The sequence below is a fragment of the Burkholderia sp. Bp8998 genome, from assembly GCF_003854235.1.
Classification (GTDB): Bacteria; Pseudomonadota; Gammaproteobacteria; order Burkholderiales; family Burkholderiaceae; genus Burkholderia.
Map to the genome: position 1 here is coordinate 1 of NZ_QTQF01000001.1, position 57,671 is coordinate 57,671.

47 protein-coding genes and 2 pseudogenes (1 of these 49 running past the window's edge) are annotated in these 57,671 nt (G+C 61.7%); 28 read left to right on the forward strand and 21 right to left on the reverse strand.

Annotated features, from left to right (window positions below):
• Nucleotides 1–195, forward strand: a pseudogene (gene glyA / locus DIE06_RS00005) (serine hydroxymethyltransferase); the annotation flags it as partial.
• 122 nt (nucleotides 196–317) lie between these two features.
• Here glyA and DIE06_RS00010 read toward each other — a convergent pair.
• Nucleotides 318–1,850, reverse strand: a complete 1,533-nt coding sequence (locus DIE06_RS00010; RefSeq protein ID WP_124659586.1) for an amino acid permease — start codon at nucleotides 1,848–1,850, stop codon at nucleotides 318–320.
• 313 nt (nucleotides 1,851–2,163) lie between these two features.
• Nucleotides 2,164–3,174 carry a GlxA family transcriptional regulator gene (locus DIE06_RS00015; protein WP_124659587.1) on the reverse strand — a complete coding sequence of 337 codons (1,011 nt, stop codon included), beginning with the start codon at nucleotides 3,172–3,174 and terminating at the stop codon, nucleotides 2,164–2,166.
• A gap of 88 nt (nucleotides 3,175–3,262) precedes the next feature.
• On the opposite strand from DIE06_RS00015, the gene DIE06_RS00020 reads away from it, so the two are divergent.
• Nucleotides 3,263–4,369 carry a DJ-1/PfpI family protein gene (locus DIE06_RS00020; protein WP_124659588.1) on the forward strand — a complete coding sequence of 369 codons (1,107 nt, stop codon included), beginning with the start codon at nucleotides 3,263–3,265 and terminating at the stop codon, nucleotides 4,367–4,369.
• Nucleotides 4,370–4,385: 16 nt separating this feature from the next.
• Here the strand turns inward: DIE06_RS00020 and DIE06_RS00025 are convergent.
• The 7 genes and pseudogenes from DIE06_RS00025 to DIE06_RS00055 form a co-directional block, all read right to left on the reverse strand.
• A pseudogene (locus DIE06_RS00025) lies at nucleotides 4,386–4,547 on the reverse strand (superoxide dismutase); the annotation flags it as partial.
• 66 nt (nucleotides 4,548–4,613) lie between these two features.
• Nucleotides 4,614–6,098: an aminotransferase class V-fold PLP-dependent enzyme gene (locus DIE06_RS00030; RefSeq protein WP_124659589.1), complete on the reverse strand. Its 1,485-nt coding sequence runs from the start codon at nucleotides 6,096–6,098 to the stop codon at nucleotides 4,614–4,616.
• A 373-nt stretch (nucleotides 6,099–6,471) separates the two neighbouring features.
• On the reverse strand, nucleotides 6,472–6,792 hold the full coding sequence (locus DIE06_RS00035; RefSeq protein WP_124659590.1) for a TrfB-related DNA-binding protein: 321 nt from the start codon (nucleotides 6,790–6,792) through the stop codon (nucleotides 6,472–6,474).
• An 18-nt stretch (nucleotides 6,793–6,810) separates the two neighbouring features.
• A complete protein-coding gene (locus DIE06_RS00040; RefSeq protein ID WP_124659591.1) occupies nucleotides 6,811–7,068 on the reverse strand; it encodes a PAAR domain-containing protein in 258 nt (85 codons plus the stop codon).
• A gap of 66 nt (nucleotides 7,069–7,134) precedes the next feature.
• A complete protein-coding gene (locus tag DIE06_RS00045) occupies nucleotides 7,135–8,478 on the reverse strand; it encodes a virulence factor (RefSeq protein WP_124659592.1) in 1,344 nt (447 codons plus the stop codon).
• 134 nt (nucleotides 8,479–8,612) lie between these two features.
• Nucleotides 8,613–10,925: a hypothetical protein gene (locus tag DIE06_RS00050; RefSeq protein WP_124659593.1), complete on the reverse strand. Its 2,313-nt coding sequence runs from the start codon at nucleotides 10,923–10,925 to the stop codon at nucleotides 8,613–8,615.
• A 19-nt stretch (nucleotides 10,926–10,944) separates the two neighbouring features.
• Nucleotides 10,945–13,569: a type VI secretion system Vgr family protein gene (locus DIE06_RS00055; protein ID WP_260433496.1), complete on the reverse strand. Its 2,625-nt coding sequence runs from the start codon at nucleotides 13,567–13,569 to the stop codon at nucleotides 10,945–10,947.
• Between the two features lie 24 nt (nucleotides 13,570–13,593).
• Between DIE06_RS00055 and DIE06_RS38770 the strand changes: the two genes are divergently transcribed.
• The 11 genes from DIE06_RS38770 to DIE06_RS00110 all read left to right on the forward strand — a co-directional run bounded on the left by DIE06_RS38770 (nucleotide 13,594) and on the right by DIE06_RS00110 (nucleotide 24,009).
• Nucleotides 13,594–13,740, forward strand: coding sequence for a hypothetical protein (locus DIE06_RS38770; protein ID WP_260433497.1), 147 nt, complete (start codon nucleotides 13,594–13,596; stop codon nucleotides 13,738–13,740).
• A gap of 810 nt (nucleotides 13,741–14,550) precedes the next feature.
• The gene (locus DIE06_RS00065) at nucleotides 14,551–15,801 is read left to right on the forward strand and encodes an MFS transporter (RefSeq protein WP_124659596.1); all 1,251 of its coding nucleotides are present in this window, start codon (nucleotides 14,551–14,553) and stop codon (nucleotides 15,799–15,801) included.
• Between the two features lie 132 nt (nucleotides 15,802–15,933).
• The gene (locus DIE06_RS00070; protein ID WP_124659597.1) at nucleotides 15,934–16,863 is read left to right on the forward strand and encodes a LysR family transcriptional regulator; all 930 of its coding nucleotides are present in this window, start codon (nucleotides 15,934–15,936) and stop codon (nucleotides 16,861–16,863) included.
• Between the two features lie 114 nt (nucleotides 16,864–16,977).
• Nucleotides 16,978–17,472, forward strand: coding sequence for a hydroxyquinol 1,2-dioxygenase (locus DIE06_RS00075; protein WP_124659598.1), 495 nt, complete (start codon nucleotides 16,978–16,980; stop codon nucleotides 17,470–17,472).
• A gap of 42 nt (nucleotides 17,473–17,514) precedes the next feature.
• A complete protein-coding gene (locus tag DIE06_RS00080; RefSeq protein WP_124659599.1) occupies nucleotides 17,515–18,534 on the forward strand; it encodes a hydroxyquinol 1,2-dioxygenase in 1,020 nt (339 codons plus the stop codon).
• 40 nt (nucleotides 18,535–18,574) lie between these two features.
• A complete protein-coding gene (locus DIE06_RS00085; RefSeq protein WP_124659600.1) occupies nucleotides 18,575–20,041 on the forward strand; it encodes an aldehyde dehydrogenase family protein in 1,467 nt (488 codons plus the stop codon).
• A 7-nt stretch (nucleotides 20,042–20,048) separates the two neighbouring features.
• Nucleotides 20,049–21,116, forward strand: a complete 1,068-nt coding sequence (locus DIE06_RS00090) for a maleylacetate reductase (protein ID WP_124659601.1) — start codon at nucleotides 20,049–20,051, stop codon at nucleotides 21,114–21,116.
• A 28-nt stretch (nucleotides 21,117–21,144) separates the two neighbouring features.
• On the forward strand, nucleotides 21,145–22,020 hold the full coding sequence (locus tag DIE06_RS00095; RefSeq protein ID WP_124659602.1) for an intradiol ring-cleavage dioxygenase: 876 nt from the start codon (nucleotides 21,145–21,147) through the stop codon (nucleotides 22,018–22,020).
• A 5-nt stretch (nucleotides 22,021–22,025) separates the two neighbouring features.
• Nucleotides 22,026–22,337, forward strand: coding sequence for a YciI family protein (locus DIE06_RS00100; RefSeq protein ID WP_124659603.1), 312 nt, complete (start codon nucleotides 22,026–22,028; stop codon nucleotides 22,335–22,337).
• Between the two features lie 3 nt (nucleotides 22,338–22,340).
• Nucleotides 22,341–22,676: a Rieske 2Fe-2S domain-containing protein gene (locus DIE06_RS00105; RefSeq protein ID WP_124659604.1), complete on the forward strand. Its 336-nt coding sequence runs from the start codon at nucleotides 22,341–22,343 to the stop codon at nucleotides 22,674–22,676.
• A 244-nt stretch (nucleotides 22,677–22,920) separates the two neighbouring features.
• Complete coding sequence (locus tag DIE06_RS00110) at nucleotides 22,921–24,009, forward strand: porin (protein ID WP_124659605.1); 1,089 nt, start codon at nucleotides 22,921–22,923, stop codon at nucleotides 24,007–24,009.
• Nucleotides 24,010–24,085: 76 nt separating this feature from the next.
• On the opposite strand, the gene DIE06_RS00115 is transcribed toward DIE06_RS00110, so the two are convergent.
• Nucleotides 24,086–24,745, reverse strand: coding sequence for a glutathione S-transferase family protein (locus tag DIE06_RS00115; protein ID WP_124659606.1), 660 nt, complete (start codon nucleotides 24,743–24,745; stop codon nucleotides 24,086–24,088).
• A 120-nt stretch (nucleotides 24,746–24,865) separates the two neighbouring features.
• On the opposite strand from DIE06_RS00115, the gene DIE06_RS00120 reads away from it, so the two are divergent.
• Nucleotides 24,866–25,681, forward strand: coding sequence for a helix-turn-helix domain-containing protein (locus tag DIE06_RS00120; RefSeq protein WP_124659607.1), 816 nt, complete (start codon nucleotides 24,866–24,868; stop codon nucleotides 25,679–25,681).
• A gap of 253 nt (nucleotides 25,682–25,934) precedes the next feature.
• Nucleotides 25,935–26,747, forward strand: a complete 813-nt coding sequence (locus DIE06_RS00125; protein ID WP_124659608.1) for a hypothetical protein — start codon at nucleotides 25,935–25,937, stop codon at nucleotides 26,745–26,747.
• 172 nt (nucleotides 26,748–26,919) lie between these two features.
• Here the strand turns inward: DIE06_RS00125 and DIE06_RS00130 are convergent, their stop codons facing one another.
• Entirely contained in the window at nucleotides 26,920–29,208 is a 2,289-nt protein-coding gene (locus tag DIE06_RS00130; protein WP_124659609.1) for a heavy metal translocating P-type ATPase, read from the reverse strand.
• Nucleotides 29,209–29,553: 345 nt separating this feature from the next.
• On the opposite strand from DIE06_RS00130, the gene DIE06_RS00135 reads away from it, so the two are divergent.
• From DIE06_RS00135 to DIE06_RS00145, 3 genes are read left to right on the forward strand one after another with little or no spacing between them, the layout of a single operon-like run.
• On the forward strand, nucleotides 29,554–30,216 hold the full coding sequence (locus tag DIE06_RS00135; protein ID WP_124659610.1) for a LemA family protein: 663 nt from the start codon (nucleotides 29,554–29,556) through the stop codon (nucleotides 30,214–30,216).
• 53 nt (nucleotides 30,217–30,269) lie between these two features.
• On the forward strand, nucleotides 30,270–31,067 hold the full coding sequence (locus DIE06_RS00140; protein WP_185733327.1) for a YgcG family protein: 798 nt from the start codon (nucleotides 30,270–30,272) through the stop codon (nucleotides 31,065–31,067).
• A 2-nt stretch (nucleotides 31,068–31,069) separates the two neighbouring features.
• Complete coding sequence (locus DIE06_RS00145; RefSeq protein WP_124659612.1) at nucleotides 31,070–31,567, forward strand: TPM domain-containing protein; 498 nt, start codon at nucleotides 31,070–31,072, stop codon at nucleotides 31,565–31,567.
• Between the two features lie 312 nt (nucleotides 31,568–31,879).
• Here DIE06_RS00145 and DIE06_RS00150 read toward each other — a convergent pair whose 3' ends face one another.
• The 4 genes from DIE06_RS00150 to DIE06_RS00165 all read right to left on the reverse strand — a co-directional run bounded on the left by DIE06_RS00150 (nucleotide 31,880) and on the right by DIE06_RS00165 (nucleotide 37,891).
• Nucleotides 31,880–34,684 (reverse strand): winged helix-turn-helix domain-containing protein, encoded by a 2,805-nt coding sequence (locus DIE06_RS00150; RefSeq protein WP_124659613.1) that lies wholly within the window; start codon nucleotides 34,682–34,684, stop codon nucleotides 31,880–31,882.
• A gap of 789 nt (nucleotides 34,685–35,473) precedes the next feature.
• A complete protein-coding gene (locus DIE06_RS00155) occupies nucleotides 35,474–36,241 on the reverse strand; it encodes an SDR family oxidoreductase (RefSeq protein WP_124659614.1) in 768 nt (255 codons plus the stop codon).
• Between the two features lie 63 nt (nucleotides 36,242–36,304).
• Entirely contained in the window at nucleotides 36,305–37,186 is an 882-nt protein-coding gene (locus DIE06_RS00160) for an NmrA family NAD(P)-binding protein (RefSeq protein ID WP_124659615.1), read from the reverse strand.
• A 132-nt stretch (nucleotides 37,187–37,318) separates the two neighbouring features.
• Nucleotides 37,319–37,891, reverse strand: coding sequence for a TetR/AcrR family transcriptional regulator (locus DIE06_RS00165; protein WP_124659616.1), 573 nt, complete (start codon nucleotides 37,889–37,891; stop codon nucleotides 37,319–37,321).
• A 471-nt stretch (nucleotides 37,892–38,362) separates the two neighbouring features.
• On the opposite strand from DIE06_RS00165, the gene DIE06_RS00170 reads away from it, so the two are divergent.
• The 3 genes from DIE06_RS00170 to DIE06_RS00180 all read left to right on the forward strand — a co-directional run bounded on the left by DIE06_RS00170 (nucleotide 38,363) and on the right by DIE06_RS00180 (nucleotide 40,031).
• Nucleotides 38,363–38,740: a hypothetical protein gene (locus DIE06_RS00170; protein ID WP_124659617.1), complete on the forward strand. Its 378-nt coding sequence runs from the start codon at nucleotides 38,363–38,365 to the stop codon at nucleotides 38,738–38,740.
• A gap of 73 nt (nucleotides 38,741–38,813) precedes the next feature.
• A complete protein-coding gene (locus tag DIE06_RS00175) occupies nucleotides 38,814–39,524 on the forward strand; it encodes an SDR family oxidoreductase (protein ID WP_124659618.1) in 711 nt (236 codons plus the stop codon).
• Nucleotides 39,525–39,665: 141 nt separating this feature from the next.
• On the forward strand, nucleotides 39,666–40,031 hold the full coding sequence (locus DIE06_RS00180; RefSeq protein ID WP_260433498.1) for a MarR family winged helix-turn-helix transcriptional regulator: 366 nt from the start codon (nucleotides 39,666–39,668) through the stop codon (nucleotides 40,029–40,031).
• Nucleotides 40,032–40,135: 104 nt separating this feature from the next.
• Here DIE06_RS00180 and DIE06_RS00185 read toward each other — a convergent pair whose 3' ends face one another.
• From DIE06_RS00185 to DIE06_RS00200, 4 genes are all read right to left on the reverse strand, one after another.
• On the reverse strand, nucleotides 40,136–40,777 hold the full coding sequence (locus tag DIE06_RS00185) for an HD domain-containing protein (protein WP_124659619.1): 642 nt from the start codon (nucleotides 40,775–40,777) through the stop codon (nucleotides 40,136–40,138).
• 212 nt (nucleotides 40,778–40,989) lie between these two features.
• Nucleotides 40,990–42,462, reverse strand: coding sequence for an efflux transporter outer membrane subunit (locus DIE06_RS00190; RefSeq protein ID WP_124659620.1), 1,473 nt, complete (start codon nucleotides 42,460–42,462; stop codon nucleotides 40,990–40,992).
• Nucleotides 42,459–45,641, reverse strand: coding sequence for an efflux RND transporter permease subunit (locus tag DIE06_RS00195; RefSeq protein WP_124659621.1), 3,183 nt, complete (start codon nucleotides 45,639–45,641; stop codon nucleotides 42,459–42,461). Before DIE06_RS00195 ends, DIE06_RS00190 begins: the two co-directional genes overlap by 4 nt.
• 14 nt (nucleotides 45,642–45,655) lie before the next feature.
• Nucleotides 45,656–46,888 carry an efflux RND transporter periplasmic adaptor subunit gene (locus DIE06_RS00200; RefSeq protein WP_124659622.1) on the reverse strand — a complete coding sequence of 411 codons (1,233 nt, stop codon included), beginning with the start codon at nucleotides 46,886–46,888 and terminating at the stop codon, nucleotides 45,656–45,658.
• A 261-nt stretch (nucleotides 46,889–47,149) separates the two neighbouring features.
• On the opposite strand from DIE06_RS00200, the gene DIE06_RS00205 reads away from it, so the two are divergent.
• The gene (locus tag DIE06_RS00205) at nucleotides 47,150–47,758 is read left to right on the forward strand and encodes a TetR/AcrR family transcriptional regulator (protein WP_124659623.1); all 609 of its coding nucleotides are present in this window, start codon (nucleotides 47,150–47,152) and stop codon (nucleotides 47,756–47,758) included.
• 117 nt (nucleotides 47,759–47,875) lie between these two features.
• On the opposite strand, the gene DIE06_RS00210 is transcribed toward DIE06_RS00205, so the two are convergent.
• Complete coding sequence (locus tag DIE06_RS00210) at nucleotides 47,876–49,561, reverse strand: winged helix-turn-helix domain-containing protein (protein ID WP_124659624.1); 1,686 nt, start codon at nucleotides 49,559–49,561, stop codon at nucleotides 47,876–47,878.
• Nucleotides 49,562–49,969: 408 nt separating this feature from the next.
• Here DIE06_RS00210 and DIE06_RS00215 point away from each other — a divergent pair, with 408 nt between their 5' ends.
• Nucleotides 49,970–50,947 (forward strand): alpha/beta fold hydrolase, encoded by a 978-nt coding sequence (locus DIE06_RS00215; protein ID WP_409364479.1) that lies wholly within the window; start codon nucleotides 49,970–49,972, stop codon nucleotides 50,945–50,947.
• 65 nt (nucleotides 50,948–51,012) lie between these two features.
• On the opposite strand, the gene DIE06_RS00220 is transcribed toward DIE06_RS00215, so the two are convergent.
• On the reverse strand, nucleotides 51,013–52,410 hold the full coding sequence (locus DIE06_RS00220; protein ID WP_124659625.1) for a winged helix-turn-helix domain-containing protein: 1,398 nt from the start codon (nucleotides 52,408–52,410) through the stop codon (nucleotides 51,013–51,015).
• 552 nt (nucleotides 52,411–52,962) lie between these two features.
• On the opposite strand from DIE06_RS00220, the gene DIE06_RS00225 reads away from it, so the two are divergent.
• The 5 genes from DIE06_RS00225 to DIE06_RS00245 form a co-directional block, all read left to right on the forward strand.
• Nucleotides 52,963–54,447 (forward strand): catalase, encoded by a 1,485-nt coding sequence (locus DIE06_RS00225; protein ID WP_124659626.1) that lies wholly within the window; start codon nucleotides 52,963–52,965, stop codon nucleotides 54,445–54,447.
• 39 nt (nucleotides 54,448–54,486) lie between these two features.
• Entirely contained in the window at nucleotides 54,487–55,128 is a 642-nt protein-coding gene (locus DIE06_RS00230; RefSeq protein ID WP_124659627.1) for an HD domain-containing protein, read from the forward strand.
• Nucleotides 55,129–55,321: 193 nt separating this feature from the next.
• Nucleotides 55,322–56,158, forward strand: coding sequence for an alpha/beta fold hydrolase (locus DIE06_RS00235; protein ID WP_124659628.1), 837 nt, complete (start codon nucleotides 55,322–55,324; stop codon nucleotides 56,156–56,158).
• A 217-nt stretch (nucleotides 56,159–56,375) separates the two neighbouring features.
• Nucleotides 56,376–56,747 (forward strand): DUF3331 domain-containing protein, encoded by a 372-nt coding sequence (locus DIE06_RS39500; RefSeq protein WP_409364480.1) that lies wholly within the window; start codon nucleotides 56,376–56,378, stop codon nucleotides 56,745–56,747.
• Nucleotides 56,748–57,030: 283 nt separating this feature from the next.
• Nucleotides 57,031–57,671, forward strand: partial view of a hypothetical protein gene (locus DIE06_RS00245; protein WP_260433499.1) — the 5' portion only. The gene runs 238 nt beyond the window's last position; 641 of the gene's 879 nt are visible here — the first part of the coding sequence; its start codon is at nucleotides 57,031–57,033; the stop codon falls past the right edge of the window.

A 57,671-nucleotide genomic window follows, 5' to 3' on the forward strand; every position in this document is an offset into this window, starting at 1 on the left:
GAAAAGCCGTTCGTGACGAGCGGCATCCGTCTGGGTTCGCCGGCGATGACGACGCGCGGGTTCGGCCCGGCGGAAGCGGAGAAGGTTGGCAACCTGATCGCCGACGTGCTGGAAGCGCCGGAAGATGCGGCGACGATCGAGCGTGTGCGCGGTCTGGTCGCGGAGTTGACCCAGCGTTTCCCGGTGTACGGCTAAGACGCGGCAATCGGGTTCAACTGCCGACGCGGTTGAACCTCGCTAGTCCGAAGCGATATAAAAAAACCGGCTCGCAAGTTTTTGCGAGCCGGTTTTTTGCGCTGCGTGCGAATCGGTGTCGGTCACACGGTCGGATCGACGTTCGCCTCGAGTTCGCGAATGCGCTCGTCATTGCGCGTGTCCTTGAGCACCGGCGGCCCGGCGAAGGACTTGCGCACACCGAAGCCATACCAGATGACCATCAGCACGACCACGAACGCGACGAGCACATAGAGCACCTTCTCGTTCGGCGGCTGGATGCCGACGTAGGCGAGCACGCAGGCGCCCACCAGCGCGAGGAACGCGCACGGCTTCGACCAGATGCCCAGCTGGAACGGGCCTTTTTCGGTCCACGTGCGCCCTTCGGCCAGCATCCCGGAGCCGATCGGCATCGCATACGAGATGAACAGGAACACGGCGCTGCCCGCGCTCAGCACCGAGAACGCGTCGCCGTACAGCGTGACGACGATCGCGAGCACCGCGCAGGTCCAGATCGCGGGGCCGGGCGTCCGATGGTTGTGATTCACGCTGCGCAGCAGCTTCGACGCCGGCAGCCCGCCGTCGCGCGCGAATGCGTACATCATGCGCGACGTCGACATGATCGCGGCGAGCCCGCACACGTAGTTGATGAAGAACATCGCGAGTTCGAGGCACACGCGCAAGGTCTTCGGAATCGGCGCGAGGATGGCTTCGAAGAAGCCGGTGCCCTGTTTCATCGCGGCGGTCAGATCCGGCATGACCAGCACGAACGCGCACACCATCACGTAGCCGAACACCGCGGACCAGAACACCGAGCCGATGATGCCGCGCGGCACGTTCTTCGCCGCGTCGTGCGTCTCTTCCGACGTGTGCGCGGATGCGTCGAAGCCCGTGATCGTGTAGGTCACCAGCAGCAGGCCGGACAGGAACGCGAGCGGCGTGGTCTGTTTCGGCCAGGCGCCGCCGTCGACGCCCGTGTAATTGGTGAAGGTGACGAGCCGATGCAGGTCGAATGCGACCGGCGAGTAGACCAGCAGCGACACGACCAGCGCGATCGTCACGACGAAGATCAGATAGCCGGACAGGTCGGTGATCTTGCTCGCGATCCGGATGCCGCGTGCATTCAGGATTGCCTGCGAAATGGTGATGACCGCGATGAACGCGGTCTGGTGCCACCACGTCAGGCTGTCCGGACTGACGCCGAACATCGGCGCGATCAGCGTCTTGAAGAACGGATCGTAGGTGCCGAAGTTGATCGCCGCGATCACGAAGATCAGGCCGATCAGGTTGAGCCACGCCGTCATCCACCCCCATTTCTTCCCGCCGAGAATGGCGCCCCAGTGATAGAGGCCGCCGGCGGTCGGAAACGCGGACGCGATCTGCGACATCGACACCGCGACGATCAGCGCGAACAATGAGCCGAGCGGCCAGCCGAGGCCGACCGATGCGCCGCCGGCCGCGGAGAACGCCAGCTGGAACGCCGTGATGCCGCCAGACAGAATGCAGATCACCGAAAACGATACGGCGAAGTTCGAGAAGCCGTTCATGCGCCTCGACAGCTCCTGCGCGTATCCCATCTTGTGGAGGAGGCTTACGTCACTGTCGGTGCCTGAATCAGGCCGGGTTTTCGCATCCATATTTGCTCCGTCACGAATGTCCTGCGTGGCAGGACCGTCATCGCTGCCCGGGCCGGATGATCGGCCCGCCCCTGGAATTCGTCGGCGGCACGCGATGTCATGCATTCATGGCAGTCGCGTGCCGGTCCGATACGGGAACGGTATGAAGCCAAATCTCGCGGCGCTATCGGATTTCGGCAATAAAGTCGAAACGCCGGTCAAGCACCGTTTGGGGGCATCGCATGGCGGTTTGCGGTTTTGTAAGAAATCCTGCTCGACGACTCCCTGGATTGCCAGCGCTTCCCGGCCCGGTGCGATTTGCGGGCCGGGCGGCCTACCGTGCCTTTCGCCCGTCGGGTAACGGTCCGAATCGCGCACGATAGTCGCGCGGCGATATCCCGACCCCCTTCGCGAATGCACGCTGCAACGCATCCACGCTGCCGAACCCCGACCGTTCCGCGATCCGTTCGAGCGGCCAGTCGGCCCGCTCGAGCAGTGCCTTCGCACGCTCGATGCGTGCGGCCAGCACGAATTGCGCGGGCGAGCGCCCCGTCTCCTTGATGAAATTACGCGCAAAGGTCCGTTCGCTCATGTGCAGGCGCGCGGCCAGCGCGGCGACGCCGAGGTCGCCGGTCGGATCGTCGGCGATCTCGGCGAGCAGCGCGCGCATGCGTGGCGTCGCGCTTGCCTGGATGTCGAGGCCGACGCTGAACTGTGTCTGTCCGCCGGGACGGTGCATGAAGAGCACGAGTTCGCGTGCGACCGCGAGCGCGGTCGCCGCGCCGCAGTCCGCCTCGACGAGCGCGAGACACAGGTCGATGCCGGCCGTCACGCCAGCCGACGTGTGGAACGGCGGGTCGCTCACGTAGATCGCATCCGGCTCGATCCGCACGTCAGGGCAAAGCGCCTGCAGCGTTGCACACTGGTTCCAGTGCGTGGTCGCGCGTTTGCCGTCCAGCCACCCGCCCGCGGCGAGCACGAACGCACCGGTGCAGATGCTCGCGATGCGCCGCGTGCTCGCAATCCGCGTGCGCAGCCACGGCAGCACGCCGGCGTCCGACGCCGCGTGGCGCAGGGCCGGGTCGCTGCCACCGGCGACGATGAGCGTGTCGATGCTCGCCGGCAATGCCGCAAGTGCGGTCGGGCCGGCAAGACGCAGGCCCGCGTGCGTGACGATGTCGTGACCGTGTTGCGACGCGAGCGTGAGCCGATAGGGTGCGACATGGCCGGGAAGGTGGCGGTTCGCGACCGCGAATACCTCCATCGGGCCCGTGATGTCGAGTGACTGGACGCCTTCGAAGCCGACGACGACGATGTCGCGTGCCGAACCGGTTGACTGGGACATGGCGGAAAGTGCGGTGGAGTTGTCCTTGTGACCGCGAGCATGATCCTTGTAATTTTCCGGATGTGCAATTGATCGGCGTGGGTGGGCGATGCGGGAACGGAACGGAAACGGGGTGGCGCGCGTGATGGTTGCGCTGATCGTATGCGCGGTGCTGGGCGCGTGCGCACCGGGGCAGGCAGTAACGGACGGCGCACGAACGGTCACGCAAACGCTGACCGTGAACGCCCCGAAGGCGGGCCGCACGCGGCCGCTCGTCGCGATCGTCGCGGACAACGCCGGAACGGAGACGACCGATTTCATCGTCCCGTACGCGATTCTGAAGACGTCGGGCGCGGCCGATGTCGTGGCCGTGTCGTCTGACGCCGGCACGGTCGAACTGATGCCCGCGCTGCGGATGCTGGCCGATACGACGTTCGACCGGTTCGACGCGGCCGTGCCGTTGGGCGCGGACATCGTGATCGTGCCTGCGCTGCATCGTGCCGACCGTCCGACCGTGCTGGCATGGCTGCGCAAGCAGGCCGCTGCCGGCGCCACGATGGTGGCGATCTGCGACGGCGCAGCGGTGCTCGCGAACGCCGGGCTGTTGCGGGATCGCGTCGCGACCGCGCACTGGTATTCGCGCGACGGGCTGCGTCGCCGTTTTACCGATACGGCGTGGGTCGACGATCGCCGCTACGTCATGGACGGCAACGTGATGACCACGACCGGCGTGTCGGCGTCGATTCCCGCGTCGCTGGCGTTGGTGAATGTGCTGGCGGGGCCGGCGGCGGCGCGCGAAACCGCACGCAACATCGGCGCGGATGGATGGAGCGACGTTCACGACGGCAGCCGGTTCGGGTTGACCGCGCGCGCCGTGGCGACCGCGTTGACGAATCGCATCGCGTTCTGGCGGCATCGGACCTTCGATCTGCCGGTCGCGAGCGGCTTCGACGAACTCCCGGTTGCGCTCACCGCCGATGCGTGGGCGCGCACGTGGCGCAGCGACGTCGTCGCAACGGCGGACGCGCGCATGGTCGAATCGAGGCACGGGCTGCGCTTGCTGACGCAGCCGGCCGACGCCGGGCACGCGCGCGTGACGATTCCGGACGGGCGGCGTGGCGAAGCGGTGCTTCCTGAAGTGCTCGAAGACGTCGCCGCCAGGTATGGCGACGCGACGTCAGACTGGGTGGCGCTGCAACTGGAGTATGCGCAGTAGCGGCTGGCTGCAGAAATTACGCGTCGCCTGACGCAAACAGCGCTTCCCACCCCAGAAACGGCCCGAGCGGGATGATGTCCCAGTCGATGAGTCCGGCCGTCACCAGCGGAAATTCGCGCAGCGCCTTTCGGGCGCTTTCCACCGACTCGCATTCGGCGATGATCGCGACGCCCGCGCGGCGCCGTGTCGAAACGTCGACTACGTGCGCGCACGCGGGTGGTGCTTCGTTACGTGCGGGTTGCGCTCAGACCGTCGCGGTGCGCCGCGCCGTCAGCCGATTCCACAGCATCCCGGCACGGCTCCCGCTTCGGCAATAGGCGAGCACGGGCTTCGGCAGCGCATCGACCAGCGCGCCGAACGCGTCGACTTCCGCATCGCCGATCCGGTCGCGGTCGACCGGCAGATAGCGTGCGTCGAGGCCGAGTTCGCGCGCGGCGGCAGCGATCTCGTCGAATGCCGGTTGATCGGCGTCTTCGCCGTCCGGCCGGTTGCAGATCACCGCGCGAAAGCCTGCATTGCGGATCGCCTTCAGGTCCGCCGGCGCGATCTGTCGCGACGCGGTGAAGCCGGTCGCCGCCGCGGCCCGGCATTGCTCGAGCGCGCGCGTGAAACACGCGATCGCGAAATCGACGTCCTGCTCCGTCGTGAAGCGGCCGAAGCTGATGCGCACCGTGCGGCCCGCGGCTTCCGCGTCGAGGCCGATCGCGGTCAGCACGTGGGACGGCGCGCCGCTGGTCGAGTTGCATGCGGAGGTCGACGACACGGCGAGCGAATCGCCGAGCATGAACGGGAAGAAGCCCGGCGCGTTTACCGTGAGGCTCAGCGTGTGCGGGATGCGGCGTGCCGCCGCCGCGTTGTGCGTGATGTCGCCGAGCGCGAGCAACGCGTCCTTCAGGCGTGCGCTGAGTGCGGCGATCCGCACGGCTTCGCGCTCGAGTTTGTCGGCGGCCAGTTCGCACGCGGTGCCCATCCCGACGATCTGATGCGTCGCAAGCGTGCCCGAGCGCAGGCCGCGCTCGTGTCCGCCGCCATGGATCTGCGGCGCGATGCGCTCGGCGATCTCGCGGCGGACGAACAGCGCGCCGATGCCCTTCGGACCGTACACCTTGTGTGCGGAGATCGACAGCAGGTCGATGCCGAGTGCGCGCACGTCGATCGGCGTCTTGCCGAGCGCCTGCGCGGCGTCGACGTGCAGCAGCGCGCCGGCCGCGTGCACGATGCGCGAGATCGCGCCGATGTCGGTCAGCGTGCCGAGCTCGTTGTTGACGAGCATCAGCGACACGAGGCCCGTATCGGGGCCGATCGCCGCGGCCACGGCATCGACGGTGATTTCGCCGTCGGCGGTGGGCGTCAGGTACGTCGCCGTCATTCCGCGCTTCGACAGGTTCGCCATCGTGTCGAGGATCGCCTTGTGTTCGATGCGGCTCGTGATCACGTGGCGCTTGGCGGTCGCGGTCTCCGCATAGCCCTTCAGCGCGAGGTTGTTCGATTCGGTGGCGCCCGACGTCCAGACGATCTCGTCGGCATCCGCGCCGATCAGCGCGGCAACCTGCGCGCGTGCGTGCTCGACTTTTTCCTTCGCCAGCCGGCCGGCGGCGTGCGAACTCGACGCGGGATTGCCGAAGATGCCGTCGGCACCGAGGCAGGCCGTCATCGCTTCGATCACGCGGGGATCCGCGGGGGTGGTGGCTGCGTAGTCGAGGTAGTGCAGCTGGGGGGTATCGCTCATGTCCTTCTCTGGCTCTTGCTCTTCGGAATGGGAGAAATGATACGTGGGCGAGTGGGGAAAAAGGATCCAAAGATGGCTGGTGATTCGGATGGATGTGGAATTATTTGCTGTATCGATTGGGTATGGGGGAATTTATTTTCATTTTGGTCTGACCGGGCATCGAGATGGCCCGGTCTGGCGGATGCCCGCATGACCCGGGGCCGGCACGCTGGCGCAGCATTCGGGGCTGCGCGGCGGGCACGTTGCGCGGCACGCGCTCGGCGTCGGCGTGCCTGGTCCGTTCCGCAAGGCGCCGTTCCATGCCGTCATACTCGCCGGCTATTCGCTTGCGTCAGGATCGATCGGGAGGGAACGTCATGCGGCACGAAGACCGTCATGACGTTGCGCTCTCGTCTTGATCCGGCTGATTCGATAAGCGATGCGCGTCCTGCACCCATGCGTGCAGCGCGCGCTCGTATTTCGCCGGGATCGTGATCGTCACCGTGGTGAGGCGCGTGTCGTTGCATGGCAGTTCGAGATATCGCTGCCACGCTTTGCGAACGAGCTGCGACATCGCCGAGCGGTTCATACCCAGTTTCCCGGCCAGCTCGCGCTGTGAGCGGCCCTTTACGAAAATCTCGTGCAGGGCCCACTGGTTCAACGGCTTGATCCGGGTATCTTGAAGCCGCAACAGTCGGAACTGTTCGGCGGTCATGCGTCGTGTCTTCAGCATTCAGGTTCGCCCGGAGTTTGGAACTGAAGCAATCAGCCTCGCGCCGCATGAGGTCTCGTGACCGTCGAACGCGGCGGCCTGGCCTTCCACGTTGAAGGCCGCGTCACCTGCGGCAATCGTGCAGTCGCCGTGGATCGGACACGAACAAGCGTCGCCGAAGCGCGCGACCGCGCGCCCCATCACCTTGCTGATCTCGGCTCCGGACTCGACCCGGCCGCCGTGGGTATGTCCGTCGCCTACCCGGATGATTCCTCGCATATGACTCGTCCTCTGAATGATTCGTGCAGTGGTCGCGTTTTGCACGCAACGCGCCGCTGGTTTGCATCACCACGAATAGCCCTGCATGCCGTAATCGGTATCGTGTCGGCGTCCCCACCACGGCAGGTAGGCGTTGTTGCCGCCGCGTGCGCGGAACCAGTCCTTGGTCGGATCGACCGGCGTGAGATTTGACGGCGGCATGACGACGACCGCGACAGGGTGTTCGGGGTCGGTCGTGCCGGCGACGAGTGCATTGCCGCCGAAGTGACTGATCCGGCCGATCGCGAGCGCGACGTCGGTCAATGCGCTGCCGGTTCCCATGTCGCCGAGCAGCGCGGCCGTGTTGAATGTCTGCTTCGGGTGGTCGTATTCCGGGAGGGTTTCGGTCAAGGTTCGTGCGAGCGAGACAAGGCGCGATGACGCTGCATCGCTGCCTTTACCGGCATCGTGGACGATGTAATTGAGGTCCGTGACCGCGACGCCGGCATTGCGTGCCGCCTGATCGATCGTTGCCTTCCACGCCTGTACGGCGCGCGTCGTGCCGACCTTCGGCGAAAACGCCTTCGTGTCGCCGGTCGCGGCCTTGCCGATCCAGGCGAGCGGTTCGCGCTCGGTGTTGAAGTTCGGACCGGCGAGGAACAGTACGACAAGGTTTTCGTTGATCTGCGCGTCGGTGGGCGGGAAGTTGGGTGCGTCCCAGTTCATTGCCCACACGGTCTTGTCGGGATTTTCCTGCAAGTAGTCCAACGCCTTGTTCAACGACGTGAAACCGGCGTTCGCACCGCCTTGCGTGATTTGCACATCGGGGGGCGTGCTGCGGCTCCACATTTCCTGGAAGTACGGGTTGCCGATAAGGAATGTCTGTCGAATCGAATCGCGCAAGTAGCTTTGCGAGTCGTCAACTTCGAGTCGGTTCGGAATGGCAAGCTCGACATGAATGCCTGCCAGTTCGCGCCAGTCCTTCTTATGGGTGGGCGCGACCGTATAGAAGTATTTTGGATTAGAGGCATAGCGTGAGCTAAGCAGTAGTGGAAACTTGTACATGTACTTGTGGTAGAAGCCTTTGAACGTTTCCTCGCCCTCGTTCCCGTAAACCAATGATCCAATCGACTGAAGCGTCGCAAACGACTTCGGATCAGTGCGCACCATGTCATCGTCCTTATTTGGCGCGGCAAGCCCTTGCGTCCACAGCAATTGCCATTCGGTCGGATAGTCCATACGCTGCAACGGATTCAGCCAAACCATGCCGACAACCTGCGCAACGAATGGCTTTTCCGACTCCTTGGCTACTAGCGCTGCATTCTCTGCGGGCTCCCGGACCGGTGTAGCTTGTGCCGGACGCATCATGGTCGTGGTGAACAAAAGGACCATAAGCGCAGCCAGACCGGGTACGACGACAAATCGTTTCATCCAATCTCCTATTTCCAAATGCGTCGGATCGGGTTGTTCTACGTGTGCCATCAGTGTGGCCATGAGCACAGCGGTGATCAGCCATGTCGAAACGGCGACGGCGGCGCGTCGCGGCCATGTCGCTATTAGCGTCTTCAAATCGCCCCCCCGACCTTTAGATAGAATTCACCGTCACGTTCATCCACAATCGCGTCGGGCATATTTCCTTCTCCTTTCTCCACATGTATCCATTCCTGCGTTGGTAGATCGCCAAGAACGCCACGCGAGAAATAGTCGAAGTACTTTTTGTTGGGACTGTCATCGGGGATACCTTGCCCCATCCGCCAATCTGCCTCAATGCGCAACGATTTGAGTTGCTTCTCCGTCAGGTAGCACAGTCCAACGGCAACGTCATAGGCAAGCGCCTTCTCGGCATGCTCCGGATTGGTCATCGTCGTAGAGTGATTGGTTGGACTATTGATCGCACCGCGATCGAGCCAGTCGACAATCTGCTTGTCGCGCCATTCCTTGTAGCCGTCGGGCATCGCACTTTTGCCGTCCTCGCCAATCACATGGCCATCGCGGTCGACCCATTCGGTGTTCAGCGTCCGACGTGCCTCCATCCGCATCAACGCGCGATCCTCGTAGCGCTGCCCGGCTTCGGTTTCTGCCGTACCTTGCGCGACGCCATCCTTGTTCTTCGCGCTGTACTGGTCGTACGGATCATCGGCCCGCTTGTCCGCGTCGGCCTTGTTCGCATCACGCCAAGCGGCCGGCGGATCGTTGCCTTCGTTGAAGTCGCTGACCGCGTCGCCGTCTTGCGTTTCGACCGGCTTGCCAAATCGCAGCGCCTTCGGCGGGAACGGATCATCAAGTGCTGGAGCATCCGCCACCACGGTCCAACCCTTCGGTGGATCGGCGTTCACACGGAGCATGTTCAGCGCCGAGCTAATGCCGGTCACGACGAACATGAGGGGCGCTGTCACGAGCGTAGCGGCCACACCCAAAACCGACTCGTTACCCTTGATCGCGCCGATCAGATTGAATTTGGCGGGCGGCGATGGCGGATACCAGAACCCCGACTTCGTTCCTTGCTTGCCGTGCCGCCAGTCGTCTTCCCAGTATCGGTAGGGCTTCCGCACACCAACCGGAAAGCCGGATGCGAACACCCGCTGAGTGAGGATGCCTGCCGCACCGACATCGTCGAGTTCGTGTTTGCTGATCCCGCGCCAGCCGATGCCTTGAACCGTTACCGCCGAAATCACCTGATCGTGCGGACAGCAATATGCGGTGACGCGGCCATAGGTCGACCCGTTCAAGCCATGTCGAACGCGGTCTTCCTGCGCCGCATAAGATCGATTGCTCGTCGGCGAAACCCGTTCGTTCGCCATGTCTTCATCAATCTTGTCGGCGGGCAGTTCGTATGTTTTGCGGGCGCCGATGACCGACAGGAATTTGCCGAACGTCTTCGTGCGTGCCGCGTACGTCTGCCGTCCGCGTTGACCGCTTGCGTCTTTCGTCGCGCGTTGCGACCACGTATCCATGAACGTGTCGGATTTGTACGGGCCGTCGGCATTCGCAAGGCTATATGGCGCGTTCGCCAGCACGTAGGCATCTGCCACGCAATGGCCTTGGCGTCCCCACGGATCTTCAACATCGGGGAATGTGTTGCCGAAGAACGCTGCCGTGAGGCCCACGATGTTGCCTTGGCTGTGGCACACGACGGTAATCGGTACGTCGGCTTGCATCCGTCGGATCGACTCGATCAGCTTGGCGAGGCGCAACGCCGCGAGTACGCCATACGCGCGGGGCGGCGCGCGATACAGCGGCCGGTTGGTTGGGTTGATGCCTTGCACCGTCATCCACCCCATGGTTCGATCATCCAGACCGCCGTGCCAAAGATCAGGCAAACTTGAACAGCCGTTCGTGAACGGGCCTCCGCCCCAATAGTCCTTTTCGTTCAGAAAGATCTTGTCGCCGTATTCCTTCAGTTCTGCAGCGGTCGCGCGATAGCCCCATCGGAAATGAATGACGGGCGAGAAAGACGGATCAGGCTTGACGTAGTTGTTCGCAAGCAGCTTCGGATTTAGAAACCCATCCGGCGTCACACTTTCCGTGTACTTGGCTGGCGTCAACTGTCCGGCATCGATGCCGTGATACATCATCTGATCGTCGAGCCGCCCCAGTCGGCGATTAAGCCCTTTGCACAACCCTTCCTCCGAGGCCTCGAACCATTCGCCTTCCGAGTTCACGCCATGCACGAAGATCACGATACCGGGCAAGGGCATCTGCTTGACGCAGATCAGCCGTATGCCTTTCGTGAACCTGGTCACGCCTTCGCCCCGGCCGACGACGATCGGCGGCGGCTCAGGGCGCGGCGCAACCGCGCCGGGTGTATCGGATTTCGCAGCGGGTTCGCCGGTGGACGAGTCCGCTGTCGGTCGCGGATCGAGAATCGAATCGGTCATCCAGACTCCTGCACGTGCCTTAAACATTCTTCTTGATGAACTGCACCGCCAGCCGCTCGAACTGGTCGGTATCGACGGCCGGTAGTTCGCCCGCCGCATCGGCCTTCAAGTCCGACAGCGCACCGGAAGTCTTTTGAATCAGCCCGTCGAATCCTGGCGCGGCGTTACCGTCCGAAGCGCAAACCAGCTTAGGCACGCGATCAAGCGTGTCCTGACCAAACGCCGGCATGTCCGCACTCATGCTCGCAGGCCCACCCCATGCATGACCGGCCGATTTCACCGTGAACGTCCCTGGGCATCCCAGCTCGATATCGCCGCCGCGCAGCTTGAGATACGCACCGCCGGACGTGACGAGCACGACTTCATCGCTCGCGGTGCCAACGAGGTTTCCGCCACCGGCAGTCAATTGAATGTTCTTCGCCGAATCGACCTGCGTATCGTCGTTCTGCGATTGAATCGTGACCTTCCCCTGGTTCGCGATCGCCGACACGCCGTCGCCATGCGCGAACATCGCGACGCCGCGACCGGCATGCAGGTTGATGCGCTCGCCGCTGGTGACCTGCACGTGTTGCTGCGCGACCTGGTCGATGTTCTCGCCCGCATACATGACGTGCGTCCTGGGCGTGACGTTGAGCGACCCGGACTGCGCGCCGAACGCCATCAACGCGGACGCACTGTCAGCCGCGCCGGCTTGCGCACCGCCGGGCGTCCAGTGACGGAATGCGCTGGCGACGTTGTCCTGGCCGACGGTGTCGGCGGACCGCCCGCCATGCTCGCCGGCATAGTCGCCAAGCGACTTGAAGAGTTCGGTGCATTGATCGAGCAGGCGAATCAGTTCATCGCGATCGAGCTGACCGCCGGTGGCTTGTGTGCGCGCATAGGTCGACAACAGGATGCCGCGGGCGGCGCGCAACGCCGCGGCGGCATCGGTGCGCAGTTCCGCGCCTTCGCCGCGATCGTCCCCATGTCCGTTTTCCCGCGGTTGGGTCAGATACCCGAGATTCAATTCGGTATGCGCATGTTCGCTCGTCAACTGCGCGGAGATTTGCGATGGCGTATCGTCCAGACGAAGCTGGTTATAACGCCTGCCGTTGATTTCCTTGGTCTTGATGCCGGAAAGGAACCGGTTGCCGGGAAGCGCACCGGTATGGCTGAAGGTCGCGGGCGGGTTCGCGCCATTGCTCAGCACGCCGATGATGACCAACCGGTCCGGGTCGCCTGACAGACACCCCAACAGCACTTCCATGCCGACGCGGGGCAGGAAAAGCGTGCCGAAGTTGCCGCCCGCGAGATTGGCCCCGACGCGAACCGGTGCGCTGTCGCCGGCGCTTCCGTTCGTTCCGGCGCCTTGCGCGTGCGCATGGTCCGCCGGATCGAGGCCGTGGATTCGCACGCGCACGCGGCCGGCCGCGTCGCAAAACACTTCCTCGCCTTGGGTGCCGACGATCGTGCCGGTCAGCAGGTGAACGGGCGGCACATCGACGTTCGGATCGTAGGCGGGCTTGAGCGGGACACCGCGTCGTACGCACGTGAATCGGTTCTCATAGCGCGTGTCCGTTTGTTCCGGCACATCGGCAGGCGTCGACGGATTGATGTGTGCGAGGTTCCGGCTCGCCGCGAACAACCCGTTCGCGCGACCCGCGAGCTGCTTCGGCAGGTTGTTCCAGATATCGTGCCGAACCGACGTGACGACGAACTGGCGATGATCGACCGGCTTCATATCCAGCTCGGGGTCGCCCGTCAGTGTGAACCAGCGGCCGACCGGCAAATCGCGCACGCTGCTGATGCCGTCGTAACGTTCGGCTTCGAACTGGTGAGCCAGGATCCGGTCGCGCGTAATGCGGTCGTGATCCTTCCAGGAATCGCCGACGTGCGGGATGTCGATCGCGACGTCGGTCAGCAGGCGCGCAAGATCGTTTCCCGATGCGCCCTGATCGATACGGGTGACGGCCGTGGAATCGTCCATGCGGGCCGTCTTGTAATCCCAGGACGGCCGCCGGACCTTGCCGGACGACAGCCCCTGGCAGTGCGCGAAGAGCGTCACCGTGTCGCGTTGCGCGGCCCCGGCGTCGCGCGGGTGCAGACGCAGGGTACCGGCCGGTGCCTCCGCCAGGCGATGCGGGTCGTCGCAGAATATGAGCGTGTGAATCGGCGGCTCGTCGAGCATGCCACGCGCCACGCCGGCCGGCGCGGCCTTCGCGAAGACCGTGATGCCTTCCCGGCGCAGCAGCCGCCGGATGAAGCGTGCGTCGGACTCGTTGACCTGTCGCGTGAGTTCGCGCACCGGATAGCGTTCCGCTTGCAATCCTGTCAGATCGAAATCGAATGCGCGCGCGAGTGCATGGCTGCGCTGCTTCCACTCGTTCATCAGCGTCGCGAGAATTTCCATGACGCTGCGTGATCGGAACAAGCGGGCGTTCGTGCGGCGGTCCATCAACGACAGCGCGTCGCACACGTGCAACTGGTAGACGGTCAGTTCGCCATCCGATTGACCGGTCAGCACTTCTCGCACGATCGCGTTGATCGTACGTATGCCGCCCCGATCGGTCGTCAGCCGGACCGACACGGGCAGGCCGAGAAACAGGGCGGGCGACAGATGATCGTAGGTGGAGACGCAGGTCAGCTTTCCTTCGATGCCCGACATCAGCCCCTCGCGGATATCGGCGTGATGGAGCGCCAGCAGGTGGCCGACCGCGCGTTGCGCCTGTCCGAAATGGAGATCGACTGGCCGCGCGTTCCCGCCAATCAGACCGGACGCAAAATCCCGGAATGTTTTTGCTATCGACATCGCCATAATCTCATTGTTTTGTTTTGAATTCGGACTTGTTTGAAATGAGGTATCGGTTTGCTTGAGGGCGGGAGTGCGCGAAAACGAGCGGCGAAGCGTAGCAAATTTATCTATGCGGATAAATGTATTTTTATTTTGAGATTGGTGGATTTATCGTTAGGAAACAGTATTTTGCGTTTGTGGTGATTCGTTTGTTTTTTGAATTATCTTATGTCGTTGTGCGGTGAATGATGTCTTTCCTGTTATTGGCTGTTCTCTGGGCTGGAGTGGTGGTTTCCCGTCCAATCGAGTCGCGCGGGAATATTTAAAAACTTGATTTGTCCCGTGGCGGATCCGGCGACCGGGTATTGCGGCGTCGGGAAAGAGCGGAGTGGAATCGCGCGCGTGCCCGCGCCGAGCACTTCGGTATGTTCCGGATTTCGTCTATCGGCGGGCCGGGACCGGCTCGCCCGGCAGGATGACCCGCGCCCGGTATCCGGATCGAGCATGCCCTGCGCCGGCGCCCGTGATGTCTATGAGGGATTCCCCCGTAACACGCGGATGAGCGCCATTTCAACGCCGTACCCATCCGCGCGGCGCTTCTGCACCGATACTTCCCGCCCGCCGCGCCGGATTATTTGCGTTTCGCGAATGGCGCGTTCGCCGGTTGTTCCATACCCGATCTGCATCCGCGCACCTATCGTTCGGGGCGTCGGCTGATTGAATTCGACGCCTGCAACCGGAAAGGCGGCCGCCACTTCCTCGCGACTCACGTCGCATTGCATACCAAGACAACGGACCTGGCTTCATGCACGGACGCTCCGGCGCGTGCAGGCGGACCAATCCACGGAGACAGACATGAAAGCAAACGAGTGGGATACCTCCTATGAGTGGAAGGCGGTGACGCTGCTGGCGCTCGGCTTCGGGCTGGTCGGCCTCGACCGCTGGCTCATCGCACCGCTGTTCCCTTCGATCATGAAGGACCTGCACCTGACCGCGCAGGACGTCGGCAACTGCATCGGCGTGCTCGGGCTGTCGTGGGGTATTTTCGCGGCGCTGATGGGCGGCATCTCCGACAAGGTCGGCCGCCGCAAGGTCCTGATCCCCGCGATCATCGCGTTCTCGCTGCTGTCGGGCTTCTCGGGGCTCGCGGGCGGGCTGCTCGGCCTGATCGCGATCCGCGGGCTGATGGGCGTCGCGGAGGGCTCGTTCTGCCCGACCAGCTTCGCGGCGACCGCCGACGCGTCGCATCCGCGGCGGCGCGGCCTGAACCTCGGGCTGCAGCAAAGCGGCTTCGCGCTGTTCGGGCTGGCGCTGTCGCCGATCATCGCGACCCAGCTGCTCAACGTCGTATCGTGGCGCTGGGTATTCGCGCTCGTGGCCATTCCCGGCCTGATTCTCGGCGCGATCATGTTCTTCGTGATCCGCGAACCGAAGCGCACGAAGGAGGTCGTGTCGGAACACGCGCCGGCGTCGCTCGGCCATGTGCTCAAGAGCCGCAACATCCTCGTCGCGATGGCTGCACTCTGTTGCGCGATGACCGGCGTGTTCGTGCTCGGCGCGCTGCTGCCGCTGTACCTGACGGACTACCTGTCGCTCGACACGCAGAAGATGGGCCTCGTCGTGTCGGCGATCGGCTTCGGCGGCTTTCTCGGGCAGTTCGGGCTGCCGGGCCTGTCCGACCTGGTGGGCCGCCGCCTCGCGAGCATCGCCGGTTTCGCCGGCACGGCCGTGATGCTCTACATTTTCCGCGGCCTCGGCCCGCAGCCGGTCGTGTTGTTCGTCGTCCTGTTCGTCGCGTCGTTCTTCACGCTGGGGCTGGTGTCGCTGCTGTCCGGCCCGGTGGCGACCGAAGCCGCGCCCGTCGGCCTCGTGTCGACGTCGATCGGCGTGGTGGTCGGTTGCGGCGAGATCTTCGGCGGCGGCATCGCGCCGGCGATGGGCGGCTACGTCGCCGCGCACTTCGGGATCCAGAACATTCTGTGGCTGCCGATGGGTGCGGTGCTGCTCGGCATCGTGGTCAGCATGCTGCTGCGGGAAACCGCGCCGGCCGTGCTGCAGCGCCGCGTGGGCGTGCAGCCGGAGCTGACGGCGGGCAAGCAGCCGTAACGTGTCGCCCGGCCGCGCCCATCGGCCCGCGAGATTGACACCTGCCGGGTGACAGTGTGACGCTTTACACATGACCCAACCGCCCGGCAGGCGCGGTTAGACTGGCAGTTTCGCTTTCGGGAAAGGCGCGGTATGGACCGGTTTCTGAGCATCGAGGCATTCGTCAGGGTCGCGGAGGCGAGCAGTTTCGCGGAAGCGGCACGGCAGCTTGGGGTCACCAGTTCGGTCGTGACGAACCGCATCCAGCAGCTGGAGAAGTTCGTCAACGCGCCGCTGTTCCATCGCAGCACGCGCCACGTGCGGCTGTCCGAAGTGGGCGAGACCTTCTACCGCGAATGCGCCGAGGTGGTGGGGCGCGTCAACGAGCTGACCGACCAGATGCGCGAACTGCGCGCGACCCCGACCGGGCGGCTGCGCATCCAGATGCTGCCCGGTTTCGCGCTGGATCACTTCGGCGTGCCGCTTGCCGAATTCAACCGGCGCTACCCGGGCATCCAGCTCGACATCATCGTCAACGATCGCGTCGTGGACCCTGTCGAAGAAGGGTTCGACATCGCGTTCCAGATCTTCCCGCCGATCTCCGAATCGCTGATCGAGCGGCGCCTGTTCGTGGTGCGACGCCTGTTCTGTGCGTCACCGGCCTACCTCGAAGCGCATGGTGCGCCACAACATCCACGCGAATTGCTGCAGCACACCACGGCGCTGTATTCGGGTTATCCATCGCGTAACCGCTGGACGCTGACGCGCGGCGACGAGGTCGTCGAAATGGAATTGCCGGGCATGATCCGCTCGAACTCCGTGCATCTGTTGCGCGAGTACGCACTGACGGGGGGCGGCGTCGTGTGCCTGCCTACGCTGGTCGCGAGCGACGCGCTCGTCGCGGGCCGATTGGTACCCATTCTCACCGACTTCCAGATCGCGCCGCTGAGCTTCGCCGCCGTTTATCCCGCAACGCAGCGACAGGCGCTGAAGGTGAAGGCTTTGGTCGAATTCCTCGCCGAATATATCGGCGACGAGTCGCCGTGGGACCGTCCGCTGCTGGAGCGCGGCTGGGTCCGCTGAGCCGGGCGATTATTCGCGAAACGCAAATGCCGTAGTCGCGGTCCGTTGCCTTGTTGAGGGGCCCCCTTGCCCCTAGAGTTGAATCCAACAAGCGGTTCAACTCAGGAGACAGCAATGACCGACACGGCATTCCACACCGTCTTTGGCTCGCTCGACGGCTACACCAAGGGCGAGATCGAAATCACCAGCGGCAGCGCACGGCACTACGCCTTCTCGAATGTGTTCGAGGTGGCATCGAAGTCGGCCCCCTACGAAAAGGTCGTCGCCGGCAAGAACCTCGAATACGTGATCGAAGTGCTGCGGACCGATGGCGAGTCGCCGTGGTTCGCGTGCGCGCACGACGAGTTCACGATCCAGATGGATGGCGAAGTCCGCATCGAATTCATCAAGCTCGACAATCCGCCGACCACCGGCCGCGGCACCGTGAGCGCCGGCACGCGGCCGGCGGGCCGCGAGATGGGCTACGTCGTCCTCCGCAAGGGGCACCAGGCATTGCTGCCGGCCGGCTGCGCGTATCGCTTCACCGCCGGCAAGCCGGGCGTCGCGCTCGTGCAGACCGTGCTCGGCGAACTGTCCGTCGAGAAGTGGGCCGACATCTGCCTGCACTGATCCATCCGACTTCCCCCATTCAAATATTCCAGGAGACACGTTATGGCCACCCTCGAGACCCTCGATCCTTCCGCAGGCTTCGCCGCCGATCTGGTGCAGGCCACGGAAGCCGATGCCGTCACCGGTTACCGCCGCTTCCATCTCGGCGAGTTCGCGTTCCAGCGCGACGAGTACTTCGTGAAAATCAGCTGGCCGGCAAAAGGCCAGACGCGCACGCATGCGATGCCCGCGGACGCATTCCTGCGCGCGATGATGCGCGACGTGGCGTGGGGCTTCTTCTACGGCTGGGTGAATTTCGATCACGTGTTCGGCACGCGCAACCACTACGGCAAGGTCGACGTGTATGCCGGCACGTTCAACGGAATCCTGAAGGACGCCGGCGTCGACTACACCGAGACGTTCGAAACGCCCACGATCATGGCGACCTTCAAGGCGATGCTGCACGACTGGACCAACGAAGGCTTCGATCCGTTCGCGGCGCCCGAGGAAACCGGCACGGCATTCGGCCGCAAGCATGGCGAGAACGGCGCGGCGATCGAACGCACGCGCATCGCGACGCGCCGCATGCCGGGCCTCGAAGGCGACTCGCCGCTGCGCGACGAACTGCCCGTCAACCGCGCGTTCCTCGACGTCGCCCAGGACGAACCGGAGGTGCATGTGAAGCCGGGCTTCGAAGGTGAACTGCATGCGTTCAACCTGTTCAAGTACCTGTCGCGTTCGGACGTGACGTGGAATCCGTCGGTGACCTCCGTATGCGGGCGCAGCCTGTTCTGCCCGACCACGGAGGAATTCATCCTGCCGGTGTTCCACGGCAACGACCGCGTCGAATGGTTCCTGCAACTGTCCGACGAAATCGTGTGGGACATCGGCGACAAGAACACCGGTGCGCCGCGCGCGCGCATCACGATGCGGGCCGGCGACATTTGCGCGATGCCCGCCGACATCCGGCACCAGGGCTATTCGACGAAGCGCTCGATGCTGCTGGTCTGGGAAAACGCGACGCCGGACCTTCCGCAGCGATACGAGAGCGGCGAGCTCGCGCCGTATCCGATCGCGTTCTGAGCGGCGCTGGCGCACACAAGCACATCATCGAGGACGATTCATGCAAACCCAACTCTTCATCGACGGCCGCTTCGTTGACGCCGTCGATCGCGGCACGATCGACGTGCTCAATCCGCACGACGGCACGCTGATCACGAAGATCGCCGCCGCCACCGCGGCGGACGTGGACCTGGCCGTCGAAGCCGCCACCCGCGCGTTCCCGACATGGTCGGCGATGCCGGCGGCCGAGCGCGGCCGGCTGCTGCTGCGTCTCGCCGACGCGATCGAAGCCAACGCGGAGGAACTCGCGCAGCTCGAATCGCTGGACACGGGTCACCCGATCCGCGATTCGCGCGCGCTCGACGTGCCGCGCACGGCCGGCTGCTTCCGCTACTTCGGCGGGATGGCCGACAAGCTGCAGGGCTCCGTGATCCCGGTCGAAACCGGCTTCCTGAACTATGTGCAGCGCGCGCCGATCGGCGTCGTCGGCCAGATCGTGCCGTGGAATTTCCCGCTGATGTTCACGAGCTGGAAGATGGGGCCGGCACTGGCCGCAGGCAACACGGTCGTGCTCAAGCCGTCGGAGATCACGCCGCTGTCGACGCTGCGCATCGTCGAGCTGATGGCCGAGGTCGGGTTCCCCGCCGGGGTCGTCAATATCGTCCCCGGCTACGGGCACACGGCCGGCCAGCGGCTCGCCGAACACCCCGGCGTCGGGAAGATCGCGTTCACCGGTTCGACGGCGACGGGCCGCCGGATCGTCGAGGCCTCGCAGGGCAACCTGAAGCGCGTGCAATTGGAACTGGGCGGCAAGGGCGCGAACATCGTGTTCGACGATGCGAACCTCGACGCGGCCATCAACGGTGCCGCGTGGGCGATCTTCCACAACCAGGGGCAGGCGTGCATCGCGGGTTCGCGTCTCGTGCTGCATGAACGTATCGCCGACGCATTCATCGAGCGCTTCGTGTCGCTGGCTTCGTCGATCCGCGTCGGCAACCCGCTGGACCCGGACACCGAGATGGGCCCGCTGACGTCGAAGCAGCACCTCGACCGCGTGCTGTCGTTCGTCGACGTCGCGCGCGAGCAGGGCGGCCGCGTGCTTGCGGGCGGCAGTGCGCCGCAGGACGCGGCACTCGCCGGCGGCTACTACGTGCGCCCGACGGTCATCGAAGCGAAGAGCGCCGCCGATCGCGTCGCGCAGGAGGAAGTGTTCGGCCCGTTCGTCACCGTGCTGCGCTTCGGCAGCGACGAGGAAGCGCTGTCGATCGCCAACGCGACCGAATACGGGCTCGGCAGCGGCCTGTGGACCAACGATCTGTCCCGCGCGCACAAGATGGCGTCGCGGATCGACGCGGGCATGTGCTGGATCAACTGCTACAAGCGCGTCAACCCGGGTAGCCCGTTCGGCGGCATCGGGAAGTCGGGTTACGGCCGCGAGATGGGTTTCGAGGCGATGCACGACTACACGGAAGCGCGCTCGGTGTGGGTCAACGTCGACGGCAAGGTGCCGCCGCATTTCAAGCGCTGAGGTTGCGATGGAGCGCTTCGTCTATCAGGGAACGCCGTCCCGCGTCGTGTTCGAATGGGGCGCACTCGAGCGGTTGCCGGACGAGTTGTCCGCGCTCGGCGCGCAGCGGGCGCTGATTCTGTCGACGCCCGAGCAGCAGCCGCTCGCCGAACGGGTCAGGGAGGTGCTCGGCGGGCGTGCGGCCGGCGTATGCGCGCAGGCCGTGATGCACGTGCCGGTCGAGGTGGCGCGTGCGGCGCGCGAGATGGCGGCCGAGCTGGGTGCGGACTGCTGCATCGCGATCGGCGGCGGCTCGACGATCGGGCTCGGCAAGGCGATCGCGCTCGAGTCGTCGCTGCCGATTCTCGCCGTGCCGACGACTTACGCGGGCTCGGAGATGACGCCGATCTTCGGGCTCACGGAAGGCCGCCTGAAGCGCACCGGGCGCGATGCGCGCGTGTTGCCGCGCACGGTGCTCTACGACCCGTCCCTGACGTTGTCGCTGCCGCCGGGGATTTCGGCGGCTTCGGGCGTCAACGCGATGGCGCATGCGGTCGAGGCGCTCTATGCGGAAGATGCGAACCCGGTGATCAGCCTGATGGCCGAGGAGTCGATTCGTGCGCTCGGCGACGCGCTGCCCCGTGTGGTTCGGGAGCCGGATGACCGGGAAGCGCGCAGCCACGCGTTGTATGGCGCGTGGCTCGCCGGCACATGCCTCGGTGCCGTCGGCATGGCGTTGCACCACAAGCTCTGTCATACGCTCGGCGGCACCTTCAACCTGCCGCACGCGCAGACGCACGCCGCGATGTTGCCGCATACCGCGCACTACAACCATGCGGCGGCGCCCGACGCGCTGCGCCGTGTCGCGCGGGCGCTGGGCGGCACCGACGCGGCCGACGCCGGCCCGCTGTTGTTCCGGTTGAATCGGCAGCTGGGCTTGTCGGCGGCGCTTGCCGACATCGGGATGCCGGAAGCGGGCCTCGACGAAGCCGCCGACCTCGCCTGCCGGAATCCTTATGCGAATCCGCGGCCGATCGAACGTGCGCCGATTCGCGAATTGCTTCAGCATGCGTGGGAAGGGCGCGAGCCGCAGTGAGCGGCCGGCTGCATCCAAGGAGACGAACATGACGATTGATCATCATGATGACGGCGACACGCGGCTGACCGAGCAGGTCGTCGCCAGTTTCGACGGTACGCCGAACCCGCGCTTGCGCGTGTTGATGCAGAGCCTCGTGCGGCATCTGCATGCGTTCGTCCGCGAAACGGAGCTGACCGAGGCCGAGTGGATGGCCGCGATTCGCTTCCTGACGGAAACCGGGCAGATGTGCGACGACGTCGTGCGTCAGGAATTCATCCTGTTGTCGGACACGCTCGGCGTGTCGATGCTGGTCGATGCGATCAACCATCGCTTCGCCACCGGCGCGACGGAAACGACGGTGTTCGGGCCGTTCTACATCGAGGGCATGCCCGACCGTGCGTATGGCGAGAACATGGCGCTCACGCCCGGCACGCCGGTGGTCGTGCATGGTCGCGTGCTCACCACCGACGGTGCGCCGGTGCAGGATGCCGTGCTCGACGTATGGCAGACCGCCGACAACGGCATGTACTCCGGACAGGACAAGGAGCAGCCGCACGGCAACCTGCGCGGCCGCTACCGGACCGATGCCGAAGGCCGCTATGCGATCACGACGATTCTGCCGGTCAGCTATCCGATTCCGACCGACGGCCCGGTCGGGAAGATGCTCGACGCCACCGGACGCCATCCGTGGCGGCCCGCGCACCTGCACTTCATGATCGACGCGCCGGGTTATCGCAAGCTCGTCACGCATCTGTTCGACGAGGAGGACGCGTACCTGAAGTCGGATGCCGTATTCGGCGTGAAGCCGTCGTTGATGGTCGCGTATCGCCCGCGCGCGGCGGACGACGAACTTGCGCGACGGTTCGGGTTGAACGGCGTGTACCGCGAAGCGACGTACGACTTCGTGCTCGACCGGAGCTGACCGACATGGCGCGATTCTTTGCGGTGTTTGCGACGGACCAGCCCGGGATGCGCGACGTGCGCGACCGCGTGCGGTCGACGCATCGGACCTACCTGCGTTCCGCCGCACAGCACGGCGTGTATGTGCGGCTCGGAGGGCCGACGCTCGACCCCCAGGGCGATGCGATGAACGGCACGCTGCTCGTCATCGAGGCGGACGACATCGATGCGGTGATGCAGTTCGTCGGCAACGATCCGTATGTGAAGGAAGGGCTGTTCTCGCGGGTCGAGGTTCGCCCGTGGGACTGGAGCCTCGGCAATCCCGAGCGGAGAGTGTGAGTCATGGGCGCCACGCAACTCTGTCGCTTCTCCGATGTGCCGGATGGTGGGGCGCGGGTCGTCGACGAAGCGCGCATCGGGCGTCCCGTCATCGTCGTGCGGCGCGGGGAGCAGGTATGGGCGTATGTGAATCGTTGCCCGCATTTCTCGGTGCCGCTCGATTTCGTGCCGGGCAACGTTTCCTGTTATCGATCGCAGGTGCTGATGTGCGCGCATCACAGTGCGCTGTTCCGGTTCGACGATGGCGTGTGTATCGACGGGCCGTGTTCGGGTGCCGGGCTGGAAGCCGTGACTGTCGAGGTGGATTCGGCAGCGTGGGTGGTTTGTCGAGGCGCTTGATCCGGGCGGTGAGATTGCCCGATTGCATTCGGGTCATGCGGCAATCGCTTCAGGCTGGATGAAATCGGGAATGAGCGGGATGTCATCCATTCAACTCAATCAGTAAAACTAATCGAATATTCATTTTTCCGACCCGGATGAATGCGAAGCCGGGCCGGGGAAGTCGTTGTTTCACGAAACATCGGGCGAGTACCCGCGGGACAGCGGGCGACCCGTTCGCATTGACAAAAAAGACGGAGACACAATGAAACTGAGATTTGGAGCAGTCGCGATGCTTGCCATCGCGCAGGGCGCGTACGCGCAGAGCAGCGTGACCCTGTTCGGCCTGATCGACAGCGGCATCTCGTATGTCAGTAACGAAGGCGGAGGGAAGAACGTCAAGTTCGACGACGGCATCTTCACGCCGAACCTGTTCGGCTTGCGCGGCACGGAAGATCTCGGCGGCGGATATCGCGCGACATTCGCGCTCGTCAACCAGTTCTCGATGGCGAACGGCAGCATCATCGGGACCGGAATCTTCGGGCGTAACGCATACGTGGGCATCGAGAGCGATCGGTTCGGCAGCGTCAGGCTGGGGAATCAGTACGACTTCATGGTGGATTCCCTGTTTGCGAAGGGGAACGCGATCTCGATGGACCTCACGGGGCTGTACGGGTTCAGGAATGGTCCGTTCCAGCGGCTCGCGCTGCCGGCCAATCCGACCGGCGCGTTCGACTGGGACCGCACGGCAGGCAGCAAGCCGGTCGCGAATTCGGTCAAGTACAGTTCGCCGACGATCGGCGGGTTTTCCGGGGGCGTGATGTATGCGTTCGGCGGCGTGGCCGGTTCCGTCGGCGCGGACAATACCGTAAGCGCCGGGTTGAACTACGAAGTCGGGGCGTTCGGTATCGGCGCGGCCTATACGAACGAGAAGTATGGGCCGGCACCTGGTACGCCGTCGACCAGCGTGCGTAACTGGGGCGTCGGGATGCACTATGACTTCGGGGCGGTTTCCGCGAAGGCGTTGCTGACCACCGTGCACAATTCGTTCAACGACGCAGGCGTGTGGATGGCCGAGGCGGGTGGCGTGTGGCGCATCAGGCCGGACCTGTTCCTCGGCGCGAAATACATGTACATGAAGGGCAACGAAGCCGTGAACGACAACCATGCGCATCAGGTCAGCGCGGCGCTTCAGTACCTGTTGTCGAAGCGGACGATGGTTTATGTTTCGGCGGACTACCAGCGCGCGAACCGCGGCGCGAATGCGCAGATCAACGGTGTGCTGGATCCGAACGGCGCGTCGAGTTCCGCCAGCCAGGCGGTGGCGCGGATCGGGTTGCACACGATGTTCTGACGGGGCGGGGCGGGGCGGGGCGCGGGTGGGTCGGCGTCCGGGCGGAACGTGTGTCAAGGTGCCGCCCGGCACCGGGCTACCTCGCCGGTGCGGGCGTCTCCCTGGCCTTGTCCTGCTCCGCGGCCAGCGCCGCATCTGCCGCCTGCGCGCGCTGGATGGCCGGGCGTGCAAGGATGCGATCGATGTAGGCGCGCATGCGCGGCGTCTCGGGGATCAGCTTGAACATCGTGATCCAGTTCAGCGCGGCCCCCCACAGCACATCCGCCGCCGTGAAGCGCTCGCCGAGCAGGTAGGGGCCCTCGGCCAGTTGCGCGTCGATCGCGTTGATCACGGTATCGAAGTCGCCGTAGGGCGACGTCGAGTAGGCTGCAGACGGACGGTTCATCGAGCGGTCGACGACGGCCGGCTCGAAGCACGAACCGTAGAACACCATCCAGCGCAGGTACGGGCCGCGCAGCGGGTCACCGACCTCCGGCGACAGACCGGCTTCCGGATACAGTTCCGCCGCGTACATGTACACGGCGGCCTGCTCGGTGACGATCACGTCGCCATGGCGCAGCGCGGGAACCTTGCCCATCGGATTGATGGCGAGGTAATCGGGTTCGTGGTGTTTGCCGGTAGAGAGATCGAACGCGTGCAGTTCATAGTCGGCCCCCAGTTCCTCGAGCAGCATGTGGGCGCCGGCCGATCGGCTGCGAGCGGAGTGGTACAGGGTCAGGTGACGATCTTGCAGCATCGCGGGCTCCGGTGTGCGTTCGGGACAAGGATTGCAATGTAGGTCGGTTGCGTGCCGCCGTCTTGGAAAAATCCGCTGCGGCGGTGCATCATCACGCAATCCCCCAACAGTTCGTGACCCATGGCCGACTTGCGTAACGTGACCGACACGCCCAAGGGCGTCGTCGGCCCGAAAGCCTTCAACCAGCGCTTCCGCCTGAATCGCTACTACCCGTGCGCCGAACTGGCCGCGGTGCTTGATCACCACTGGATCGTCGAATGGGATCTGCGCGGCCAGCCGCCTCATGTGCAACGCACGCTGCCATATCCGTGCGTGAATCTGGTGTTCGATCGGCGGCAGACGGGGATCTTCGGCGTGGTGTCCGGAGCGTTCGAGACGACGCTGGCCGGGGCGGGGAGGGTGATCGGCTTGCGGTTTCGGCCGGGTGCGTTTCGCGCGTTCTTCGGCAAGCCCGTGCATCTGCTCACCGACAAGGTGCTGCCGGTGTCGACGCTGCTCGACTGTGGCGATGCGGAAGCCGAAAATGCCGTGCTTGGCGCCGACGATGACGCCGGGATGGTGGCGGCGGCCGAGTCGCTGCTGTTGCGCGTGCTGCCGCCGCCCGATCCGCAGGTCGAGCGCATTCACGCGATCCTGCAGATGCTGCAGCAGGACCTCGGGCTCACGCAGGTGCGCGATCTGGCCGGGCGCGCGGGGGTGAGCGAGCGCACGCTGCAGCAGCGCTTTGCCGATTACGTGGGCGTGACGCCGAAGTGGGTGATCTGCCGGTACCGCCTGCATGAAGCCGCCGACAAGCTCGCCGGCGGTGAGCCGGTCGATCTCGCGGAACTGGCGCACGCGCTCGGGTATTTCGATCAGGCGCACTTCACGCGCGATTTTCGCAAGCTCGTGGGGAAGGCGCCTGCGGAGTATCGGCGAGAGGATCGGCAGGGATGAGCTTGCGGTTTCGGCTTCGCGACGGTCAACTGACCGTCATCGCCTGCCGCACGTCGCGCCGCTGCTCGCTCGTCGCGGATTGTTGTAGTCTGGGCACTACGATAGTGTGGCGCGCCGGCCTGCCGCCGGGCTGACAATGAACCTATGATGTGTCGCAGAGGCGATCGGTGAACTCGAGCGGTTGGCACGCGCCAGTCCTTCCATCCCGCCGATCCCGTCGTCGACCGATCCGCCAGAAAACCAGGAGTGTGTCGTGTTTCATCGGAAATCCATGTTGGGTCGTCTGAATGCCGTGTGCATCGTCGCCGTGGCGATCATGCTGGCCCCGGTCGCGACGCGTGCAGCGGCCGACAATGTCGGCGACACGGCGAGCGCCGCATCCGCCGTGATGCCCGATACGTCGCCCACGCGGCCGATCGTCGGCGACGATCCGGTTGCGATTCGGGACGCGCTGGCGAAGCAGCACATCAAAAGTGCGTCGCCGTCCCTGAGCGATCGCGTTCGCAGCCTGATCCCCGGCGGTGCCGACACGCATGGCCATAACGCCGACCTGGCCGCGGTCAATCTGGATCGTGAGGTGACTTTCGTGGTACCGGTGCCGTACGGGCTGCGGTATCAGTCGAAGCGGCATCTGTTGACGGTGGACTTCGATCTGGTCAATGGCGACGGCGAAGGCCGGACGGGCATCCTGCTCAGAAAGGCCATCACCGGGCCGCGAGGGCGAGGGCTCGTGATCGCAGCCGAGGCGAAGGCAAAAGGCTATATCCAGCGGATCGACATCATCGAACTCGATCCCGGAAAAGGCAGGAAGTCCACCGTTCGTGGCCACGTGAGGCTTTCACCCGCGGCGTACGCGCAAACGCATGGCGACTTCGTGCTCGCGCTTTCCGGGCGTCTGGTCGCGCCCTACCTGACCGAACACATCGAGCACGCCGAGCCGAACAACGACGAGCCGACCGACATCACGACGAGGACTTCCAGGTTGTACCTGGATATCGAATCCGTTTCGCTGGTGAGTCCGGCGAGTGGTGCCGTGCTGTTGAAGAAGCGTGGTCTATCGAAGTAGCGGTTTTTTGTGCGGGGAAAATGCCTGTTTCACGATCGAAGGCAACGTCCGTCGCCAGGTGCGTCGCGCTGGTCGGTCCGCGCGAGCGGGGCCAACGCTCGCACATCCATGTGCAGGCGCTTCCTGTCGACAGATGTCATATGCGCCTCGGTTGGATCCCGATTTCAGGAGCCTAAATCCTGACGTGACGAAGCCTCAACGCATTCGAGATGACGGAAGCCGAACTCAGGCTCATTGCCAGGGCGGCAATCATCGGCGAGAGCAGCAAACCGGTGAACGGGTAGAGCACCCCTGCCGCCAATGGAACGCCGAGTGCGTTGTACACGAACGCGAAGCCGAGGTTCTGCTTCATGTTTCCGACGGTCGCCTCGGACAACGCCCGGGCACGCGCGATCCCGCGCAAGTCGCCCTTCACGAGCGTCACCTGCGCGCTGCTCATCGCCACGTCCGTGCCCGTTCCCATGGCAATGCCGACGTCGGCTTTCGCCAGCGCCGGCGCATCATTGATACCGTCGCCGGCCATCGCCACAACGTGCCGGTCTTGCTGAAGCTTCGTCACCAGGTCGAGTTTGTCGGCCGGCCTGACCTCGCCATGAAATTCATCGATACCGAGCTGCTCGGCAACGGCCTTTGCCGTCACCACACCATCTCCGGTCGCCATCACGACACGAATGCCGTTCTCCTTCAACGTCGACAATGCTTCCTGCGTCGTTGTCTTGACTGGATCGGCGACGGCCAGCAGTCCGGCCAAGCGTCCGTCGATCGCCAGATACATGACGCTTGCCCCGTGTGCCCGCATGCTGTCTGCTTCGGTGGCCAGCGTCTCGACCGGCACGGAATCGGCCAGCATCAGCGCGGTGTTGCCCAATGCCAGCTTTCGACCGGCAATACATGCGCGCACACCTGTACCGGTCGCGGATTCGAAATTCTCGGCGCGATCCAGAGGCAGCTTCTTCTCGCGTGCGGCCGCGACGATGGCGGCAGCAAGCGGATGCTCGCTGCCCTGGTCGATACTGGCCGCCAGTCGAAGCACCTCGTCGTCCGTATAGCCGTGGGTGCCCACGGCTCGCGAGAAAGCTGGACGACCTTCGGTCAATGTTCCCGTCTTGTCGACGATGAGTACGTCGACCTTGCGCAGATTCTCGATGGCGGCGGCATCGCGAAACAGCACGCCGTTTGATGCGCCTTTGCCACTGGCGACCATGATCGACATCGGCGTGGCGAGGCCAAGCGCGCAGGGGCACGCGATGATGAGCACCGCGACCGCATTGATGAGGCCGAATACCCAGCTGGGCTCGGGCCCGAACAGGCCCCACGCCAGGAACGTCAGCAGCGCGATGCCGACGACGACCGTGACGAAGACGCCGGCGACCTTGTCGGCCATTCGCTGCATTGGCGCTCTCGAGCGTTGTGCCTGCGCGACCATCTGCACGATTTGCGACAGCACGGTCTGGGAGCCGACCTTTTGGGACCGGATGACCAGGCTCCCGGTCGCGTTCATCGTCGCGCCGATGACATGGTCGCCAGTGCGCTTCGTCACGGGAATCGGCTCGCCGGTAATCATGGATTCGTCGAGCGAACTCGAGCCGTCGGTGACGACACCGTCGACGGGCACCTTCTCGCCTGGTCGGACGCGCAGCAGGTCTCCCACGCGGACTTGGGACAACGGGACATCCTCCTCGGAATCGTCCGGGTTGATGCGTCGAGCGGTCTTGGGGGCGAGACCGAGAAGCGCCTTGATGGCGGCGGACGTTTGCGAGCGAGCCTTCAGCTCGAGGAGTTGACCGAGCAACGTGAGTGAAATGATGACCGCCGCAGCTTCGAAGTAGACACTGACTCGGCCGTGGGCACTGTAGGTTTGGGGAAACTCGCCTGGTGAGACGGTGGCGATGACGCTATAAGCGTAGGCGGCGCCCGTGCCGAGGCCGATGAGTGTCCACATGTTCGGACTGCGATTGACCAGCGATCGCAGGCACCGCTTGAAGAACGGGAAGCCGGCCCACAGGACGACGGGCGTCGAGATGATGAACTCGACCCAGCTTTCCGCTGACGCGGACGTCAATTCGAGCCGATGACCGAACATTGCCAGCATGAAAACTACGACGGTCAGTGGCAACGTCCACGAGAATCGGCGTCGGAAATCGACCCGTTCCGGATTCTCGCCTTCGTCGATGCCGGGCAGGATCGGCTCCAGCGTCATGCCGCATTTGGGACACTGGCCAGGATGGTCCTGGCGTATCTCCGGGTGCATCGGGCACGTATAGATCGCGCCGTCCATTGCGGGCGGTGTCGGCTCGGCGGACGGGACTTCGGCGTACTTCTCCGGAGCGGACTCGAACTTCGTCAGACATGCGCGGCCGCAGAAGTAGTATTGCCTTCCACCGTGCTCGCCGTGAAAGCGTGATTCACCCGTCACCGGCATCCCGCAGACGGGGTCGTGGAGCGATTCGTCAATACCCATATGTGCCTGGTTACCCTCGCGGTAATGGGCGCGCCATGCGCGTGGTCCGTACCCGGCGACGCGTGCGTGGGCATCCGGGAGACCTCACGTTTCACTCTATTGTCCGCTTGCCGCGACACATTGACGTGGCTCAACAGGGCTCGAATCCGTTTTGGCGGACAAGACGGCGCGCGCGTCGGCTGAGCGGCGTATGGACGGGGCATGCAGGGCGCACGGGTGAGCCAGAGCACGCTTGACGTACATCAAGCCGGGGTTCGCAAGGCTTCATACGATGGAACCATTGCCACCAGGTGTCACTTCGTGCCGGATGTGGCGAGATCGACAATATCCGAATGAGGTGAGTAAATGACGGCTCAGGCAACCATCCCGCCTGCATGGCGCGGTGCGGCACGTGCGTTCTGGATTGTCGTGCTCGCCTCCATCCTGTTCGGTCTGACCGGGTGTGGCTACAACGCGATTCAGACAGAAGACGAGCAGGTCAAGGCCAGTTGGTCGGAGGTGCTGAACCAGTACCAGCGTCGCGCCGATCTTGTGCCAAACCTCGTCAATACCGTGAAGGGGTACGCGAATCAGGAGCGCGCCGTGCTGACGGCCGTGACGGAAGCACGTGCCCAGGTCGGTTCGATTCGCGCAACGCCCGAACTCATCGCCAACCCGCAGGCGTTCGCCAGGTTCGAGGCGGCGCAGGGACAACTCACGACATCGTTGTCCCGCCTGCTGGCCGTGTCGGAAAGCTATCCTCAGTTGAAGTCGGATGCAAATTTCAGAGACCTGCAGGCCCAGCTCGAAGGTACGGAAAATCGTATCGCGGTTGCCCGCAACCGATACATACGTTCCGTCCAGGCCTACAACACCACGGTACGCTCGTTTCCGAGCAACCTGACGGCGAGAGCATTCGGTTATCCGGAAAGGCCCAACTTTTCGGTGAGTAACGAAGCCGAAATTTCGAAGCCGCCGCGTGTCGATTTCGGTTCGGCACCGGCGTCCGCTCGCGGGGTGTCCAATTGAGCGCGTTCCGGCTGGCGCTCGCTGTCATCGTCGCATGCTTCGCGCTGGGCGGAATGGGCGCTTGGGCGGACGTCCCGGTGCCGTCCCTGGTCGCGAGGGTGACCGACGAAACCGGCACGTTGACGGTCGAACAGAAGGCCGTTCTCGAACAGACGTTGAAGGCGTTCGAGACGCGGAAAGGAACGCAGATTTCCGTGCTCATCGTTCCCACGACCGAGCCCGAATCCATCGAACAGTTTTCGATGCGTGTCGTCGAGCAATGGAAGCTCGGACGCAAGAAGGTCGACGACGGTGTCTTGCTGCTTGTCGCGAAGAATGACCACACACTTCGGATCGAGGTGGGATACGGCCTCGAGGGTGTGCTGACCGATGCGACGAGCAATCGAATCATCGACGACGTGATCGTCCCGCGATTCAGGGCGGGCGATTTCTATGGCGGCATCTCGGCCGGCACCGACAGCATCATGCGGGTGGTTGGCGGCGAACCGCTGCCGCCGCCCCAAAGCCGGCCACACGCATCGGACGGAGCAGGACGACTGCTGCCCGTGCTCTTTCTGCTGACCGTCGCGGCAGGTGGCGTGCTACGGGCGGTGTTCGGCAGATTGCCGGGCGCGTTCGTCACGGGCGGCATCGTTGGCGTGCTTGCATGGATTGTGTCCGGCGCGATTCTCGTCGCCGTGGCCGCGGGGTTGATCGCGCTGGTATTCACGCTGTTCGGTAGTGGAATGGGAACCGTTGGCGGCCGGTTCATCGGAGGCGGGGCCGGGCGGCCCGGCGGCGATTCTCACCGCGACATCTTTCGCGGCGGCGGAGGTGGATTCGGTGGTGGCGGCGCATCCGGCAGGTGGTAGCCATGGACTTCGAACGGCTTCTTCGGCATCTTCTCACGACACACTGGCGTGTCAATCGCGCGTTTCCGCGCCGATCTCTTCTCGCCATTGAGCGCGCAGTCCATGCCAGTCATGATGCACACGTCGGGCAAGTCAGATTCGCTGTCGAGGGCGCGCTTCATACGGCAGCGCTGCTGAAGGGGACATCTGCCCGAACCCGCGCGATCGATGTCTTTTCTCAGCTCAGGGTCTGGGACACCGAGCACAACAACGGTGTTCTCATCTACCTGCTGCTTGCCGACCGGGACGTCGAAATCATCGCGGACCGAGGTATCCACGCGAAGGTGGAGAGCCGCGAGTGGGAAGCCATTTGCCGGGCAATGGAAGAGGACTTCCGGCGCGGGGATTATCAGTCGGGAGTGCTACGAGGTATCGAACGGGTCACCGATCTGCTGAAGACGCATTTTCCGGCCAGAAGGCCCCCGGTCGACGAGTTTCCGAGTTCGCCTGTTGTGATGTGACGCAATTGCGTCGACGTCGGCGCGTTTCCATCTTCGCGACTGGCTACCCCTGACACCTATGTGGAGGAATCTTGAAAAGGATCGGACTGGTACCTCCGCATACAGCAGGAAATGATGAACAACATGATGCTGCAGCAACGATACTGGATGGGGCCTCCGGCGGGGACGCAGGTGCCGGAGAAGAAGTAGCGGTTGGCGGGAGTGCAACAGTGGCTATCGATGTCCCTGGCGCTGCAACGCGTACGGTTTGGCTCGGTGCCGGCCCCATGTCGGCCCGCCGCGAACAGCGCCCGGCATGTCCCGTGCGTCAGCCTAATGCGAACCGAGTTCGAGGCCTTCATCGAGAACGGCACGGGCCGTACGCACATCTCTCGTTTCCGCGCCCTGGCTCACTCGGGAGAGCGTCGTTGAAAGAACATCCTCGGCCTCCTGCCGCTCGCCCTTCTGGAACAGAAATCTGGACAAGCTGGTAGCAGCGCGCAACTCGAATGAAAAAGTGCCGTGTTGCATCGAAAGCGAAATCGCGTCTCGGAACAACGTCTCAGCCTTTTCCAAGGGCTTGCTACTATGCTCGAGATATTGCTCACCTAGCACACGCCATATCTCTGGCGTGGCCCACCCGGCTTTGCCGGACGTCGCCCGCTCGATAGCCAGTGGAGTAAGAAGTTGCCGGTTCACGGTGGCGAGTGTTTCATGAGCCGTCGGAGCCCAATGGTCAAATGCGCGCCACCATGCTTTGCCTTGCGGCCGCATTGCTTGTTGCCGTCCGAATCCATAGCATTCTGCCTGGTCTCGCCAATTGACGAGCAGATACTCGCTGGAGAGCCCCTCAAGCAGCGACAAGTATTTTTCCAGGTCTGCATGGTCACCGCGCCAGCAGGCTACAGGACATGCTCCCGACGCGAGAGAGCAACAAACCGATAGGTCATGGCCCAGACTGAGCGCTTCCTCTACGCTCTCTGCGGCAACGGTGGCGGCATCGTCCACGAGCCCGACAAGCCAGAGTATTCGAGACCGAAGTGATGTAAGCGCTATGCGCGCATCATAACGAGTCGGGTCTTGCACCTTCCTCGTGGCGATTCTCGGTCCATAGATTGACAGGGCGACGTCCGCATGATGTAGCGCGCCTTCGACCCTACCCGATTGCGTATCCACCAGGGCTTGCATTCGATGGTACATCGGTACGTCGGTCGTACGTGCACGAGACAACTCGTAAAGTCGTCCGCAAAATCGGTTCGCTTCGTCGTATTCACCGGCCATCGTCGTCATCACGATGGTTCCATAGAGCACGTGAACTTGACGGACTTCATGGTGATGATGCGTGGTCAGCGCCAACGCTTCGCGAAATGCGTGAGTCGAGATTCCGCGCTTGAGAGATTGCGTCAGGAAATCCGCCTGCGCGAGTGCGAGCAGGAGTCGAAATTCCGACTCGGCATCGGCTTCGCTGCCTCTCTGAATGAACTGCAGTGCGTTCATTACACGCTGGCGGTACTCCTCACAAAGGTATAGCTGATAGAAGAGTGAACCACTTGCCCAAGTGAGTGCCACGCCGAGCGTTTTGTCTGTTGCGCTCGCGAGTGCCCAGTCGAGTGCGGCGCGTACATCATTCAGGATGCGTGGGGCGCCAGCCAGTTCGTCCAATGCCGGCTCGGTCGAGGACCAGACCGCGGGTTCGGTGAAGAGCGAAAGAAAGTATTGGGCGTGCCGCCGCGCCACGGCTTCGTACTCGCCGCATTCTCCAAGCTTTTCGAGACCATATGCTCTCGTGCTGTCGAGCAATCGGAAAGTTGGAGGCTGGCTGCCAGGAATCGACGCGAGTAGCGATTTGTCAACCAGATTCGCCATCGACGACACGATTGCGGGCGAGAGCGGCGAACTATCGTTCAAGAGTGCACCAACCTGTGCGAACGAAAAGCTTCCCTTGAAGATGGCTGCGTATCGCAATATCTTGCGCTCGTGTTCCGTCAGCGTATCGTAGCTCCAATCGATGGTTGACCGTAGCGTCCGATGACGAGGAAGCGCGGTCCTGTGGCCACGCGTGAGCACGTCCAGTCGCTTATCCAGCACATCAAGTAAGCCTTCGGCGCCAAATACGTGAACCTGCGCCGCTGCCAGCTCGATAGCAAGCGGCAGACCGTCGAGCGAAGCGCATATATTGCAGATGGTCGCGATATTGTCGGTGAGGACAGCGAATTCGTTCGACTGGAACGAGGTAGACCGCTCGCAGAACAATCTCACGCCTGAGTAGGATAGAGCTTCTGCAGTCGAGATTCCCGCCGCGTGTTCGGGAACGTCGAGAGGCTTGATTCGGTAAACGTATTCGTCTGGAACTCGCAAGGGTTCGCGGCTTGTCGCGAGAATCGTGACGTGCTCGCACGACTGTGAAATGGCGAGTGCCAATTGAGCAACTGCGTCGATCACGTGTTCGCAGCAGTCAAGCAGCAACAGTCGTTCCGATTTTGCAAGATAGTCGGTTATCGCATCGGTGGGCGAACGGTTGTCGACCAATAGTTCAAGTGTTGATGCAACTGTACTGGCGACATGGTCGCCGTGACTGACCGATGACAGTTCAATGACGCTGGTCGTCACATTGTTCGCTTCGCTGAAGGCTCGTACGGCCACGAGTGCGGCAGCCGACTTCCCGATGCCGCCGGGGCCGACAATGGAAACGAACCTTTTTGTGGACAATAAACGGCAAATGTCCTCGATCGCGGCGCGTCGGCCAATGAGATTGCTGATGTCGTTGCTTGCATCGTCGAGTGCTTCCGCCACCGTCGTGTTGTTCAAGGCCGCGTAGGTCACGGGCCCGACGAAGCAGTATCCGCGCCCCGTGATGCTGCGAATGCCGTGCGAGCCTGCCGGATCTTCTGATAGAAGTTTGCGTAGCGCCGTGATCTGAACGCGTAAATTGACATCTCCGACGACCGAGCCCGGCCACACCTTCTCCTGAAATTCCTTTTGGGACACGACCTCGCCGGGACGGTGCACGAGCAGGGACAGAATATCGAATGCGCGACCGCCAATTTCCGCGACTTCGTCCCCGCGCTCCAGGCGACGTTCATCCGGGTAGAGGCGGAAACTGCCAAAAGAGATGCATGTACGCGACGCCGGTGTCATCTGATGCTCACAGGAATTGTGTTGATTCGCCGAAATAGGCGAGGGTCAGGCCGGCAGGCGTCCCGTTTTCGACTGGCATGGTTCCGGTGGCACTCCGGAAATGAAGAAGCTCAGCTGACGCGGACGCGCGGCAATCAAAGTGTGTAATTCCCTCTCTGACTGGATGGTAATACTATCGTTTACTCCTTAGGTTCTCTATACAACTAGCGATGTCTCTCGATATGTGGGAGTGATGGGGCGACGCCGGAGAGAGTGTGTCGGGTGAATGTAAGAATGATTCCCGAATCTCCGTCGGAGACGGGCAATGTCATACGTTTGGCTGTCCGGCCTTTCGGCGCTGGTCAAATACGACGCGTCCGCGGTGGACGAGCTTTAGCGCTATCTCGACGGGACAGGGCAGACCATGCATTGCCATGAGTGGTGAAGTTGCCGCTCACATTGTTCGCCGAACCCCAGGACTTGCCGAACCTTCGGTGTCGAGTTTTTGGGTGGGAGCCACCTGTTGGTCAAATGCGTGGAGGCTGCGCGGTACGGCGGGCTCTGTTCACTCCCTGCTCAAATCGGACCCGCACCGCGGGAAGTTGCTCCTGGTCGGTGCGGGCCTCATTGAATTTGGCTTATCGGCTTGCGACGGGCAGGCCGCTTGTCCCCGATAACCTCTACGCGTCAAACCAACGGGCCATCGCCATATACAACGGTCGCCGAGCAGGCGATGACCTTCCCCGGTTCACTCACCAGGGAAGGCTGGAATCACCGGTATGTCGGTCGGTCTCGGCGCGCAGTCATGCCTCAAGGCGTTGGGAGCGGAAGGGGATTGTCGATAATGAACTGATTGAACTGCTCGACGACACCGTGTTCGTTCGGCCCAGCTGCGTTTCTGAATTGTCGTGCCGCTTCAACCACGACTTCGGTCGTCGCGGTCTCGAGGAGCTTCAAGACTTCTTCGACGAATGGCTCTACCTGCATGGCCCGTGGGTCTCCACTTTTCTGCACGAGGTCGGTGTCAACCCATGGCGGCGCGAGTTCAAGCACATGAACGGATGTGTCGCGAAGTGCAAATCGTTGCGACAGCGTGTAGGAGTGAATGGCAGCCTTCGTCGCGGAATAGAGTGCGAACATGACCATAGGGATAAAGGCGACCGTGGAGCTTGTATTGATGATCGCGGCGTCGGGTTGCTTCTTCAGATGCTCGACGAACGCGGCGCTCACCCGAACGGGACCGAGGATATTTGTATTGACGAGGTGGACCGCCTGTGAGTCGTCGAGCGGCCCCGTCACGTCGTCGAAGGGCATGATTCCGGCGTTATTGAATACGACGTTCAACGCGGGGTATCGGGCAATCAGCTCTTTTGCCACTTGCTCGATCTGAACCGGACTCGTGACGTCAAGCCGTACCGCGTCCATGCCAGGATTGGCTTTGACCACCTCGTCAAGCAGTTCTTGACGCCGGCCGCTGATGATGACCTTGTTGCCCTTCTGGTGAAGCGCTTCTGCGATACCGCGCCCGATGCCGGACGCGCCACCTGTAATGAAAACGGTGTTTCCAGTCAACTTCATTATCAGCTCCTTCTACGTATCTTCAATGCGGGTGCTTGCGCAACCTGTCGACGGGCCGTCGCGTCAAGCGTCAAAGGCGTGGCGATTCGTGGCAACGAATGCGTCGATTGTTTGTGGGGGGTGTCCGGTAATTCGAGCGATGACATCGTTTGTCCCAGCGAAGATCCCATTCTGGTAGTCGATGGCAACTTCTTCAAAGTGCTGAATCAGGAATTCCTCAAGGTTGTACTTCTCGAGACGTTCGCGATATTCCGCCAGCGTGGAAGGCGCGTAGACGACGTTCCGGCCAGTGACCTTGGAGACAATGTCTGCAATCTGGTAGTGATCCAGTTCAACGGGGCCATACAGCGGATACACCTTGCCGATATGTTCCGCCGGGTTTTCGAGAAGTCTGGCTATGACACGGGCCTGGTCTTCCGACGCGATGGGTGCATGCCTTCCGTTTCCGTAGGGAAGCGTAATTTTTCCTTCGTTGACGATAGGGTCTCTTACCCATGGAAAGGTCAACCAGTCAGAAAAGAACGTGGGCCGGATATGGACCGACGGGACACCGGACCAATCGAGCACGCGCTCGGCAATCCAGTGGTCGCGTGCCGCATGACTTTTCGCATCTTCGCGCGCGGAGATTTGAGACATGTTGACGACGACGTTGAGGCCTGCGCGGCGTGCTGCGTCAGCAAAGTACGCGGTCGCTTGAATGAAGCCCGGACTCACGGGATAGCAGAGATATGCCCCCGTCATTCCCTGTGTCGCGCGGATTGCCTCGTCATGGTCGAGAAGGTTGCCGACCATCACTTCAGCGCCAGCCTTACGCAGGGATACAGACCGGTCGTCACTGCGTCGAACGAGCGCACGCACCGTATGGCCGGCACGCAGCAGGTTGTTGACGGTGAAGACGCCGGTCTTTCCGGCCGCCGCGGTCACCAGGTACTTGCCTTTTTCCATGAGTGCATGCTCCGATTGATGAGGTGTCGATTATCAAGGAGTACGATACATTTCAAAAACAGGACAGCAGCTACTGTCCCGCCATGTGTTATCCGGGACAGCAACGATGCTGACCCGGAGGTGCCATTGGCATCACATTTCAACCAAGTGGCGCTTCACCGTTTTCAGGAGGGCGTCGGATGCCTTCGGGTCCGAGACAATCCGCGATAGCGTGATCGCTCCGACCATTGCGGACAAGGCGAACATCGCATCGGACGTATCCTCCTCGCCTTGGTCGCTTCCGATGTGCTTGGCTAGAACGTCGACCACCTTGCTTATTCCCTGTGTTGCGGCCTCGCGCGTCAGTTCGTCGGCACGGGCGAGTTCACTGCCCATGCTGGCAAACGGGCATCCGCCGGCGGCATTGTCGCGGTGGGCCTTGGACACATAGCTGTTCACCATGGATGCGAACCCCGCCTTGCCATCGCCTTTGCATGCCAGCTCGCCAAGCGCGTCAACAACCGACGAGAGCGAAAGCTCAAAGGCTTCCGCCAACAACTGGTTTTTTGACTCGAAATGCCGGTAGAAGCCGCCATGTGTCAGTCCCGCCTCAGACATCACATCGTTCAGCCCCGTACCTTGTATCCCTTTGCTCCGGAACTGTTGAGCCGCAACTTCGACAATTCGCCGGCGTGTTTCGGCTGTCTCGGCCTTTGACTTCCTCATCGTCCACCTCGATTCGCAGCATCATTCGCATAGATGGTATTCGTCATCTAAGTTGGTGTCAATGACCCGACGGCAGCCCGGCCCTTCGAGGCTGGGCGTTCCGCTCCCGAGCTCACGCGGTCACGCTGTCACGCTGTCACGCGAAATTCGACGACTCACGCACTCAGATTACTTCAGATATCGAACCAAACCCTGAAAACGACTGAGCCGAACTGAAATTGTGGGAAAAGTGGCCGAGACGCGGCCGGACGGGGCTACCATGCATGGCAGCAGTGCTGCGAGCCGTGACTGTCGCGGGTGGTTCCGAGCCGTTCGATTGTTGCCGCATGCGGACAAGTGAGTTTGTCCCGATAACATTGATTCGTGTGTAATTGCACAGTAAATTTCAACCCATGGGGCGAGGGTGATGTGGAGTTTCGTTGTGTTCTGCGTGCCTGAGCCATTCCGATTTGTATTGATAGGAGTACAACCATGTCAGTCAACAACAGCGATCGTCATCCGTTCCTTGATGATCTCACCGAGGACGCCATCCTTTCGAGCACGCTGCTGCGCCAGCCAGTATCGGGCCGCGAGCGTATCAAAAGTGTCATTGCAGCCGTTGGGGCGCTGTATCAAACCCAGACGCCGACGTTCCTGGGCGTCGTCGAAAATCGTACCTTGCTGCAGTACGACGCAGTTCTGGTCGACGGAATCGCTATTCGCGGCACGGCGGTCATCGAGCGCGCTGAAGACGGCAGTGTGCCGCACGTCAGTGTTACGTTCGAGCCGCTCGATGCGGCCATGCATCTGTCTCGGCAACTGGATTCGGTCTTGCGGGAGGAGATCGGTGATGGGTTTTTCTGTCTTTGAGGAAGTGAATTCCAGCATGACGGCTTGGTTGCCGGACATGGACTTGGTTTTTTAATCAGCCTGGGAGTCAGCTATGAGTATCAAAGGTGCAGTTGTGTTTGTGACCGGCGCAAGTCGTGGGCTTGGGCTTGCATTTGTGCGCGAGGCAGTGGCTCGAGGCGCAGCGAAGGTGTACGCAGGCGTGCGTAATCCGGATAGCTTCAATGAGCCCGGCGTTACCGCGGTCAAGCTCGATGTAACGGATGCTCGCTCGGTTGCGGAGGCCGCCAGGATTGCAGCGGATACCACGGTGCTGGTCAACAACGCCGGCATCGCCGAAGTCACGAGCGATCCATTCTCCGAAGACGTTGCGGAACAGGCGCGTCGCTTTTTCGAGACAAACTACTACGGCGTGATGCGCGTAACCAGTGCGTTCCAGTCGTCGCTGCCGAAAAACGGCACCGGCGCGATCATCAACGTGCTGTCGGATGCCACTTGGCGAGTCGTCCCGTTTCTCGCACCGTATGCAGCGTCGAAAGCTGCTGCCTGGAGCTATACGAACAATATCCGGGCGATTTTGGCGGAAGCGCGTATTCAGGTGTTGGGACTTCATGTTGGCGTGATGGATACGGATCTCACGAGAGGCTTCGATGTGCCGAAGAGCGACCCTGCGGATGTCGCCCGTCAAACGTACGATGCACTGGAAGCGGGCGAGAGTGAGATTCTGGCCGACGAGCCAACGCGCGCTTTGAAGCAGACACTGTCCTCGAAGCATTCGGCGTACATCGACCCAACGGTCGCGTAAGGGCCGTTGGCGCTCTGCTACCATTACGCGCCTGAATGGAACGAACGCGTGATGAAGAAGCCGGGAAGAACGTCAACATCAGTGGACCTCGATAGTCCTGACGTCTGTTATGCGTTAGCCGGACGGCGGAGTGCTCGATTCGTGACTCGCATTTATGAAAGTTATCTTGAACCCGCCGGTATTACTTCATCGGAGTTCTCGATTTTGTCGCTGCTTGAGTTCAGGCCGGGAATCACCGTCGCGGAGTTGGCGCGAAAGATGGAGATGGAGCGGACGACACTCGTTCGCGCGCTGAAGCCCATGCGCGAGGCGGGCTATGTTTGCGATGGAGCGGAGAAGCTTGGCCGTGCGGTGACGCTGGTGGCATCGAAGGCGGGTTTGAGAAAGCTTGCCCAGGCGAAGCCGTATTGGGAAGCGGCCCAACAGGCTTTTGAGGAAAGGGTGGGGAAAGCTGAAGCGGCTCTGTTTCGGGAAATGGCATTGGCAGCGGTTTCTCATCGAGAGTGAGTCGCACAAGTCCGTACCACGACTGCCCTGTCCGCCCCTCGATGTGTGCGATGGCTCAGATCGAGGGGCGGTCCTTCTTCCGGCCTCCATCGTGCCATCGGTATTCAGCTGTCAAAAGGCGCATTGTCGATGAGGTCGCACACATTCGGGCAGTCGAAGCCGTGGACGTGCCGACGCCCGATATCTGCAAGTCCTGTCCCAACGGCGGTATGCGGTTTCTTGCGAACAACCTCGGCAAGCGCCTGCATGAATGCGGCCTTCATGCCCTCGCGGGGATAGATCGACAGAACGTCATCGACGAAGGCGGGTGTCAGCGCCTCGAAGTTCAAGCCGAGCACGTCGACATGAGCGCCGAGAAACACGAGCGCAACTTCTGCCTGCTTGCGGTCAGCGATGCCGGCACTGGAATGCAGAGCGATTCCGTCCCAGACCAACCGGGCCTTCGCTTCGGCATAGCCGTTCGCGATGAGAAATCGACTGGCGGCATCAGCGCCGTCAACCTCGAAGCGTTGGTCGGCACCGAATTCTTCGGTGAGCCCGAGGTCGTGCAGCAAGGTTGCGAGGTAGACGAGTTCGCGGTCGTACTTGAGCCCGCGCTTCGTACCGAGAAATTCCGCGAACCACCATGTGCGATGCACGTGATTCAGAATGGGTTTTGAATGAACGCGTTCGACGAGCGAGGCCGCGCTGCGCGTCAACGCCGAGTCCGGAGCGACTATTCCTCCGATGGTGACAGGTGCGGTCAATTTATCCTCCATATGATGAAGTTGTCGGTTTCAGGGCGGCGCATCTGTAACCGTAAGAGATTTCGCCCCAGACGTCCTGTTCCGCACCTGCATGGAACCTGAAAAAAACTCGAGCGGACGGGGAGAGTACCTCCAGCGGTTTGACCAGCAGAGATCAGCCCGGCAATCCGGGCACACATCGGCACAGCGACAGTTGTCCATCGCCGTGGTCTCTATCGGCTCGCTGTCAGGTGTTGGGTGTCTGGTTCCCAACCACCGCCCAATGCCCGGTAGACACCCACCGCGGCCCGCGCGGCATCCGCGCGATTGGCGTCGAGCGTGTCTCTCGCGGAGAGCAACTGACTGTCGGCATCGAGAACGTCCGTCAACGTGATTGACCCTGCGCGATACGCCTGCTCAGACAGGTCACGCGCTTTCGTCAGTGCTTCAATCTGGTCCTGGATTTCTGCCAGACGCATCTGAGTCTGGGAAAAGGTAACGAGAGCATTCTCCACGTCCTCGGCAGCGTGCAGCACGGACTGGCGATAGATAGCCAGAGCCTCGGCGTTGGCTCCCTTGGCTTGCTTCACTTCCGCGTCGACTTTGCCGAAGTCGAAAAGCCGCCAGCGTAAGGCACCGCCGCCTACCGCCTGGAAGGCAGCGGCACTGAACATATGATTCGTGCCCACGCTATCAAGACCGAGTGCGCCAGATAGCGAGATTTTCGGATAGTAGTCTGATATCGCTGCGCCAATGCGTTCATTTGAAGCAGCGAGCCTGCGTTCGGCTGCGATGATGTCGGGTCGACGACGCAGCATGTCGGTAGGCGAGTGATCGCTTGGTATCGGCGGCACGGAGGGGACGTCGTGCGGTGTCCCAAGCTCACCCGCGTAGGTGCCTGGCTGTACCCCCATCAGGACGTCGAGGCGATTCAACTGCTTCTCGAGCCCGATGCGCAACGGAGGAACGGTGGTGATGGCTTGCTTGAGCAATGCGTCTGCTTGTGCCACCTCTCTTCCGGTTGCAGAACCCGCGTCGTATCGGTCATGGACGAGTTGCAGCAAACGCCTGTCCGTCTCAATCTGGTCCTGGGCAACCCCGAGTCGGGCTTGATAACCGCGAATTTGCAGGTACGCGTCCGCGGCGTCCGCGGCGACGGTGATGCGGACGCCCGCCTGGTCGGCTTCCGCAGCCTGCGCTTCTTCGCGCGCGGCCGTGGCGTCACGCCGCAACCCGCCAAACAGGTCGATTTCCCAGCTGGCCGCCGGCCCCAAAGTGTATTCGTGGCTCGTACGGGAGTAGCCTGGCAAGCTGGACGCGAGCTTGCCTGTCGGGCTTCGTGTACTTTGGTGCTCTGCTGTCGCGGAGCCGTCGAAATCGACCGTAGGCAGCAGGTCGGCACCCGCGCCGGCAGCTGCGGCACGCGCTTGTTGCACCCTCGCGAGCGATGCTGCCAGATCGAGGTTCTGAGCGAGGGCGCGTTGTACCACTTCGATGAGCATGGGGTCATCGAAGGCGCGCCACCACTGGTCGAGCGACGGCCCCGGCCGGCTTTGCGGACCGGACGCCGCACCGGTATTGTGGAAGGCCGCAAGCCCCGGTTTCGGCGCAACGTAATCCGGGCCGACTGCACAACCCGCTACCGCTAGCCCGAGCAACGCACTTGCGATGGTCGTTTTCGTCGTCAAGGATCGAATGCGCTTCATTGTGCGCTCCCACCGGAAAGCTCGCGGCTCAACGTCTTTTTCGCGTCTCGATTGTTGAAATTGCGGATGAACGTATAGATTGCCGGCGTGAACAGCAGCCCGAAGACGGTCACGCCCATCATGCCGAACAGAACTGCGGTTCCCAGCGATTGACGCATCTCCGCGCCGGCGCCGGTGGCGACGGCCAGTGGCGCGACGCCAAGAATGAACGCGAACGACGTCATCAGAATGGGGCGCAGGCGAGTCTTGGCGGCACTGACCGCAGCATCTTCAGTCTCGTCGCCGTGATGCTCTCGTTGACGCGCAAACTCGACAATCAGGATTGCGTTCTTGACCGCGAGCCCGACCAATACGACGAAGCCGATTTGCGCAAGGATGTCGATTGGCATGCCCCGCACATGAAGCCCCGTCGACGATGCCAACAGGCACATCGGAACAATGAGTACGATCGCAAGCGGCATCTTCCAGCTTTCGTACTGGGCGGCGAGCACGAGAAATACACAAAGCGCGGCCGCCCCAAATATCGCCAACGTCGGTGTATGCGGCAATTGCTGCTGGTGGGCGAGGTCGGTCCATTCGAACGCGACGCCCGGAGGCAGCACTTGCCGGGCGAGTTCCTCCATGCGCTTGAGCGCGACGCCGGAAGCGACCCCCGGTGCTGCGATGCCTTGTACTTCTGCTGCGGGATAGAGGTTGTAGCGGGGCACGCGATAAGGCGTTGTCCGTTCGCGCAGCGTCGCTACAGTGCCGACCGGTACCATTTCGCCTGACGCATTGCGAACCTTGAGGCGAAGAATATCCTCGGGCGATTGTCGGAATGGCGAGTCGCCTTGTGCAAAGACCTGAAAGGTCCGGCCCAGATAATTGAAGTCGTTGACGTACTGCGAACCCATGTAGAGCTGCAGCGTGGAGAAAACGTCCGTCGGCGTGAGGCCAACCTTCTCTGCTTTCACCCGGTCGATATCGGCGTAGAGAGAAGGCGCGCCTACGTTGAACAAGGTGAATGCGCCTGCAAAGGCAGGGTCGTTGTTCGCCGCGTTGACAAGCGCCTTTGCTGCGTCGACCAGGGCTTGCGGCCCTACACCGCCGCGGTCTTCGAGCATCAGCTTGAATCCACCGGGGCTTCCGAGGCCCTGGACCGGCGGCGGCTGGACGACGAGAACAAAAGCATCGTTGACGACCTTCAGACGCTCGCGCAGACGCTTGATCATCTCTGCCGCGTTGACGCCAGGAATGTGATGACCATAGAGCGACGGCAATCCAAGATACACGGTGCCGGTGTTGGGTGCGTTTGTTCCGGTGGTAACGTCAAAGCCACTGAGGGGCGACGTATGCTCGATTCCCGGCGTCGAGAGAATGATGTCGTTGACTTCCTTCACGGCCTTGTCTGTCCGCTCGAGACTGGAACCCGGCGGCAACTGGACAAGTGCCGCGAGGGTACCTTGGTCCTGTTCCGGGATGAAGCCCGTGCTCATTCTGGAGAACTGGAAGCCCGTCAGGGAAATCAGCACGGCATACACGATGAGCACGACCGACGTTGCACGAACGAAGCGCCCTGTCATCCTTCCGTAGTTTGACGACAGCCACTCGAACGCGGTATTGAATTTGCCGAAGCCACGTTGCACGAGGCGGTTGAATCGTCCTCGCGGTTCGGTATGCGCGTGATATCCCGCATGCGGCTTCAGCAGGATGGCGCACAGTGCAGGACTCAATGTGAGCGACACGAAGCACGAGATGATCGTCGATGCGGCGATTGTCGTGGCGAACTGCTTGAAGAACAGGCCCGAGATTCCCGTGATGAATGCCGCCGGTACGAACACGGCGCACAGGGTGAGCGCGATGGCGATCAGGGCTTCCGATACTTCGTCCATCGTCCGGTGCGCGGCTTCAAGCGGTGACATTCCCAGGCGCATGTTTCGCTCGACGTTTTCCACCACGACGATGGCATCGTCGACCACGATGCCGACGGCAAGGACGAGACCGAATAGAGAAAGATTGTTGATGGATATACCGCATGCCGCAAGGATGGTGAACGTCCCCATCAGCGAAACGGGAATGGCAACCACGGGGATGATCGTTGCTCGCCAGCTTTGGAGAAATACGAAGACGACACCGACGACGAGGACAATCGCGATGAAGATCGTCTTGATGACCTCGTCGATCGACTGGCTCACAAACGTCGTCGGGTCGTAGACGATCTTGTAGTCCAGGCCCGGAGGAAAGCGCTTGCGGAGTTCCTTCATCTTGTCGAGCACTTCATGCTCGACGGCGACGACGTTGGAGCCTGGAATGGCATAGACCCAGGAAGACGCCGACGGACTCTTGTCCGCATATGCCAGTGTTCCGTAGTCCGACGAGCCCAATTCGGCACGGCCGATGTCACGGATGCGCGTCACATGTCCATCATTGTCCGACTTCACGATGATGTCTTCGAATTGCTCGGGCGTGGTGAGGCGCCCAAGCGCTTCGATACTGATCTGGTATGCACCGCTGCCGCGGACGGTCGGGTCATTGACCGTGCCGGCGGACACCTGGGCATTCTGCGCACGCAATGCCGCGAGGATTTGTGCCGCGCTGATGTCATGAATGGCTGCCTTGTCGGGATCAATCCAGACGCGCATCGCAAACTGGCGTTCTCCTGTCGTGGTGATGTCCGATACGCCGGGGAGCCGTGCAATTTCATCCTTCACGTGAAGAATCATGTAGTTTGAGATGTACTGCGCGTCGCGCGACCCGTCGGGCGAATACGGATGAATGCCCAGCAACACGGCCGGGATAGTCTTCTTGACGGTTACCCCTTGCCGCTGAACATCTTCCGGCAGTCGCGACAGCGTGTCCTGTACGCGATTTTCCGTGAGCATCTGAGCAACGTTCATGTCGGTACCAACCTTGAACGTCACCGTGATGCTCAGGGCGCCGTTGCTCGTTGATTGGCTACTGATGTAATCCATGTTCTCCACACCGTTGATGGCCTGCTCGAGTGGCGTGGCAACGGTGCGAGCAATGGTGTCCGCGGACGCGCCGGGGTAGGCGGTCGTCACCTGAACTGTCGGCGGCACGATGTTGGGGTACTGAGCCACCGGCAGGAAATTCAGCGTCACCAACCCGAAGAGCGTGATGAAGATGCTGAGCACCGCCGCGAATCGGGGATGGTCGATAAAGAAGTGAGCGAGTTTCATGATTGGAACCGTCCTCAACCTTGGTCGGCCATGGCAATCGCGCCCGCGTGGGGCGTCACTTTCGAACCCGGGCGAGCGGCAGGCAGTCCGTCGATGATGACCTTGTCGGTCGGTGCGAGCCCCGAGCGAATGACTCGCAGGCCATCGCGGAGGTCGCCGAGTTGCACGGGCTTGGGCGTAACCACGTTGTCGGGGCCAACGGTCAGGACGATGTGTTCTGACTGGTCCTGCAGCACAGCGGCGTCCGGCACAAGCAAAGCTGCCTGCGGAGTGGAAATGGCGAGGCGCGCGCGCGCAAAGCCACCGGGAGTCAGCAGCAGGTCGTTGTTCGACACGATTGCTCGGGCATGAATGGTTCCGCTCGAGCGGTCGAGCGCGTTGTCGACAAAGTTCAGGGTGCCTTGCCGCGTGTACCTGACTTCGTCGCTGAGAGAGATGTCGACGCTGTTTGCGGCGCTGTTTCGCTGTTTCGCGCGTTCCCGCATGAACGCCATGTAATCTCCTTCGCTCATGTCGAAATCGAGGTACATCGGGTCGAGCGAAACGAGTGTTGCCAGCAACGTTGTCGGGCTGCTGGCGGCGCGGCTGCCCGCAATGAGATTCCCGACCGACACCTGGTGGTTGCCGATTCGACCGGTGAATGGCGCGGTGATACGGCAGTGGCCCAGGTCGAACTGCGCGTCTCGTACTCGTGCGGTCGCGTTCTCTACCGCGGCGGCGGCGGCCATCTTTTCAGCGGTCCGCTGCTCGACATTCTCCGCGGTGCCCGCATCGGTGCTCTTGAGGACGCCTGCGCGGGTCAATTCCCGCGTCGCCAGTTCCAGCCGGGCCTTGGCGCTGTCGAGCTGAGCGTTCGCCTCGCGCACCTTGATCTCGTAAGGAACCGGGTCGATTTCGAACAGCAGGTCTCCTTTATGAACGATCGCACCGTCCACAAAATGGATACGCGTCAGCGTGCCACCGACCTGTGCGCGCATTTCAACGCGTTCGATGGCAGAAAACTGACCGAGAAAATTCAGGCGCGTATCAACGGCTCGCTGCAGGGGAGCGCTCACCACAACGGCCGGACCGGATGGAGCGGCTACTTTCATCGTCGTCGACCGCTCATTCGCATGCATCGCTGTCGCGCCGGCCGCCAGGACAACCAGGAGGGCAGCCGCGGCCCCGATCCTGGCCCGAAGACGTGGCTTGGGCGACTTGCCTGCAGCCGCGGAATCAGGTTCGGAGCGTTCGAAGTTCTCGTTCATCGTATTCCTCAATCAAGCTGCGGGACATATGCACCGCTGGATGTGACACACAGCGCTGCGCTGTCAGCTGCCACGGTCGCGCCGGTGCCTAAGCACGTTTAGATGATGGGGTGAAGCTAAACGTTGGTAAAGATAAGACTCATCATCTAAAAAGTCAAGTTTAGATAATAGTCATCATCTAATTTGCTATGATGATGAGGAGGAGCGGGAGATGCCGTGTCCGCGGGCGCGGTCGAGGCGAATGGAAGGAGGAAGGAGCACATGAAGCGATCGAAGGCAGATACGGCGGCGACGCGGGCTCGGGTTGTCGAGGTGGCGGCGCAGACTTTTGCACGGAACGGCATTCGGGCGACTGGCGTAGCTGAAATCATGGCTGCAGCAGGACTGACCCACGGTGCGTTTTATCGTCACTTCGAATCGAAGGAACAACTCGTGGCTGAAGCGTGCGCGGTCACACTCGAATCCCTCGTAGGGTCGGCTGAGTCTGTCGCCGGCCAGGAACAGGGGCGTTTCCTGTCGCATCTGGAGAGCTTCCTGTCCTCCGACTGTAACGAGGGGGGATTGGCTGGCTGCCCCTTCGTCGCGATGGGTAGCGAGCTTGCTCGTGCGGATGCCGAGACGCGCCGGATCGCAACCCAGGGCTTCGGGAATCTTGTCGACCTCATCGCGACGCGCTATTCGCACATGGATGGCAAATCGGCACGCGCTGCTGCGATTTACACCCTGACGACCATGATTGGTGCGGTCACGATGTCCCGGATAGTGGACGATTCGGCGTTGTCGAATCAAATCATGGAAATAGCGAAAACACATCTGGTCGACGTGCGTGCGGGGACAGGCCAGGATAGGCACATTCGGCGCACGGCATAGCGGCCACCCGGTAGTCGCGTTCCATGCTTGAGTCGATTCGCGCTTGAGCGCCGGATTCGAGTGGTAAAAGATCATGGCAGTTGTCTGGTTGCGGTCAACTGGATGTGAGGCGATTCGCTAAATCGGGCGATGGATGCGGCTACGCGCCGCAAGTTGCCTGGCTTGGCATATTTCCCGGGCCGTGCCGAGTTTTTGGGCCAGCTCCTGACTATCGGGACGCGTGGCGATGGCTTCCCGCGCTCGTTCGATTTGCTCGATGCATTCATCGAGCAGCGAAGCGCGTATCAACACGGCCGTGCTCGCCATGATCAAATCGACTGCCATGGCCGTGTCGCCACCGGGCGCGAGTCCCCAATCGACCGCCGCCCTCAAGTCGTCGAGGATGGAAATATCACCATCGGGTGAGCCTGCTGATGGCAGGGCCGCAAGCACGTATCGCGCATGCGCTCGGGCGAAGATCGGATAATCATCACGCTCGCGGAGTTTGAGTTGTGCATGTACACGCACCGATTCGAGTAATTCGAACACTCGTCTCGTATCACACGTGCCTACGTGTATCAGCGATTTCTTCTGGAGGTCCAGAATTCCAGTGAGCACGTCCTGGATGGTCAGAGTGCCGTCCGCGGCAACGTGCTGTGCGGCATCCAGAGTGAACTGGCCCGCAAAAAGACCGAGACGTTCCAGAACGACCTTCTGCTTTTCGTCGAGCAGTTTGTAACTCCAGTCGAGGCTCGCCAATAATGTTCGATGGCGTGGCACCGCGGTGCGCGTTCCGCGCGTAAGAAGCGTAAAACGGTCGTCGAGCTGTGCGGCGACACCGCCAAGTCCGAGCGCCGGGACACACGCAGACGCCAACTCGAGCGCGAGGGGAATGCCGTCGAGGCGCCGGCATATTTCAACCGCGGCGGGGAGGTCTGGTTCCTCTATCCGTGAAGAAATGAAGTGTTCAAGTATCTGTACCGAACCCAAGGCGCGCGCGTCGGCAAGATTTTGACGTGTCGGCGCTTCTAACGGGGTGACTCTGAACACGTACTCGCCGTTGATACGAAGCGTTTCCCGGCTGGTCGCGATGATGGTCAGGGAGGGGGCAACGCTTAGAAAGCGCTCGATCGCGTGTGCGACACCCTCGATGAGGTGTTCACAACTATCCAGTACCAGTAGCTGAGGGTTCGAGCTGAAGTCCCGCTCGATGCCCTCGAATAGTTGCGTTGTAGCCTCGGATATCGCGCCGAGTTCCGAATACAGGACGCCGCCCGCATACCTTGAAGTCAAATGTCGGGCAACCTCGAAGGCGAGCCTGGTCTTTCCCACTCCGCCCGGACCGACGAAAGTGACGATGCGATGATTTCCGACTATCGCGGTAGCCGCGGCCAGCTCCCGCTCTCTACCAATCAATTTCGACGCCGGCGGTGGCACGGAACGCTTCCCGGATGCTGCGCGATGCAAAGAGGGCTGCGCGAGCCCGAAGAAGTTCGCATCTACCGGCGTGATCTCTGCGACGAACTGATAGCCGAACCCTTCGATTGTCGCAATTGCGTCTTTGTCACCTCCAAGCGCTCGTCGAATAATTGATATCCGCGCTTCCACCGTGTTTCCCTCGATGACTCGGCCCGCCCAGACATTCGCTCGCAGCGCATCCCGGCTGACAGGCATGCCTCGCGCTTCTACCAGCGCGATCAGAAGGTCGAAGGCGCGTCCGCCAATCTCGACCCGCGTACCTGCATGCGTCAGTTCGCGGCGTGAACGCACCACGACGGTTTGGCCAAAGGAGAATGCCTCTGGAAGGTCCGATGGTGCGGTCATGGCGCCATTCTGCTTTGGGTCGTGCGGAGATGGATGCGATGCATGGGCTTGAGCGGGGTGCCAATGAGATGACCGGCCATTGCAGCCTCCTGTCTTGTCGACCGCGCTTCCATCGTAGCTCACGTGGTTGGATTCTTGCCTGATTTAATACCGTGGTCGCCTGAATTCGTCGCGCGACCATCGCTTCGCACTGCTCGACGATGCCTGACGAGCAAATTGTCGGATCTCGACACCCATCGCGGCATTTTCAGGTCCGGTCAGGGCAGCAGAAGGACAGCGCCGACGAGACTGGGTATCGTCAAATGGGCGCGAACAGCGCACGCGGCGCTCGTGCTTTTGAACCTGACCCAGGGTGGGGTTACCGGGCGCGAGCGCTCATTCTCTCTGAACGACACGGGTGACGAAAAAATGGAAAACTTTGTAGCGGGAACCGGGATTTCTACATCTTTGCCTCGACGTGGGTTCCTGAAGGCAATCGGGACGGTCGTCGCCGCCAGTGCGTTGCCTGTAACGGTGGCAAAAGCAGCGGAGGCATTGACGGCCTCGTATCCCGGAGGGGCATCGAAAAGCTTCAGGACGAAGGATGGAACCACAATCTTTTATAAGGACTGGGGGCGCGGTCAGCCCATCGTGTTTCATCATGGATGGCCACTTTCTGCTGATGACTGGGATGCACAGATGCTGTTCTTCCTTGCCCACGGATACCGCGTGATTGCCCACGACCGACGAGGACACGGGCGTTCGACTCAAACGCTGAGCGGCAACGAGATGGACACGTATGCCGCAGATGTCGCGGAGCTGACTACGGCGTTGAATTTGAGAAATGCGATACACATCGGGCATTCGACCGGAGGCGGCGAAGTCACCCGCTATGTCGCCCAGCACGGCAAAGGTAGGGTAGCCAAGGCCGTTCTCATCGGTGCTGTTCCACCCATTATGGTGAAAAGCGAGTCGAACCCGAACGGAACGCCAGTCGAGGTCTTCGATTCTTTCCGGCAGGCGCTTTTGGCCAATCGAGCCCAACTCTATCGCGATGTACCTTCCGGTCCGTTCTACGGCTTCAATCGTGCTGGCGCGAAGGTTTCCCAGGGCCTGATCGACAACTGGTTCAGGCAAGGGATGATGGGCGGTGCCAAAGCTCAGTACGACTGTATCAAGGCGTTTTCCGAGACGGACTTTACAGCCGACCTCAAGCGCATTCAGGTGCCCACCCTGGTCATGCATGGCGATGATGACCAGGTCGTGCCGATCGCGGATTCCGCATTGCTTTCATCGAAGTTGCTGCCGAACGCGACGCTCAAGGTGTACCCCGGATTTCCGCACGGGATGGCGTCGACGAATCCCGATCAAATCAACGCCGACCTGCTTCAGTTCATCAAGGCTTGACGTCCGTCCGGGCACCGTCGTCCCCAAGTCAGGAGGGCGGTGCTGTCGGGTCCTTGACCGCCGTATTATTGCTCCGTACGGCCCACCCGCAGTTTCTCGTCTGCGTAGGCTCGTACGGTATTCGACAGTTGATACGCGACAGGGTTGGACTGGGGGACGGGGGTCACGAGTGATTTTTCGACCAACTCGATTATCGAAGATGTGACCTTCAATTCGGACATCTCGCCACAGCTCACCGTGCGATGCGCGGCAGTCAACGTGAATGGTTCGTCGAATACGCTCAGCGCATTCAAAACGGTCTTGCAGGATTGAGAAAGGGGCTCGTAACTCCAATCGATTGAAGCGCGAAGCGTCTTGTGTCGAGATGGAGACGTACGGAAACCGTGTATCAGGAGTTCGAACCGATTCTTCAATTGCTCGGCGACGCCATCGAATCCCAACGCCGGTACGCATTCCGCGGACAACTCGATAGCAAGTGGCACGCCATCGAGCGCTTTGCAGATTCTGGCGGCGGCCATCATGGCGCGGCGGTCGGACATGACAAATGCATCCCCGACACGGTCGAGAAGCAGGGCCACGGAGGGATAGCGCTCTACGTCATCGATTGCTTCGTCAGGGGGAAGCTCAAGAGGAGAAACCGGCACTACTGATTCGTTCCGAACCCGCAGCGCCTCACGACTCGTAGCCAGTAAGCGAACCGTTGAGGTCGCCTCCAAAAGCGTCTCGGAAAGTTCGGAAATCGGGCCGAGAAGATGTTCGCAGTTGTCGAGCAGTATCAGGATGTGCTTGCCTTCAATGCACTGAAACCGCAGCTGGGTCGCCCCGTCGGGAACGTACGGAATCAGCGCCGATGCGATGAGAGACGGAAGCTCGTCCGGGGTGGTGATCGAACCGACCTGGACGATGCAAACGCCGTCCGGAAATCGATGCGCAAGCTGACTCGCCGCTTCAACTGCAAGTCTGGTTTTTCCGACCCCTCCTGCGCCGACCAGCGTCACCAGGCGTGAAGTTTCCAGTCGACCTGCAATCGCCATTTTGTCGGCTTCGCGTCCGAACCAGCGAGAGGTGTATTGGGGGATCCGAGGCTTGCGGCTGTCTCGGTAAGGCGAGGTACAAGTAAAGGCCGGACCGGGAGCGGGTTCGGATGCTTCGCGCAATTGACCGACGAATTGATACCCGCGTCCCGCGACGGTGACAATCGCTTTCCGGTCTTCAGACAAAGCACGTCGCAGCGACGAAATTTGAGCTTCCAGGGCGTTCTCCCCGACGATACGCCCGCGCCACACCGCCTCCATGATTCTGTTCTTGCTGACCGCCACGCCGCGTTCTTCGAGCAACAGCAAAAGGAGGTCGAATGCTCTGTTGCCAATCTCGACCCTCTTGCCTCCGTGCACCAGCTCGCGCCGATGCGCTGAGACGACGGTCTTACCGAACTCATAATCGCTATCAGGTAGTGTGACCATCGCAATGCTCCACAACGCTGTCGTTGTAAGGCGCTCCTGTGTGGCGGCGCAGCAAGAACCGATTGTTAGACCTGAAAGCCGGAATATCTAGTTATAAGATGTTAATTTTCGATAAATGAAAGGCATGCAATTTTAACAAAGCTTTCGATATGGAAAGCATTCGAAATAATGGCTGCGGGTGGATTGTCGGTGTGCTTATTTTTAAAAGTCGGGCGTGTTTGCAAGGTATGAATTCCGACGCAGGCGCTACCCTGCTTGATACCGATGATCAGGTGGTGGTCTTCTCTGAATCCTGTCGCGTCTGGCCGAATCGAATAGTCTGCCTGCTTTTTTCAGGATGCGTCAGGCCGCATACAGGACTCGTTTTCGGGTTTTCGATATCGTGGTTGCGATCAAGAAATTTGCCATTGCCGAATCCAGTCGTCTCGCTTGTCCGAGGCAAAGCGCGACCCCGGCGAGGTCGTCAGGCAAGACCGCGGTGACGGGGGCTGCGCGATAGCCGATGACATTCGCCGCGAACAACTCAACGGTAACAATCTGACGAGGTTCATGATGAGCAAGCTCACTACGGCTTTTGGTGCACCGGTTCCCGACAACCAGAACACTCAAACCGCCGGACCCCGTGGTCCCGCGCTGCTACAAGATGTGTGGTTTCTCGAAAAGCTGGCTCATTTCGACCGGGAGGTCATCCCGGAGCGCCGCATGCATGCGAAAGGGTCGGGCGCCTTCGGCACCTTTACGGTGACACATGACGTCACGCGATACACGCGGGCGAAAATATTCTCGAACATCGGGAAAACGACTGAGATGTTTGCCCGTTTCTCGACGGTTGCCGGAGAGAGAGGGGCGGCAGACGCCGAGAGAGATATTCGCGGCTTCGCGTTGAAGTTTTATACGGAAGAGGGGAATTGGGATTTGGTGGGGAACAATACGCCGGTCTTTTTCTTGAGAGACCCGCTGAAGTTCCCTGACCTTAACCATGCCATCAAGCGTGACCCGAGAACCGGCCTGCGAAATGCCGAAAGCAACTGGGATTTCTGGACACAGTTACCGGAGGCTTTGCATCAGGTCACGGTCGTGATGAGCGACCGCGGTATTCCGCGCTCGTACCGGCACATGCATGGCTTTGGAAGCCATACGTTCAGCCTCATCAATGCGAGCAACGAACGGTTCTGGGTGAAGTTCCATATGCGAAGCGAACAGGGAATCGAAAACCTGACCGACGAGGAAGCCATGCAGATTGCGGGCTCCGACCGCGAGAGCCACCACCGTGACCTCTACGAGAGCATAGAGGCTCGACAGTTTCCGAGGTGGAAGATGTACTTTCAGGTCATGCCCGAGAAAGAAGCTTCCGCATACAAGGTGAACCCGTTCGACCTGACCAAGGTCTGGTCGAAGAAGGATTATCCGCTCATCGAAGTCGGGTACTTCGAACTGAACCGTAACGCAGAGAATTGGTTCGCCGACGTGGAGCAGGTTGCATTCAATCCCGCGAACGTCGTCCCGGGAATCGGCTTTTCCCCGGACAAGATGCTGCAGGGGCGTCTTTTTTCCTACGGTGACGCGCAGCGATACCGATTGACGGTCAATCACTTTCAGATTCCCGTGAACGCGCCGCGCGCTGCCACGCATACCAACAGCTATCACCGTGACGGCGTTCTGCGTGTGGACGGCAATCAGGGCGGCACGACTCCCTACAATCCGAATACGAAGGGAGCATGGCTTGACCAGCCGGATTTCAGCGAGCCGCCGCTGTCGATCGAGGGGGCGGCTGACCACTGGAACCATCGCGTCGACGATGACTATTACTCACAGCCCGGTGACCTGTTCCGTTTGATGACGAAGGCCCAGCAGCAGGCACTGTTCGATAACACGGCTCGGGCGATGTATGGCGTCTCCAGGCCTGTCCGTGACCTGCACATCGAGCACTGTACGAAGGCCGACCCGGCATATGGCGCTGGTGTTTCGGCGGCACTCGAGTCTCTCGATGCGAAAGTCTCCAGTGCAGCGCGGTCGGAGCCTGAAGTCACCAAGTAAGGCTGAGCTTTTGGGAGCAGGACAACCGGAGATACTCGAATGACTTTCAGCGTCAACAATGTTGCTATACCGGATAGCAAGATGGCTCGCGAGATAACGGAAATTGTGAGGGAAACTGCGCCACCGCTCCTGTTTCATCACTCGAGCCGAGTCTTCTACTTCGGTGCGCTCGCCGGCAAGCATCGTGGGCTCAAGTTCGACCCTGAACTGCTCTATTGTGGTTGCATGTTCCACGACATGGGCTTGACGAAAAAACACAGCAGCAGCAACGAACGGTTCGAAGTCGATGGTGCCAATGCGGCACGGGACTTCCTGAAGCGTAACGGCATCGCGCAGGCCGATATCGATACGGTCTGGACGGCGATTGCGCTGCATACCACGCCCGGTATCCCGCAGCATATGAGCCCGGTCATCGCACTTGTCACTGCCGGCGTTGAAATGGACGTGCTGGGCTTGACCTATCCGGAGTACAGCGACGAGGAGCGTGAGTCCGTCGTGCGGCAACATCCCCGAACCGAACATTTCAAGGAAGACATCATTCAAGCGTTCTATGACGGAATCAAGCACAAATCCGATACAACGTTCGGGAACGTCAAGGCTGATGTCATTGCAGACAAGGATCCGACCTTCTGTCCAGGCAATTTCTGCAGCGTAATACGTAATTCGGCGTGGTCTGCTTGACTTCGGTGAAGCCTGCTCCAGCGATGACCGGGGAGGGGGCAGGGTTGGGAGTGTGATGTGGGCGCCGTCCTCCGGATGGTGCTTGGCGAGCGGATGGGCTGAAGCCTCCGGCTCGCCGGAGCGTTTGAAGGTGGTCGCCTTGGTCGCAAGGTGCGGACGAAAGTCAAAACTGTTCAATCGAGAGAGGATTACCATGCCGTTCGTCACAACCAAAGATAGGGTAGAGATTTTCTACAAGGATTGGGGTCCTAAGGACGCGCAGCCCATCGTTTTCCATCACGGCTGGCCTCTATCGTCGGACGATTGGGACGCCCAGTTGCTGTTCTTTGTTCAGCGGGGATATCGCGTTGTGGCACACGACCGCCGAGGTCATGGACGTTCGTCGCAGGTCTCGGAAGGCCACGACATGGACCATTACGCAGCCGACGCGTTTGCGGTCGTGGAAGCGCTCGATCTGAAGAACGCCATTCATATCGGACACTCGACGGGCGGCGGCGAAGTCGCGCGGTACGTCGCGAAGCACGGTGAGCCAGCCGGGCGTGTTGCAAAGGCTGTACTCGTCAGTGCAGTTCCGCCTTTGATGCTGAAGACAGAGTCGAACCCGGAGGGTCTTCCGATCGACGTGTTCGACGGTCTCCGCGCCGCACTGGCGGCGAACCGGGCGCAATTCTTTATCGACTTGCCGGCCGGTCCGTTTTATGGCTTCAACAGGGAAGGCGCGACCGTGCATCAAGGCGTTATTCAGAATTGGTGGCGTCAAGGAATGATGGGTAGCGCGAAGGCGCACTACGAGGGCATCAAGGCGTTCTCCGAAACGGACCAGACAGCCGACTTGAAGGAAATTTCGGTACCGACGCTCGTGCTGCATGGTGAAGACGACCAGATTGTTCCAATCGGCGACGCAGCGCTGAAGTCCATCAAGCTGCTTAAAAACGGAACGCTGAAAACATATCCGGGCTTCTCCCACGGCATGCTGACGGTCAACGCGGATGTCCTCAACGCCGAGCTGCTGGCATTCGTTCAACGCTGATCCTGCCTCCGAGGAAAGTGCAGGATAGGACGATACTGCCCTTTCCTCAACCGAGTCTCGTATCGTTTCTGCCGGCCTTTGCGGCACATGTTCGGTCGGCCGATGCTATGTCGATGCAAATTCCACTGAAAAAATATTGGCAGTACTGATTCGTGTGTGAGCCGTCTTTGAGAGAGCGGAGGCGACGGTGGGTGAGTTCGATGGAAATTCTCCGTGGATGCATGTCGTCACGCTCCTGTCAGAGAATGGCAGTCCCCGCGCGCAGGTTTCCGCGGGCCGTGACAGGTGCAATGCACGCCGAATTCTTGATATACGTTGGCCGGAAGACGTGCAAATTCGCATTCTTGAGCGATTGTCCGATCACACCGTCTCGTTGGCCTGGGGCCATCCTTGCCGTGGATACTTCGGCTGCCAGACGTGGCACCGCACAACGGCGAGGAAGTGCGGAATCTGCTCGTTGACTGGAGAGAGGGTGTTGCAGGGCGAGCAGATTTACACGCTTGCCCGGTCCGCAAGGGGTGTTCGTCGAATAAATGAAGTATTGCTGGCGCGCCACGTCGACGCCATTCTGGAATGTGGCACGCAGTAGCCGTGTTTCTCAGGCCCTCTCCAGACGCCTGATAGTGGCTATCCGGATTAGAAGTCGTTACACGATCGGCCGCAGGCCGGGGGAGTGAGAAATCTTCCGCTACCTCAATGGGTTGGCGAAAGCGTAAACGCTTTTGATTCCTCGTCGCGTTGCCGAAACTGACACGCGAATGAAAAAGTGCATGAATTTCGGGCATCCGGATTAGAAGCGTTTACGCACGCCAGGCAAGGCTTTTCGGGGACTTGTCAATTTCGATGGGGTATACGGTTCGGTAAACCAGTGGGTGAACTACATCGCCCGTCAGATGCAGGAGATGATGCCGGGCCGGCAGAAAATCAGCGTGCAGGACCTGAAGAAGCAGCTTCAGGACAAGGCCTCTGTCGGGGGAGGCGTCGACCCGGAAATCAAGGCGAAGCAGTTCGTGCCAGTCGAAAGCCCGGCGACAGAGGCCGCTGCCCTGGCAAGCGTCAAGGCAAAACCCGGCTTCGAGAAGTTGGCCAGCGCGACGCTGACGCCCGACGTGGTCGAGACGATTTACATGCCGAAATTCCGGCTTATGACGAAGGGGGAACCTGGGTTTGCTGGCATCGGGGCGATATTCAGTGCCATCAATCTTCGTTTTGCTCGTGAAGAGTTGAAGAAGTCGAACCGGTTCAATCAAACGGAAGCTGGCATCAAGTTCGACAACGCTATCGGTGGGCTCGTGGCGGGCGTTGCGCAATATGGCTCCGCTACAATTGGCGCGTTCGAAAAGGCGGGTGCTCAGTTGGGTGCTGGCTGGCGTGGATTGGCAGGCGCCCTCGAGTTCGCCGGAAAGTTTGGCGGCGCAGCGGTCGGACTCGTATCTGCGGCGATTGACTTCTATCACGCCGGGCAGGATGCGAAGGAGGGCAACGCAACAATGTTTATCCTGGATACAGCGTC

What these genes read in the sequence shown, in the direction of transcription:
- DIE06_RS00010 (WP_124659586.1), bottom strand. Translation starts at nt 1,850, where the DNA reads ATGGATGCGAAAACCCGGCCTGATTCAGGCACCGACAGTGACGTAAGC.
- DIE06_RS00015 (WP_124659587.1), bottom strand. Translation starts at nt 3,174, where the DNA reads ATGTCCCAGTCAACCGGTTCGGCACGCGACATCGTCGTCGTCGGCTTC.
- DIE06_RS00020 (WP_124659588.1), top strand. Translation starts at nt 3,263, where the DNA reads ATGCGGGAACGGAACGGAAACGGGGTGGCGCGCGTGATGGTTGCGCTG.
- DIE06_RS00030 (WP_124659589.1), bottom strand. Translation starts at nt 6,098, where the DNA reads ATGAGCGATACCCCCCAGCTGCACTACCTCGACTACGCAGCCACCACC.
- DIE06_RS00035 (WP_124659590.1), bottom strand. Translation starts at nt 6,792, where the DNA reads ATGACCGCCGAACAGTTCCGACTGTTGCGGCTTCAAGATACCCGGATC.
- DIE06_RS00040 (WP_124659591.1), bottom strand. Translation starts at nt 7,068, where the DNA reads ATGCGAGGAATCATCCGGGTAGGCGACGGACATACCCACGGCGGCCGG.
- DIE06_RS00045 (WP_124659592.1), bottom strand. Translation starts at nt 8,478, where the DNA reads ATGAAACGATTTGTCGTCGTACCCGGTCTGGCTGCGCTTATGGTCCTT.
- DIE06_RS00050 (WP_124659593.1), bottom strand. Translation starts at nt 10,925, where the DNA reads ATGACCGATTCGATTCTCGATCCGCGACCGACAGCGGACTCGTCCACC.
- DIE06_RS00055 (WP_260433496.1), bottom strand. Translation starts at nt 13,569, where the DNA reads ATGTCGGGCATCGAAGGAAAGCTGACCTGCGTCTCCACCTACGATCAT.
- DIE06_RS38770 (WP_260433497.1), top strand. Translation starts at nt 13,594, where the DNA reads ATGGAGCGCCAGCAGGTGGCCGACCGCGCGTTGCGCCTGTCCGAAATG.
- DIE06_RS00065 (WP_124659596.1), top strand. Translation starts at nt 14,551, where the DNA reads ATGAAAGCAAACGAGTGGGATACCTCCTATGAGTGGAAGGCGGTGACG.
- DIE06_RS00070 (WP_124659597.1), top strand. Translation starts at nt 15,934, where the DNA reads ATGGACCGGTTTCTGAGCATCGAGGCATTCGTCAGGGTCGCGGAGGCG.
- DIE06_RS00075 (WP_124659598.1), top strand. Translation starts at nt 16,978, where the DNA reads ATGACCGACACGGCATTCCACACCGTCTTTGGCTCGCTCGACGGCTAC.
- DIE06_RS00080 (WP_124659599.1), top strand. Translation starts at nt 17,515, where the DNA reads ATGGCCACCCTCGAGACCCTCGATCCTTCCGCAGGCTTCGCCGCCGAT.
- DIE06_RS00085 (WP_124659600.1), top strand. Translation starts at nt 18,575, where the DNA reads ATGCAAACCCAACTCTTCATCGACGGCCGCTTCGTTGACGCCGTCGAT.
- DIE06_RS00090 (WP_124659601.1), top strand. Translation starts at nt 20,049, where the DNA reads ATGGAGCGCTTCGTCTATCAGGGAACGCCGTCCCGCGTCGTGTTCGAA.
- DIE06_RS00095 (WP_124659602.1), top strand. Translation starts at nt 21,145, where the DNA reads ATGACGATTGATCATCATGATGACGGCGACACGCGGCTGACCGAGCAG.
- DIE06_RS00100 (WP_124659603.1), top strand. Translation starts at nt 22,026, where the DNA reads ATGGCGCGATTCTTTGCGGTGTTTGCGACGGACCAGCCCGGGATGCGC.
- DIE06_RS00105 (WP_124659604.1), top strand. Translation starts at nt 22,341, where the DNA reads ATGGGCGCCACGCAACTCTGTCGCTTCTCCGATGTGCCGGATGGTGGG.
- DIE06_RS00110 (WP_124659605.1), top strand. Translation starts at nt 22,921, where the DNA reads ATGAAACTGAGATTTGGAGCAGTCGCGATGCTTGCCATCGCGCAGGGC.
- DIE06_RS00115 (WP_124659606.1), bottom strand. Translation starts at nt 24,745, where the DNA reads ATGCTGCAAGATCGTCACCTGACCCTGTACCACTCCGCTCGCAGCCGA.
- DIE06_RS00120 (WP_124659607.1), top strand. Translation starts at nt 24,866, where the DNA reads ATGGCCGACTTGCGTAACGTGACCGACACGCCCAAGGGCGTCGTCGGC.
- DIE06_RS00130 (WP_124659609.1), bottom strand. Translation starts at nt 29,208, where the DNA reads ATGGGTATTGACGAATCGCTCCACGACCCCGTCTGCGGGATGCCGGTG.
- DIE06_RS00135 (WP_124659610.1), top strand. Translation starts at nt 29,554, where the DNA reads ATGACGGCTCAGGCAACCATCCCGCCTGCATGGCGCGGTGCGGCACGT.
- DIE06_RS00140 (WP_185733327.1), top strand. Translation starts at nt 30,270, where the DNA reads ATGGGCGCTTGGGCGGACGTCCCGGTGCCGTCCCTGGTCGCGAGGGTG.
- DIE06_RS00145 (WP_124659612.1), top strand. Translation starts at nt 31,070, where the DNA reads ATGGACTTCGAACGGCTTCTTCGGCATCTTCTCACGACACACTGGCGT.
- DIE06_RS00150 (WP_124659613.1), bottom strand. Translation starts at nt 34,684, where the DNA reads ATGACACCGGCGTCGCGTACATGCATCTCTTTTGGCAGTTTCCGCCTC.
- DIE06_RS00155 (WP_124659614.1), bottom strand. Translation starts at nt 36,241, where the DNA reads ATGAAGTTGACTGGAAACACCGTTTTCATTACAGGTGGCGCGTCCGGC.
- DIE06_RS00160 (WP_124659615.1), bottom strand. Translation starts at nt 37,186, where the DNA reads ATGGAAAAAGGCAAGTACCTGGTGACCGCGGCGGCCGGAAAGACCGGC.
- DIE06_RS00165 (WP_124659616.1), bottom strand. Translation starts at nt 37,891, where the DNA reads ATGAGGAAGTCAAAGGCCGAGACAGCCGAAACACGCCGGCGAATTGTC.
- DIE06_RS00170 (WP_124659617.1), top strand. Translation starts at nt 38,363, where the DNA reads ATGTCAGTCAACAACAGCGATCGTCATCCGTTCCTTGATGATCTCACC.
- DIE06_RS00175 (WP_124659618.1), top strand. Translation starts at nt 38,814, where the DNA reads ATGAGTATCAAAGGTGCAGTTGTGTTTGTGACCGGCGCAAGTCGTGGG.
- DIE06_RS00190 (WP_124659620.1), bottom strand. Translation starts at nt 42,462, where the DNA reads ATGAAGCGCATTCGATCCTTGACGACGAAAACGACCATCGCAAGTGCG.
- DIE06_RS00195 (WP_124659621.1), bottom strand. Translation starts at nt 45,641, where the DNA reads ATGAAACTCGCTCACTTCTTTATCGACCATCCCCGATTCGCGGCGGTG.
- DIE06_RS00200 (WP_124659622.1), bottom strand. Translation starts at nt 46,888, where the DNA reads ATGAACGAGAACTTCGAACGCTCCGAACCTGATTCCGCGGCTGCAGGC.
- DIE06_RS00205 (WP_124659623.1), top strand. Translation starts at nt 47,150, where the DNA reads ATGAAGCGATCGAAGGCAGATACGGCGGCGACGCGGGCTCGGGTTGTC.
- DIE06_RS00210 (WP_124659624.1), bottom strand. Translation starts at nt 49,561, where the DNA reads ATGACCGCACCATCGGACCTTCCAGAGGCATTCTCCTTTGGCCAAACC.
- DIE06_RS00215 (WP_409364479.1), top strand. Translation starts at nt 49,970, where the DNA reads ATGGAAAACTTTGTAGCGGGAACCGGGATTTCTACATCTTTGCCTCGA.
- DIE06_RS00220 (WP_124659625.1), bottom strand. Translation starts at nt 52,410, where the DNA reads ATGGTCACACTACCTGATAGCGATTATGAGTTCGGTAAGACCGTCGTC.
- DIE06_RS00225 (WP_124659626.1), top strand. Translation starts at nt 52,963, where the DNA reads ATGAGCAAGCTCACTACGGCTTTTGGTGCACCGGTTCCCGACAACCAG.
- DIE06_RS00230 (WP_124659627.1), top strand. Translation starts at nt 54,487, where the DNA reads ATGACTTTCAGCGTCAACAATGTTGCTATACCGGATAGCAAGATGGCT.
- DIE06_RS00235 (WP_124659628.1), top strand. Translation starts at nt 55,322, where the DNA reads ATGCCGTTCGTCACAACCAAAGATAGGGTAGAGATTTTCTACAAGGAT.
- DIE06_RS39500 (WP_409364480.1), top strand. Translation starts at nt 56,376, where the DNA reads ATGCATGTCGTCACGCTCCTGTCAGAGAATGGCAGTCCCCGCGCGCAG.